We start from the raw sequence: 57671 nt of genomic DNA on the forward strand, positions 1-57671 counted from the left end.
CGAGACTAATGAGGGTTCGTCTAGGCCTTGGCATGCAACCTCCTTGTTATATGCGCAAATCAAGCATAGTCGGAGGTGATCATTTACGCCATTAACTATGGGTGTCTATATGTTTTTTATAACTCATTAAACTCACCTCTCGGTAGGTATCAATGCTTTATAATTTTCATTCTTCATATCCAAGTCCAATTCAATTATTCCCCGCTAAAACTCTACAGAATTCCATTAGGTTAACTTGGAGAGATAGAATTTGAGCGTTTACTTTATCGTTTAGGTTTGGATTTTCAGACGATTTACTTTCAAGTTTTGAAATCACATGATTTATAGCATCCATTTTGCTTTTAAGTAATTTGTATTTAGCTTGGTCTATTTCGCTCCTTATTGCCGTTATATTAAGATGGGAATCATCCCTACCCATTTTTTGACTTTTCGCGCTTGAATCAATTGAATCAAGCGGCGATTGGACATTATTCGTGATCCGCATATGTAACCCCAGAACTTTAAATACATTAAAATAGAATAGTCATGCGCCATTGCACAACGCACAACGCACAACCGTTCCTCGCTAATAATCTCCCATAACACGAAAGATTTCACATGAATACTTCTGAAATATACTGAAAAACACAACCGCCGTGTGGTAAATCTGATTTGTGATGTTAAGAATAAATAATTGCCAGCCATTGTTGATCATTAGTCAGAATGTCAGCCAGCCAAACGCCACTGTTTAAGCGGTAAAGGCTACTAGTTTGCAATTAAGCACGCAGTTAACAACGAAAGAGCAGAGGCTTTTAAGATAATAAAATCACAAGCTTACTTAATTTACTTGTAGTAGTATACAAAAACATAAGCCAGCCATTATTAATCAATAACATAGCAAGATTGCTACGCACTACTCAAGATCAAACTAGATTTGTATCTTCAAATGCAGCACTTAATCCAAATAAACCTTACAAATCAGCCTAAATCGGCAAAATCAGTCGTTAATCGCTGTTTTTAGCGCAAGAGTTGTTAACTCTGCTAAAGTAGCTGAGGAGTTAGGAGAGATGTGACCGTTTGAACTTAGTTTGCAGGCATAAACTGGCAACTACTTGAAAAATGTCGCCTTCGCTTGTTTAGATGTTCACAGTAATGGCTAAACTCTTCCAATGTACCCACAGGGCCATGGAAAAGTTGCCCAAATTCTGTGACGATTTTAAGCCAATTCGCTGAGGATATGTTTAATCTGCTCAGTATGTCACAAGCCTCTGAATCAATAGCACCACGCTTATCATCTCGAATCACTCTTCCTGTTTCATCCACCAATACGAGATAGTCTTGCAGTGAGAAAGCAATGCCTTTGGGTTGGTTGGCACGTTCATTACCAATGAAAGGTAAAAGGCGTTTAGGTTGCTCTCCCGTAAGCGCTGCTTTTACTCTGAGTTTGATACTCGTGAAGTCCGATTGCTCAGGTTTAGTTGCCATTTTAGCCCGTATCGGATTAAGCTCTACATAGGCCATACAGGCCAATACTGCTGCTTCATCAAGCAATGCTTGTGATTTAAACCGCCCTTCCCACAAATGTGTATGGAACACATTTGAACGCCTTTAGGCGGCCTGAAAGGTGAGCGCCATGGATGGCAGTGAATAGAAATGTCCTGTGCAGTTATCTTCTAGGTTTGCTTGTCTCGCAATAGGCTCGTTTAGACACCTCAACTCTTTTGAAAGCGTTAGCAGCTAATATCGCAAAGGCGCGAGCGATACGTCGCTATCAGATGTTTAAGCTGAGCAACTGCGTACTCTTCTATCACTTCACCTTTGGCAAATTTCTGCGTTAAGACAGTTCCTTTAAACAGTTTATGCCATTGCAATACTACGTCCCTATCTGACCAGGCATTAACTTGTTCAATATCAATATGTAGGACGACATGAAGATGGTTGCTCCCTGTCTATAACAAAGAGTGCATAAGCCGCCACATCGACGGCAAATACTTCGGTAAGTTTCAAGATTTGAGCTTCTACCCAACCACGACGGTGGTCATAATTTTTGCCCGTGTATTTATCATCACCACATAAGAAAGCGCGCCGAACAACGCGACTACAGCAATGATAGTACGCAGTGTCTTCGAGACTAATGAGGGTTCGTCTAGGCTTTGGCATGCAACCTCCTTGTTATATGCGCAAATAAAGCATAGTCGGAGGTTGTCATTTACGCCATTAACTATGGGTGTCTATATGTTTCTTTTTTAGACATTTATATTGTGCTTAGTTTTGAGAAATTTACTAAGACCTTCATGATCAGGGAATAATGAAAATTCGTCTATCCCGAGCATAGCTAAGTATTGCTTCGCTGTTGGTATTATATTCTGAGGTATATCAACTCTCCGCACTACCTGGGGACAAGACACCTCTAATGGCTCCTTCGACTTTCCATGAACTGTGAACATTCCTCTTTGCATTGCAAGCCGAGAATTCCCATGCGGAGAATGAATAGCAAAAGGTTTCTCAATTGATGTATCAGAAGATAATATATTATGCACACCGTAATCTTTAGAACTTTCAGGGGGTATGTCGCCAATTACAGCTGTATCCGCTAGAATATTGTGCCCCGTGGAAACCTGGTTTAAGTTGAAAGGGGATAATATCCATACACAAGGCGAAGAAGGATTATTTCTTAGTGCAAAAAATAACGCAGTCCCCAGATTGGTTGTCCAATCAAGAAGTCTTGTAGGGATTCCATAATGCTGCATATCAAACAACAAATCCCAATTTGACTTATTTTGTGTTCTCAAAGATGCGGAATACATCTTGTAGTCATAAAACAGATTGAGCTCAGAATTACACCCTCCATTTCTTAATACAGTTGGTGTAAGCGTGTATTTGGCGCTGCTGTGCCCTCTATACCAATAGGTCCCACCGCCAATTTGATTCTCAATAGCTTGGATTTCATGAAATATCTCAGATAACACCGTGACTCCTTTTGGTGGTTAACGCGGCAATAAGCGGACTATAATTTTTGGTTATAATGTGTAGCGAAGCGTAACCTAACCAGTTGTTTTAGTTACGTTTAATTGCCTTGTTATATTTTTGAAAAATACTCTGAGATTAATTCTTTGTTTTCTAAATAAGCGTCCAACACTTGGTATAGAAAATACTCTTCATCTTTCTTGAATCCAAACGGGATCTTAGCGTTATCAATTTTGAAGGATTTTATTTTCTTATACCCCTTCTTATCAGGATTCGAAAGTCTTTCAGAGTATTCGTCCAATGTATAAAGTATAAACTCATGATCTAAGTGTTTAATAAAGTAGTCATCATCTAAAACGAAGTATTCTAAATGGATAACCTGAGTAACAACGTCCTGATTGACAAGCTCAAAGTCTTCCATTGTCTCTTCAAATGTTATACTTTGTTTTTCAATATCATGGCGCACCCATAAGTTATTGTCATAATTATCGATTGTGTAAAACTTTGAAGCCTCTGGTAAGTCTGATACATTAATTCTTAGAATGGAGCCGTATTCCATCTCTTCCATCATTGGAATGCATTCAGAAATATGATCAATTCTGAACGAGATGTCGGATAACAATTTTTTATCCATCAAAGACTCAATTGAAGAAAGTAGTTTCTTTGGTAAAGGGATCCAAAAATACTTATCAATTCTTTTATCGCGGATAGTTTGACTATCTTTATCATTGTGTATTTCAATGTTGTCGTTGAGACTTAACAATTTGTATTTTGAAAACTGATTATCTGCTTCACCCAAATCAATATCAATATTCTTATACTCATCATAAAGATGGGATGAATATTTCACATTAAGCATTTCAGAACGACTTTTAATACTCTTATAATTATCATATATCAGTTCACAGACCACTAATAAATGATAATTATCTTCTATATATGCAGGATCTTCTTTACCATGGATAAATTTGTATTCGTTATTGTAGATTTCTGAAATTCCAGAAAATTCAGAATATTCTTTTTCAATGGAATCCAATAAATCATTGAAAGTTGTAATTTGCAGCTTTTCTTCAACCCTATCAATCATCGGCTTATAAAACCTAATAGCACCCTCTGATCCACCTAGGTCCTTAATTTTGTTAGAATAGCTCTTTTTTTCTAACTCATATTTTCTTGCATACAGTCTCATAACTTTTGATCTGAATGCATCACTGTCACAAGATTTTTTTATACTCGGTAATAGTTCATCAGTAATGAAAGAGGATCTTTCAAGGAAAGCGCTAGTTAACCTCCCTGACATACAAGGCTCACTTTTAGTTAAATCTAAGCTATCTAGTTTTTCAAACAATGCGTCCATGTGATCGCTTTACCCTCGTTGCTGCATAAAAATATAACGACCTAGCTCACGAGCCGTAGGTCTCGTGTAGCAGCTTGTTCTTTAATTCGGAGAGAGAAGGTTGAAGCAACTCTATCCATGAGTATTTTTCCATGCCCTTAGGGCTTAAATGAGGCCACCCTGCGGCGTGAGGGAAGCATCGCCTCTTTACTTGAAGTCAATTGCAGGTCTCTTTAAAAGCTTCGCTTTACGAGCCTTGGCAAGTGCCTTCAAGCTACCATAGAAAAGGCGTTTCTTCCATCGCGTTTGGCTCTATCTATTCCTTAGGCTAGACTAAATTATCACTTCTATTTTGCCTAAAATCGTCTACCGCAGGTCAAGAACGCCCCAATAAGGGGCTGATAAACGCTTGGCTAAACTGTGTAACGAAGTGGAACTGAGCCAAGCTTTAGCAGTCCTGTCACTTTATTGGCTTGTTATATTTCGTCCTCACATGGTTCTATTACACCATTAATAGCATTACTAACACGCTTTTGTTGCTCTGGTGATAATTCCACATCCGATAAATCACTTTTAATTTGCTTAGACATTCCATCGATTAATAAATCCATGGTTTTCGAGACCTCTTGAATATCACCTTTCTTTAACGACTCTTTCAAAGAAAGATGTAATTCAAGATTCATTGTATTTAAAAGTAATTGAGATTTTTGCATATCTTTAACACGCAAAAGTTCGTCGAATTTATGCGTATCGTAAATATAACCACCAATAGTAATGCATCCAATCACTATTGATATCGATATTAGATAGTTCTTCACCAGTCCCTCGAGAAATATAACAGCGTATTACCGCGAATTCCTCGTAACATCCAAACCAGAAATCACTTGAAACCGTCGTTCACGCTTAGTTTATTTTAATAATATTAGCAACTTAACAGAGATGGTTACCTACCGCAATCACCCTTTCGTGTGGATAAAAACGAGACTTTACCTATTTGTGCATCAACCCTTCTCGTTATGCAACCCCACTATAAACTCAAAGCACTGATAATTATAAATAATCGATAGTTTCACCTATGAAACTGAGTGTTTTTGCAAATGACATAACGAGAAGCAAAGTGGAAAAGTTTGGAGTTAGTTATTATATCTGTATAAATACACAGCTATCTCATCAAAACCAAAAGATAAGCAAAAGTTAAAGCGACTACACAATTGGCACAGTATAGATACGGCAAAGGGGATCGAAAACAGGCCAGCTCTTTAACATCCATTCCACTAAGGCATTTGTGAATCCTTTCACATAAGAAGAAACCGTAAAGCAGGCTTAGATGGCTTTACAGCCATCTCCCCGGGGTGACTAAATGTCCCTAGCTGGTAGGCAATAGAATGCAATGAAGAAAAGCAATTCCTGCGTCGAGCGGCCATGGAGCACATCACAATGCCGAAAAACCATGGTTAAAAACCGCTCCTATTGCTTTTTCGATTGCTCATGACGTGCCCAAGGGTTAACGGCAGCAGGTTTAGATTTGCTCGCTGCTTTTGAATCCTTGTTTTGGCGAACATTGTCTGCACTATCCCCATTGCCCGCATTAGCACTGTCTCTGCGTTTATTCGGATTTGTACTTTTTGTTGAATGAGCTAAGTTTCCAGACCGTGCAGAGCTTGTTGATTTACCAGGTTTAGCCGGATTTTTAGGGTCGCGCTTAGCTTTATTTGGCGCGCCATCAGCATCACGCTTGGCTTTAGGGACATAGTTTAAGATTGAAACAGGCACCACTTTCTTCGGTTCAAACCCTTCAATGACAACGCGATCTAACAGATGATCAATGCGACTTTCAATCATACATAGGTTTTTAAAATCATCTTTAGAGACCAAACTTACCGCTTCACCAATCGCGCCAGCACGTCCGGTTCTGCCGATACGGTGAACATATTCATCGGCAGGAAAAGGTAAGTCATAGTTGATAACTAGCGGTAAATTATCAATGTCTATCCCTCGAGCCGACACGCCAGTTGAAATAAGATAAGCAATCTTGCCTGATTTGAAATCCGCTAAGATCTGTTCACGTATCGCTTGAGTCTTGCCACTGTGCAAACACTCAGCATTAATACCGCGCTTTTCCAATTGGCTCACCAGCTTAGCCGCGCCGTGTTTGGTTTCGATAAAGATTAACGCTTTTTGCCACGCGTTCTCTTTAATAAGGTGGCTGAGCAACGCCGATTTCTTATCTTTATCAACGGTAACCATCCATTGCTTGATATCAGGCTTTGTTTGCTCTTGAGTGACCGATAGCTGAACAGCATCACTAACCGTGTACTTGGCTAAATCTCGCACTTTACGTGACAAGGTGGCTGAAAACAGCAGGTTTTGCCGCTGCTCTGGTAATTTATCGACGATATCGGTGATGTCATCAATAAAGCCCATATCCAACATGCGGTCGGCTTCATCAAGCACAAACATCTCAATCTCATCAAAATGAATAGCACGTTGAGTATACAGATCTCTGAGGCGACCTGGCGTTGCCACTAATATATCCAGCCCATCAATCAAGGCTTGCTTCTGTGGCGCTAGGTCCACACCGCCGTACATGGCTTGCGAGCGTAGCGCGAGATACTTGCCGTAAGCTTGAATGCTTTCATTAACCTGCACCGCTAACTCACGAGTAGGGGTAATGACAAGTCCCCTAACCCGCTTTTTACGTCCAGGCTCTCCTTTAGCTAAACGCTCAAGCATTGGCAGCACAAAACCGGCAGTTTTACCGGTACCGGTTTGCGCAGCTGCTATCACGTTTTTACCACGCAACACCAAAGGGATCGCTTTTTCCTGAATCACGGTTGGCGTTGTATAGCCAAGCTCATCAATCGCTTTTTGTATATCGTGGTGTAATGCAAGTTTGTTAAAGGACATGACCGCTCTCAAGGGCAACTTAATGACACAAAGTTCATGCTATAGCCACTTGGATATGCATCATGAAAATGGTCATTAACGTATAAAGAAGAATGAACTCGCCATTATAACAGCCTTGGCTCGCAGCAATAAATACTCACCAAGCCTAAATTAAAGCTCTAGACATAAAACAGCCGATCTATACGTGAAATAACAGGTCCACACAGACATAAGCACTGCTTAGCACCAAGCACGTTGACCGATTGAATACGTATGTAATGGATTGCGAGCAAATTAGAGTTATCACTATGATAACAGCCACAAAACTAAAAAATAACACAGAGACTGATATGAACAGTACCTTACTCGATAGTGCCGATTCAGTATTGCATCACAAGCCTAGGGCAATACTCAGCGTTTTACTTGGCGCTTTACTTAGCGGCGCACTATGCCTTACGCCAAGTTTAGTGCAAGCCAAACAAGTGACGCTCAACTCGCCCGACAATCAAATCGCGGTCACCATCACAGATGATAATGCCCGTCCGCAATATCAGGTCAGTTTTAACGATAAGCCAGTCATCAATCTGTCTGAGCTTGGTTTATCCTTTATCAGCATCGGCGAGTTAAGCGACCAATTTAAACTGATTAACACTAAAACCAATAGTGTTAACAGCCAGTGGCAGCAACCTTGGGGTGAGCAACAATGGATGCAGGACCACCACAACGGCGTTATCGCTACCTTTTCAGATGGTCAATATCAATTTGATGTTGAGTTTCGCGCGTTTAATGATGGCATAGGTTTTCGCTACCATTTTCCTAAGCAGCATCAATTAACCGATTTAGCCATTAACAGAGAGCTCACCACCTTTGCCATTCCAGAGCCAGAAAAAGCCACGTCGTGGTGGATCCCAGCTCGGGGCTGGAATCGTTACGAATACCTCTACCAGAAAACCCCGGTGCTGGATATCGATCGTGTCCATACCCCTTACACCATCAAGCTCGACAATGGTGTGCACTTAAGTATTCATGAAGCCGCGTTAACAGACTATGCCGCCATGACGTTAGATCAGCGCCGCGGTGGTATCTTACGGGCCGATTTAACCCCATGGTCAGATGGTGTGAAAGTAAAAACACAAGCGCCCTTTTCCAGCCCATGGCGAACCATTCAGATAGCACCCAAAGCAACAGGCCTACTTAACTCGTCATTGATCCTCAATCTTAACGAGCCGAACAAACTAGGTGATGTCTCTTGGGTAGAGCCTGGCAAATATGCGGGCATTTGGTGGGGCATGCATATTGGCGAGAATACCTGGGGCTCTGGTGACAAGCATGGAGCGACTACCAGCGAAACCAAGCGCTACATGGATTTTGCCGCAGCCAGTGGCTTTATTGGTGTGTTGGTTGAAGGTTGGAACCTTGGTTGGGATGGCAGCTGGTTCCATAACGGCGATGTGTTTAGTTTTACCCAATCTTATGATGATTTCGATATTAAAGCGGTTGCCGATTATGGCAAGCAGCTCGGTGTTAGGCTGATCGGTCATCATGAAACTTCAGGCTCAGTCACTAATTACCGCAAGCAAATGGATGATGCCTACGATCTTTACGAAAAAAATGGCGTCACCCAAATTAAAACCGGATATGTGGCCGACGGCGGTGATATTAAGCGGGTTGATGAAAACGGTATCGTTCGACATGAATGGCATGATGGCCAATTTATGGTGAATGAATACCTGCATAGCATCGAGCAAGCTGCCAAACGTAAAATCAGTATTAATACCCATGAGCCCATCAAAGATACTGGGCTTAGACGTACCTACCCCAATTGGATAAGCCGTGAAGGTGCACGAGGCCAAGAGTTTAATGCTTGGGGCACGCCGCCAAATAATCCGAGCCATACGCCAACCCTTGCTTATACGCGCATGTTAGCTGGCCCGATGGATTTTACTCCGGGTATTTTTGATTTAGCACCTGAAGGATTAGATGCAGTTAACCGAGTACAAACTACCTTAATGAAGCAATTGGCGTTATATGTGGTGTTATATAGCCCAATCCAAATGGCCGCTGATCTGCCTAAAAACTATGCTAAGTACCCCGATGCATTTCAGTTTATTAAAGATGTACCTACCGATTGGACAACCAGTATCGCGCTGCAAGGTGAAGTGGGCGAATATGTAGTATTTGCCAGACAAGAGCGTGGCGGCGTGAGTGACGGGCGCGATTGGTACTTAGGCGCCATTACCGACGACTCACAACGTACGCTGACCATTGACTTAGACTTCCTTGATAAAAATACCCGTTATCAAGCCCAAATCTACCGCGATGGACCCGATGCCAATTGGCAGAGCAACCCTTATGACTATATAGTCGAAACCAAGCATGTCACTAATGCAGATAAGCTTGAACTGCCCCTTGCAACCAGCGGTGGCGCGGCCATTCGTTTTAAGGCGTTATAATTGCCGTTCAAGTTAAGTCTGTTAGTTTCAAAGCTATTCTTTTAAAGCACTCGGCGCTAGTCACTGATGACTAGCGCCGTTAATGCGCCGACTCTACTTATGCTGCTTAAACTGCTTTACCTGCTCGGCCCACTAACTTGAGCTACCTTCCAAAGCATCACTTATCTCGTTTCCAGCAATTACAATAACGCCAAAATTCACTTTTGCATCGCAATTCTCTGTGCAACATTTCTTAACGTTTTTGTACTCACATCAATGGTGAAGTTTGATACTGTTAATATTCAAATAGCTATCAGCATAATTATAACAATGAGGCAATATGAAAAAGCTCACTAGCACACTTGCTGTCACTTTCGCGCTATACGGCACAGCCACTTTCGCACAACCCTATCAAGCGCCATCTTCAGAAGACTTACGCTTATACGATATCGCTCAAGCACCAAGCTCAGCGCGGTTAATGGCAGATATACAATCGCTAGTGAACTTTGGCACCCGCCATACATTGTCTGATCAAACCAGTAAAACCGCCGGCATCGGCGCTGCACGTAACTGGATTAAGGCCGAGTTTGAACGTATTTCTAAAGCGTGTGGTCAATGCCTTGAGATCATTGAAGTGGGCGATGTGGTTGAAGGCAAACGCATTCCCTCACCCACCAATGTGGTTAACATTATTGCCATTCAAAGAGGCAGTAACGATCCCAATCGAATGGTGATCATGAGTGGTGATATTGATTCGCGCGTGACAGACGTGATGGACAGCACCAGCGTATCTCCTGGTGCCAACGACAACGCTTCAGGCGTTGCTGGCGCCATTGAAGCCGCTAGAATTTTAAGCAAATACCAGTTCTCAGCCTCCATCGTCTATGCAGCCCTGAGCGGAGAGGAACAAGGCTTATATGGCGGAACCATCTTAGCCGACTATGGCAAACAGCAGGGCTGGGACATTCAAGCGGTATTAAATAACGATATGATCGGTAACATCGCAGGAATAAACGGCGTGGTCAGCAACCATACTGTAAGGGTCTTTTCCGAAGGTGTTAGATATGCTGAAACAGAAAATGAAGCCAAACAACGCTACTTTGAAGGCGGAGAAAATGATTCGGCATCACGTAACCTTGCGCGCCATATCAAATCGTTAGCTGACCAATATATGACAAATTTAGATGTTGAGATGGTTTACCGTCTTGACCGATTTGGCCGTGGAGGCCATCACCTGCCGTTTAATAAAGCTGGCTTGCCAGCGGTTCGTATAATGGAAACTAACGAGCATTATCATCGCCAACATCAAGATATACGCGTTGAAGATGGTATTGCCTATGGTGATGTCATTGAAGGGGTCGATGGTCCATTTACCGCAAAACTCACAGGGTTAAATGCCATTAGTCTCGCGTCAATGGCTTGGGCACCCGCGCCACCCAAAAATGTCACCATCGCTGGTAAAGTTTCACCCGATACTACCTTAAGTTGGCAGTTAAGTACTAACAACGAAGTGGCTGGCTATCGTATCTATTGGCGAAAAACCACATCACCGCAGTGGACCCATAGTCGCTATGTGGGCAAAGTAGATTCATTCACGTTAAAAAATATGGTGATTGACAATTACCTGTTTGGCGTAGCCAGTGTCGGCACCAACAGTAATACCAGCCCAGTTGTGTTTCCTGGCCCAGCGGGCGCATTTTAATACCAATCAGCATAAAGATGTGATCGCTCAGCGAGAGTTTAGCGCTTTTGAGACAAGGTCATTAAATGCTCCTCGGTAACTGCTCCTGCGTTACTCTACCTCCTATATCCCTATAGTCGTGCATTAATGACATTCACCACATCTGACCTCCAGGGATGGAGGAAATGTCTTATGACTGTCTGGAACAGTCAAGACCATGTGGCTTGCAACGAATGAAGGGCATAGTGACTCTACGTTCAAGTTCGTTTACACAGGATCAGAAGTGCTAAAACTCGCCCTTTGGGAGTTTTTGGCTGCCTACTTCTTCGTTGAATAACTTCCCAATAGCACCACTATTACTTAAGTTATTCGTCTCGAACTAGTTTGCCAAAAATAGCTCTGAGTAGATCACTTTCTTATGCCGATTGGTATAAGCCACCACATAGTACAGACAAAACAAACTACACTAGGGCTACCCGGTAACTTGTTATGGGTAGCCTAAAGCTGTTGCGGAAACGATGATGCATTGTACTGAATAGCCCACACCAATCTTTAATTGATCATCAATACTGATATCGGCTAATTGAAGGGTATTAGGTATTTGCTCAAATGCATTGGTTATCGCTTCTTTCGTAGCAACTTGCTCACCACTTGGCAAAACATACAGTATCGACGTTTGACAACTCTCACCCGTGACTTCGCCTAATACTGTCAGTGACTCTTCGTTACTACTATTAATATTAGAGCTCGCAATAAACGATCCATGACTGGCAATATTGCAACCACTTAGGCCACCGAGTAACAGTAAACCCATCATTGTACGCGATAATTTAACCATCAATTTACACCTTCAATAGTTATCAATAAGATGCAATAAGGTTAACGTAATAGCATGAATACGTATGCATCTAGTTGTTAAAAAAAACAACACAAGGTTAACATGAGTTCAGCCGATTTGCGCAATGCGATTCACTCAGGGACTGTATTGAACCGCATGCTCGATGAATGCTAACTAAGCTCGAAATGATTGTCGTAATCACGTTAGTTGCTATGAACTCATATTGATGATTCAGACAAGCACATTACGTTGAGGTCTTGTAAATGTACAACGTCTTGATTCCTTTAAATTAGGCAGTACGTTTTTAAGCGAATACCGTGTGAGGGACGCGCGTATTCGCTATTTTTTTAATTAATACGACACAATCTCTATAAACGCCTTAAGCGGGCCCATAACAATACGAGAACCGTCAATGTCACAACTAAACCAGTCAAGCAAGCCGCTATTGAGTTTTTGGCAAATATTTAATATGTGCTTTGGCTTCCTAGGCATTCAATTTGGTTTTGCGCTGCAAAATGCCAACGTCAGTCGGATATTCCAAACCCTTGGCGCATCAATTGAAGATATTCCGATTTTATGGATCGCCGCCCCTCTGACCGGACTCATTGTCCAGCCGATCATTGGCTACATGAGTGACAATACTTGGACACGTTTGGGTCGCCGTCGGCCGTACTTTCTTGTTGGTGCAGTGTGTACCACACTCGCCTTGTTTATTATGCCGCACTCACCAGTATTGTGGATTGCTGCAGGCATGTTGTGGATTATGGACGCCTCAATCAACATCGCTATGGAGCCTTTTAGAGCGTTCGTTGGTGACAATCTTCCTAAAAAACAGCGACCACTTGGCTATGCTATGCAGAGTTTTTTTATTGGTATCGGCGCTGTTATCGCTTCAGCACTGCCCTATATACTGACCAACTACTTTAACGTCAGTAATACCGCACCTGCCGGAGAGATCTCTGATGCGGTACGCTATGCATTCTATTTTGGCGGCATAGTGCTATTTTGTGCGGTTTTTTGGACCATTATCAGCTCAAAAGAATACTCACCCAAAGAGCTCGCAGCCTTTGAACAGCACCAGCCTGAGCAACAACAAGTATCAAGCCTGCGCAGGGCAGCACAATATCAACAAGGCGGCATAATTTGGACCATTATCGGTGTTGTTGCCACTGGCATCATTTGGGGGGCTGATCTCGACAAGCAGCTTTATATCCTTTCTATTGGGATTTTTGCCTTTGGGCCATTGCAGTGGTTCTGTGCTCGCCACAAAGCCAAGGCCAGCACCAAATCAAATATGGCGTTTGCCATTACCGATGCGTTATTTGCGATGCCAAAAGCAATGAAACAACTGGCATGGGTACAGTTTTTCTCATGGTTTGCCCTGTTTTCAATGTGGATCTACACCACCTCAGCGGTAACCTCGTATCATTACGGTACTAATGATGTGTTATCACAAGCCTACAATGACGGTGCTGACTGGGTCGGTATGCTATTTGCGTCATACAACGGGTTTGCCGCATTAGCCGCCATACTGATTCCATTACTCGCCATGGCAGTTGGCTTGAAATGGTCACACTTAATTAACCTGTTTTGTGGTGGTATTGGCCTAATTAGCTTCTTGTTTATCCAAGATCCTGCTTTGTTGTGGATACCTATGATTGGTGTGGGTATCGCGTGGGCATCAATTCTATCTATCCCTTACGCCTTGTTAGCGAATGCACTACCTGCCAAACAAATGGGCATTTATATGGGCATTTTTAATTTCTTTATCGTTATTCCCCAATTACTCGCTGCTAGCGTGTTGGGGTTAATCGTTAACACCTTATTTGACGGTGAACCAATATACGCTTTGGTGTTAGGTGGCGGATTGATGATGCTGGCCGGTGTCAGTGTGTTATTCGTATCAACCAATAAAACTGAATAAGCCAACGGCTCAACATAATAATAGACAAACATAACTTGCTAAGGGACCTCAAAATGGCTCACAGACCACGATTTTTACTAAATGCAGTTTCCGGCGCATTGAGCTGTGTTTTAACAATGACAGCCTGTGCCCCTAATGAACAACAAGCTACAGAGCAACAAATTGAGCGGATCGCACCTGGTGCACCAGGTGTAGATCCAATCTGGGCGTTTTCAGGCAAAACCGGGATTGGCACGTCTTACACCCCCTATCAAACTGACGCTGCGCAGCAAAGCAGCAAAGTCTGGTTCTCACTGGCCCAAGGTATTGTCACAGAAACCATGTTTGGTCTGATCCACAACGCACAGCTAAAAGAGATGCAATTTATCATTGCAGGGGAAGACTTTACCGACACAGAACAAACTGACACCCACTCAACCATTGATTATCTCCACAAAGACAGCCAGGGTCGGCCGTTATCTTTGGCTTATAAAGTTGTCAACACTGACAAACAAGGTAAGTACCAAATAGAAAAGCATATTTTTACCGATCCAGACAGCCAATCTTTGGTGATGAAAGTATTTTTCACCGCCTTTGAACCGAGCATCACGCCCTACCTTTACGTTAACCCACATATTGATAATAGTGGTGCTAACGACATCGCCTATACCACTAACGATGGCCAAGCACTGATTGCCCGTACTAACGAGCAAACAAGCAGTGTATTGTCGGTGATTAGTGATAAGCCTTTTGTGGAAACTAGCGTTGGATTTGTTGGAAAGTCAGATGGTTTAACCGACCTTAACGACAATGGCCAACTAGATTGGCGTTATGACCGTACTGCTGACGCAACCAATAGCAGTATCGGTAATGTGGCAATGACCGCTAAACTGCCGACACTTGAAGTGAAAAACAATAATAGCCCAGATAACAGCATAAGTTACAGCACAACGTTTGTAGTTGGTTTTGGCGACAATGAACAGCAAAGCTTAGCCCATGCGAATAAAACCCTAGCGTTAGGCTACGATAAAGTACTGGCCAATTATAACGGCATTGATGAAGCTGTAGGTTGGCAAGATTACCTCAATAGCTTATCTGCCCTACCCGCAATGGTTAACAGCAGTGCTGATAATGGTGAACTACTTTATGCCAGTGCATTAGTATTAAAGGCACAAGAAGATAAAACCCATCCGGGTGCGCTAATCGCTTCACTGTCAAACCCTTGGGGAGACACAGTTTCAGCAAAGGTTGGCAGCACAGGTTATAAAGCAGTTTGGCCAAGAGATTTTTATCAATGCGCAATGGCTTTTCTGGCCATGGGCGATACCCAAACCCCTAAAGTGGCATTCGAGTACTTACAAAAAGTGCAAGTCACAGAATCAACGCCTGGGTATCAAGGTACGCCTGGTTGGTTCTTACAAAAGACCCACGTGGATGGTCAAATTGAATGGGTAGGTGTGCAGCTAGACCAAACCGCAATGCCACTTATGTTAGCGTGGCAACTATGGCAAGCAGACGTACTATCAGATGCTGAAATCCAACATTGGTATCAGGTGATGTTAAAAAGTGCCGCTGACTTTCTAGTTACTGGCGGCAAAGTTAAACTTGATTGGAATTATACTGAAATCAGTCCACTTAATACTCAACAAGAGCGCTGGGAAGAACAAGCTGGCTATTCGCCATCAACTGCTGCTGCGGTGATTGCAGGCTTAATCAGTGCAAGTGAAATGGCGGCTTTAAGCGGTGATACTGACAATGCCAAACGCTATCTTGATACGGCCATTGCCATGGAGAGCAAACTCACACCATTAATGGTCACTGACACGGGGTTAATTGCAGATAGCCAAGGGGATAATACACCTTACTATGTGCGGATCTCACCCAATGGCAAACCCAATACCAATGCGAAACTGGTCGATAATAATGGTCGCCCGGGTCTTGACCAACGTTTAGTACTGGATGGCGGTTTTCTTGAACTGGTCCGTTACGGCGTTAAACCGGCCAATGACACCGTTATCACCAATAGCTTAAGCAGAATCGACAACACTGAGCTTGAAGATAATTTACGAGTCAAATATCTGTTTAAAGGTAAAGACGGGCAAACCACGCCGGGTTACCGCCGCTATGGCAACGATGGTTATGGCGAGGATGAGTTAACAGGCAGCAGTTACGCCGAGAACGGCAGCAACACACCGGGACAGCGTGGCAGAGTGTGGCCATTCTTCACCGGTGAGCGAGGCCATTATGAGCTAGCAAAATTGACTCAAGCAAATCAGCTAACCGCGCAAGCCAAACAACAGCTTATTGCCACCTATGTTAAAGGCATGGAGAACTTTGCTAACGAAGGGCTGATGCTCCCTGAGCAGGTATGGGATGGTGTCGGTAACCCAACTCGTTATGAGTACCAAAAAGGTCAAGGCACCAACTCGGCGACGCCTTTAGCATGGACCCATGCTGAATATGTGAAGCTGTTGCGTTCAATGACTGATGAGCAAGTCTGGGACTACTACCCTAATGTCAGTGATAAACTCAACCCGTAAAACATCAAGTCCATAAATCGGTCATTGCTTGAATCGATAAGATAACGCCACGAACAAATTTTGATCGTGGCGTTTTCGTTATAAGCGGTATTGCCACATCAAGCCATAAGTATCAAAGTCATTTCCATAGCGCGTTAGCACCCCTGTGCTCACACTTAGCTTTAGACTGTGTTTTGCCGTTAGTGAATAGGAATAGGTTAAGCCAAAGCGAGAGTTTTGCTGATCATCATCTGACTGAATACCATTTTTGACCGTTTCTCCACCAAAGAAAAAGTTACCATTTAATGATAACCAATGACCTCGATTGAAATTGTAAATCAGATGAGCTTGCAGATTGACTTGTGGATCTTGTGACAATTGGCCATCACCCAGATATTCATCATTGTCGCCATAAAACCGTATCGAGGCGATGATGTCGTAATACCAGCGCCCTATTCGGTGTGACATGCCCACCCCAGGTCGATAGACCCAACGATTAGCGCCACTATTTAATAACTTGTCCGTTTGATAACTACCAAGCGGAGCGGTTACCTGCATACTGGCTCCAATGACCAAGCCTTGATGCCAAGCGCTAAAGTCTTGTATTTCCATTGCCGGGGCACCAAAGAAATTCCAGCTTAGTCTAAAAGTAGGATCGGTATAGCCGCAGCGATCAACGCTAACTTTATCGCCTTGTAAACGTGCACTACCCGTAAAGCAGCTGCGGCTTACGGCAGTATCGAATTTTGCGCTACTACCAAATAGAGAGAAACTGGTGGCATAACCTACTATATAGGCATCAATATCTAGCTTGGCATCTTCAACGGGCGCACTGGGCGAAGGTGACACTTCCCCAGACGAGTTGGCGTAACCTGCGGCAATAAAATGCTGCCCTATAGGCAAGTTAGTATAGCTTCTAGGTTCAAGATCCTGCGCCTGCAACGCAAGCGGAACACAGAAAATACTCGATGCTGCGAATAGGATGTTGAAGGATGTTAATTTGATTGCCATACCCTAGACTCTTGAATAATTTCATTAGTTAACACCTTGTTAATTACCAAGGTAACACTAACGTCATGAAAATCTACTCTTTTATTTGTACGTTCTACTCGTTATCAGTCATTCTTCAACACACCTATAGCGCAGTTAACGAAGATAAAGTTAACTGGCCGAAGCCATTTATCTGCTTACTATTACGCGGTGCGCCTCATTCTTTGGTTGTAAATAAGTAAATGATGCCGTTATCTAGTTCACAATTAGCAAAATGATATAAGTAAACAGTCTTTAATTACTCTGCTCGTTTAGTTGGTTAGAAACACTGATAAACACTAGGGTTTTGAAGAAAAACCATGTTAGTATTCGCCGCGAATTTATGTGGTTTTAAGGTTATTTAAGCAAAATTCACAAAAATCTATAAAAATATCGTGAAAGTATTGATATACTTCCCCCCGAATTTTAGAACGTAACTCAAACAGAGTAGAAAAATGACTGATTTATCAAAGTACAGAAACATTGGTATCTTTGCTCACGTTGACGCGGGTAAGACTACTACAACTGAGCGTATCCTTAAGCTCACCGGTAAGATCCACAAACTAGGTGAAGTGCATGACGGTGAATCTACAACTGACTTCATGGAACAGGAAGCTGAGCGTGGTATTACCATTCAGTCTGCTGCTGTAAGTTGTTTTTGGAACGATCACCGCTTTAACGTAATTGACACCCCTGGTCACGTTGACTTCACTGTTGAAGTTTATCGTTCTCTAAAAGTACTAGACGGTGGTGTTGGTGTATTCTGTGGTTCTGGTGGTGTTGAGCCGCAATCAGAAACTAACTGGCGTTATGCTAACGAATCTGAAGTTGCTCGTATCATCTTCGTAAACAAGTTAGACCGTATGGGTGCTGACTTCTTACGCGTAGTTAAACAAACTAAAGATGTACTAGCTGCTAACCCTCTAGTTATGGTTCTACCTATCGGCATCGAAGACGAGTTCAAAGGTGTTGTTGACCTACTAACTCGTAAAGCATGGGTTTGGGACGAAACTGGACAAGCTGAAAACTACACAATCGAAGAAATTCCAGCTGACATGGTTGACATGGTTGAAGAATACCGTGAGCAACTGATCGAGTCTGCAGTAGAAATGGACGACGATCTAATGGAAGCTTACATGGAAGGCGAAGAGCCATCTATGGAAGACATCAAGCGTTGTATCCGTGAAGGTACACGTACAATGGCATTCTTCCCAACATACTGTGGTTCTGCGTTCAAGAACAAAGGTATGCAGCTTCTACTAGACGCAGTTGTAGATTACCTACCTGCTCCACAAGAAGTTGATCCACAGCCTTTGACTGACGAAGAAGGTAACGAAACTGGCGAACACGCTATCGTTTCTGCTGATGAGCCGCTAAAAGCGCTTGCGTTCAAGATTATGGATGACCGTTTTGGTGCCCTAACCTTCGTACGTATCTACTCAGGTAAGATCAAGAAGGGTGACACCATCCTTAACTCTGCTACAGGTAAAACTGAGCGTGTTGGTCGTATGGTTGAGATGCAAGCTGATGAGCGTAACGAACTAGATTCTGCTCAAGCTGGTGACATCATCGCGATTGTTGGTATGAAGAACGTGCAAACCGGTCACACTTTATGTGATGTTAAGCACCCTTGTACTCTTGAAGCAATGGTATTCCCAGAGCCAGTTATCTCTATCGCTGTAGCACCAAAAGATAAAGGTGGTTCAGAGAAGATGGGTATCGCTATCGGTAAGATGATTGCTGAAGATCCATCATTCCGCGTTGAAACTGACGAAGATTCAGGTGAAACCATCCTTAAAGGTATGGGTGAGCTTCACTTAGACATTAAGGTTGATATCCTTAAGCGTACCTACGGCGTTGACCTAATTGTTGGTGAGCCTCAAGTTGCTTACCGTGAAACTATTACTCAAGTTATTGAAGATAGCTACACGCATAAGAAACAGTCTGGTGGTTCTGGTCAGTTCGGTAAGATCGACTACGTTATCCGTCCAGGTGAGCAAAACTCTGGTTTCACTTTCAGCTCTTCAGTTGTTGGTGGTAACGTACCTAAGGAATTCTGGCCTGCAGTTGAGAAAGGTTTCGCATCTATGATGGAAACTGGTACTGTAGCTGGCTTCCCAGTACTAGACGTTGAACTAGAACTAACTGACGGTGCTTTCCACGCAGTTGACTCGTCAGCTATCGCGTTCGAAATCGCAGCTAAAGGTGCGTTCCGTCAATCTATGCCAAAAGCAGGTGCTCAACTTCTTGAGCCTGTGATGAAAGTTGACGTATTCAGCCCAGAAGACAACGTAGGTGACGTAATTGGTGACCTTAACCGTCGTCGTGGTATGATCAAAGACCAACAAGCTGGCGTAACTGGCGTACGTATTAAGGGTGATGTACCGCTTTCAGAAATGTTCGGTTACATCGGTTCTCTACGTACTATGACATCTGGTCGTGGTCAGTTCTCTATGGAGTTCTCACACTACAGCCCATGTCCAAACAGCGTTGCTGAAAAAGTAATTGCTGAAGTTAAAGAGCGTGAAGCTAAGAAGTAATTAGCCTCTGCTAACAAATTAAAGCCGCGATTTTAATCGCGGCTTTTTTATTGCCACAATTAATCCAAGTGGATTTACCATTTTGACGAAACAACAACTTGCCGATACGGTCATTGTGTTTGATTTTGAAACGACAGGCTTATCTCCGGCACAAGGCGATCGCGCTATTGAGATTGGTGCGGTTTTAATTGAAAACGGGCAAATTCAAGACCGCTTTCAAGCTTTGATGAACCCCGGCTTTGCCGTAAGCCCTTTTATTGCAGACTACACTGGCATCAATAATCAAATGTTATCGACAGCAGAGCCCTGCGGTGATGTTATGGCAAGGTTTGCTGACTTTATCGCTGGTCATAATCTTGTTGCTCATAACGCCAGTTTTGATTGGCGCTTTCTAGAATATGAGTTGGCAGCTATAGGGCGTGTCCCTAGTAATGCAATCTCATGCTCGATGCTGATTTCACGGCGATTATTACAACATGCGCCCAGTCATAGTTTAGGATCATTAGTGAGCTATTTGAACTTACCCAATGATGGCGTATTTCACCGAGCACTGTACGATGCAGAAATGACAGCAAGCCTTTGGTTAGCATTGCTCGATGAGCTAGCACAGCAATTTCAAGTCACTGAAGTTGATTTCGCTTTGATGCAAAAGATAGCTAAAACACCTAAAGCGAAGCTGACTAAGCTGTTACTTAATACTTAGCCAAGCTGAATTTGTGGCCGCCTTAGGTCATTACTAAAATTGATAGCCCTAAGTTGATAGCCTATGTTGACTGCCTGGTCACTAGACTAGTCTTAATTAATTGACTTTCCACCTCTTCGCCGCGAATTTGTTTGAGGAGACTCTCAACCAAAATTTCCCCGGCAACCTTAGTGTCTTGCTTTACGGTGGTTAATGCAGGATTGGCAAAACTGGCAACAGGTAAATCATCATAGCCGACTACTTTTACCTGTTGCGGCACTTGGATCCCCTGCTCTGTTAATGCTCTTATTGCGCCAATTGCAATCAAATCGCTGGCAGCAAAAATACCATCAAATTGCTGTTTGGTTGCCAATAGTTTCATTGCCGCATCATAGCCTGATGCTTCAGTACTAATGGCACTGTACTGCAGTTGCTTGTCAACCTTTAACCCTTGTTCATCTAAGCTTTGGCTATAACCTAAATAACGCGACTTAAACTCTGGACTATGATCGCTGGCATCGCCAAGAAAAGCGATATTCTTGCATCCCTTTTCTAGCAAATGGGCTGTAGCAATATAGCCACCTTGCTGATTATCACAGCCAACACTTAATCGCCCTTCACTGTGCTCAGAAGGCCCCCAAATAACAAAATGGGTGTTCTGTTCAATCAGCTTAGTCAGTTTCTCTTGGTAATCTTTAAAATCACCGTAGCCAAGTAATATGATACCGTCAGCTTTGTTGCTGTCCTCGTAATCAGCATGCCAATCAGAGCTAAGCTGCTGAAAAGAAACAAGCAAGTCATAACCTTGCCTAGCGGTGGCACGAGTGATTGACCCTAACATTGTCAAAAAGAAAGGATTGATATGCGAATCATCATTGGTAGGATCTTCACACAATAACAAAGCCAAGGTAAGACTGCTCTGGGTTCGCAAATTACTGGCGTTCTTGTCGACTTTGTAATTCAACTCTTTGGCGATCGCATGCACTTTTAGTCTGGTTTCTTCATTCACCAATGGGCTATTACGCAGCGCCCGCGAAACGGTGGACTGCGACACCCCAGCGCGATATGCGATATCTATCGATGTGGCTTTAACACTCATGACTTAATTGGCCTATTATTGTAATTGTTGGCAATCTGCTATCAATCTACCACGTAAAGCCAGTAGATTAAATGCCGAGCTCGTCGAACAAGTCATCAGCAATATCATTACTTTTGTTTTCATCAGCCGCTTTTGACCAAGGCGATTTGTCAGCTGTTTTGCTGCCATGACCTTGGCCATGCTCAGCTAGCAATGCATCGGGATCATGTTCCTCATCAGCAAATTCATCCAATTTGATAAATTCCGTCTTATCCATGGCAAACTCAAGGTAAAAAATATGGTTGTTAGCGGTTTTAAATGAGACTCTTCTGGCTACTGCATCATCAAGGTTGGTATCAATGGAAATAGTCAACTCTTTGTTAATCGTTAACATTTTGGGTTGTGACTGACTGATAGAGGTTTGCAGCTCTTTATTTACCTTATTGATAAAATCACCCAAAATCTGATTCATCAGCTCGCCCATCACATCGCCCACTTCATCAGATGTGTGTGAAAACGCTAACTCACTTTCTGGCATGCCCATTTGTTGCATGTAGGCGCGATAAATCTCTATGGCTGCCGGCGCAGAAAAGTTAATGACCACCAAACCGCTAAAGCCACCATCAAAAATTGAGAAGCAACCTAAATCGGGCTTTAAACAGGTACGAGTAATACTTTGCACCATAGCAGCATGAGAAACCTGGCTATTGGTTGTACTCGACAATACATGGGACACCGAATGGCAAAGTTTTAGCAGAATATCGTCAGAGCTGATCACTTGAGGAGAACTTGTCATGAATCATAGCCTTATTTTGGTAATAACTAGGGTCTTTGGCTGTTAATTTTGCGCCGAATACAATTAAAAATCAAAAGCATTACAAAACTGTAACCCTGATTGCGCTATTTTTGTTCAAATAAAATCGATTTAAGCCACTAACTATGCAGTTAAAACTGAGTCAATGGAGCATGGATAAGATGTTAACTGTTAGGTAAAAATGACCCAAAAACAACAAATCAGCCACTTAAAAGGTGAGCAAGATCAACAATTTTAAAAACAAATTCTAAACATGATTAAGTTAATATTATTCATTCCGATGCATAGGTATATTCATTACCATAACAAGAATATTGAACTTAATTTTTTAAATTAAAGGGGACATCATGGGACTTTTGCGCCAGTTGACCATCTTACAGCGGCTTATTTTAATGCTAGTGCTTGCCGCTATTGGTACCTTTGTGTTTGCCAGCTTTTCAATTAACGAGCAACGTAATAACCTCATCGCACAAAAATGGGTACAAAATGATGCCCAACTCAATACCGTATTAAGCGTCATTGAAGCCCACCGTCAGCAGGTACAACAAAATGCGATCACCATAGAAGAAGCGAAGGTGGAAGTCGCTGCTTTAGTGAATCAAATTCACTCTAGCCAAGATGGTTATTTTGTTCTGATTGATGAGTCGCAAACCATCATAGCCCATGGCGGTGACAGAAGATTAATCGGCCAACAAGCCAGTGCGATTCGTTCACAAGACGGTCGCAGTCCGATGACTAAATTGGTAGCCGATGCCCAAAGCCAAACCATGGGTAAAGCGGAATTTGCCATTGCTAACCCATCAAGCGGTATCGTGGAAACTAAATTGGTTGAAGCACGTGCATTCACCCCTTGGAAATGGACCCTGGTTACAGGCTCCTACATGAGCGATATTAATGACGCCACTTGGGGCGTGGTGATGAATTATCTGATCATCATGGTACTAATATCTGCACCCATTTTTGCCTTCTTCTTAGTGTTAAATCACTCCATCACCACCCCGTTAAAAGAAGCGATTGCGGCTATGCGTGACATTGCCGAGGGTGAAGGCGATTTAACCAAAAGATTGCCGACTACCGGCAAAGATGAGGTGGTTGACTTAGCCATTGCATTTAATCTATTTGTCAACAAAATCAATATGCTGGTAGCAGAATTAAAGCCTGCCGGTGAAGAGCTAAATAACGACGCCCAGCGCTTACTTAACGCCGTTGGCGAATCGAATGCCAGCGTTGATCATTTACATCAGGAAACCAGCAGTGTCGCAACGGCCATCAATGAAATGTTGTCGACAACCCATGAAATGGCTAGCAATACCCAACAAGCCGCCGATGCCGCTAATAGTGTGAAAGATCAAGCACAGAACAGTAAAACCCAAATGGATAATACTGTGCAGCATACTGAAAAATTGGTTGAGGAGCTCAGAAGCTCAGAAGCCATCACCCACAATTTGGGCCAATCCTCTGACCAAATTGGCAGTATTTTGGATGTAATTCGCGGTATCGCAGATCAGACCAATCTACTGGCACTCAATGCGGCTATTGAAGCTGCCCGCGCCGGTACCCATGGGCGCGGTTTTGCAGTAGTCGCTGATGAAGTCCGTGCGCTAGCCAATCGTACCCAAGATTCAACCAATGAAATTCAAAAGATCATTGCCGATATCCAAGGTGGCGTAGCATCAGTAATGACCAGTAACAGCGAAACTCAAGCACAAAGTGAACAGTTGCAAGTACAAGCCAAGGAAGTGGGCGAAGCACTGGGCGAGATATTAGGACTTATTGGTCATATCAGCGATATGAACACCCAATTGGCCAGCGCCACCGAAGAGCAGTCTTTGGTCACAGAAGAGATTAACCGTAATATTTGCAGTATTACTGAGTTATCTGAAGTCTCAGTGCAAGCCAATGCCAGTAATCAAAAAGCAGCGGAATCTCTACAGCAAATCAGTAAAGACAGCGCACGGCTATTGGGACAGTTCAAAGTCACCTAACCTACCGTTGATGCAGAGGCACCACTTGGTGCCTCTTTCACCGACAAAAATATGTGTTAAGCTAGCGATAAATCTTATGGACCTTCATTGACTTAAATAAGGAACATTAATGGCTAGAATGACACTTGCAGTGCACCAGCAACTCTACAGTATCCATAGTTTTGCCCCCGACACCCCAATTGATCCCGTCGTTTTTAGCCAACAGATGTATTTCATCGGTAAAACCAAAGATGAACTCTCTATTGTTGTTCCCAGTGATATAAGCCTGGATAGCTTAGAGCAAGAAGATGACTGGCGCTGTTTTGAAGTCATGGGCCCGCTCGGGTTTTCCATGACTGGCATATTATCACGCGTCTCAGGTGCCCTATCTGATGCAGGCATCAGCATCTTTGCCATATCCACTTTTGATACTGACTACATACTGGTAAAAAAAGAAAAGCTTCAAGACGCCATTAACGCACTTTCGCGTAAGAGCTACAAAATTGTAGAATACGACTCTTAGAAGTAATCGCGTCAATTGAGGTTTATTGATGACACAAACACAACACTGCCAAAAAACCGTTACCATCATTGCAGAACATGGTATTCATACCCGCCCTGCCGCTTTAGTTGTCAAAGCAGCAAAAAGCTACAATTGCGATATTATTGTGGAATGTAACGGCAAGCAGGCCAGTGCCAAAAGCCTATTTAAATTGCAAACATTAGGGTTATATAAAGGCGTTAGCGTCAATGTTATTGCACAAGGTGAACAGGCCAACATCGCAGTTGAACATGTTTCAGAACTTTTAGTCACTCTCAGTTAAAAAGGCATCACATGGCATTAAAGGGGATTTCTGTATCTAAGGGCATTGCAATTGGACAAGCAATAACTTTTAAGCCAGACAATCAAGCGCTTAACTACCGCTTAATCAGCAAGTCTGCAGTGGGCAAAGAGCAGCAAAAGCTCGCTAAAGGGTTTGAGGCATTAATTGCCCTTTCAAAGCGTGCTTTAAAACAGTGCCCGCAAGACAGCGAATCTTATGCCTTAGTGGAATCGGATCTGATGTTGCTTGAAGATGAGGAACTCATCGATGAAATAAGCAACACCATTAGCAGCCAGCAGTTTTCAGCCGCCGTCGCAGTAGAGCGCACCTTTGCCAAACAAGTATTAGAGCTCGAAGGGCTTGATGATCCCTACTTAGCTGCTCGTGCAAATGATATCCGCTGTTTAAGTCAGCGGCTGATCAATACGCTGATTTGTGGACAATGCCAGAATATTGAAAACCTGCCAGAACAATCTATCATCATCGCTCATGACTTAACTCCCGCTGAATTTGCCCTGTTACCGTTAGACAAAATCAGTGGATTAGTGCTAGCGATCGGCGGTTTATCAAGTCATACCGCAATCTTAGCTCGAAGCTCTGGTTTACCCACACTGGTCAATTGTAGCGTCGATTTTGATCTATTATCTGACTGTCCCACCGTCGCTATCGATTGCCGCACCGGTGAACTGCACATCAATCCAAGTGATGAGCAAATTAAAGCCCTGCATACTGAACAGGCAAACATTAAGCAGCAGCAACAACGGCTCAATAAATATCAGCCATTGCCGTTGCAAACAAAAGACAGTTATTTAGTTGGTTTGCAGGCAAATGTAGGCTCTATAAATGAAATTAACCAACTATCAAACGTTTACTATCAGGGCGTTGGGTTATTTCGTACCGAATTTCTGTTTATGCACGCACAGACTGCGCCAACAGAGCAACAGCAATTCCAAATCTATTGCGATGCGCTCACGTTACTAAACGGACGGCCTTTAACGATTCGTACCATTGATGTCGGCGCCGATAAAGATGTGCCTTGTTTGAATATTACTAATGAGGATAACCCCGCATTAGGGTTAAGGGGAATACGCTACTCGTTAGCGCACCCCAAGCTATTTTGTGAACAGATCCGCGCTATTTTGCGCGCTGCCAATCACGGAGCTATTCGGCTAATGTTCCCAATGGTTAACCAAGTCGAAGAGCTTGAGCAGGTGCTAAGTTTAATAGAAACTTGCCGTCAACAACTTAATGATCAGGAAAAAGGTTTTGGACAGCTACATATCGGCATCGTGGTAGAAACTCCCGCCTGTGTCCTTAACCTTGATTCATTACTGCCACTGGTTGATTTTGTCAGTATCGGCAGCAATGACTTAACCCAATACACGATGGCCGCGGATCGAGGTACGCCGGATTTTGTGTCGCAATATCCGACCTTGTCGCCGGCCATTTTAACCTTGATCCAGCAAACCATTAATCAAGCAAAAGCCGCTAACGTTTTAACCTCAGTCTGTGGTGAAATTGCCAGTTATCCGCCCGCGTTAGCCTGCTTAGTTGGCATGGGAATCGACGAAGTGAGCGTCAATCCAAGTGCCATGCTTGAAATGAAACAAGCCCTAAGTGATCTCACATTAAACCAATGCCAGCAACTGGCTAAAAATGCGTTAAACACAAAAAGATTAAATGAACTCAATCAGCTGCTTACAAACTGTTACTAAAAGCATTTATTACTGTATGCTAGTAACTAAAATAGAAAGTTAGCTGTAATTTGGATAAAGAGGCCGTCGAAATGGGATTTTTAAGCCGTATTCGTAGATTGGTGTCCGGACAAACCAAAATTGCCGGTGGAATAGATGTATTTGCGCCTGTATCCGGAGAGATCGTAGCTATTGAGAAAGTCCCCGATGTGGTATTTGCAGAAAAAATTGTCGGGGATGGTATCGCTATCGCGCCGAAAGGACATCAGATCCTTGCCCCAATTGATGGCACCATTGGAAAGATTTTTGAAACAAATCACGCGTTCAGTATTGAATCCCCCCATGGACTCGAACTGTTTGTCCATTTTGGCGTCGGTACAGTGGAGCTGCGTGGCAATGGATTTACCCGCTTAGCTGAAGAGGGACAAACCGTAAAAGTGGGTGAGCCAATTTTAGAGTTTGATATTGAGTACCTCAAAGATCAGGTAGAAAGTCTACTGACTCCCGTTGTATTAGCTAATATGGAAGATATTAAAGAGCTAGACAAAAATCAGGGCACCATTGAAGCTGGCAAAGACGTTATCTTTTCAGTACAGCTTTAAGTAGTACATAGCTTTAACGAACCTATCAACCCATTAGCCTTGCTGCTTAATAGCGCACCAAGCTGCAAGGCGATGATACATATAATCAATTTTTTTCATCACGTTCGGTCTTGAGTCGCATTCGCGCCAATGACACAATAACCGACCTTCACTATTTAAAGCTCAAGGAGTAATACGTTGACTCTCTACGGAATCAAAAACTGCGATACAGTACGTAAGGCCAAGAAATGGCTTGAAAATAATAGTTTTGATGTCACTTTTCATGACTTTAGAGCCGACGGCATTGATGCAAATATTATTGAGCAATGGCTAACACAAGTTGATTGGGAAACATTATTCAATAAACGTAGTACCAGTTTCCGTGGTTTATCTGACGCAGATAAAGCAGGTATTGATCAACAAAAAGCTATCGCTTTGATGGTCGAGCACCCAACATTAATTAAACGCCCAGTACTGGTTTTAGATGACCAAATTTTAGTCGGATTTAAAGCTGCACAGTATGAAGAGGCCTTAAGCTAATGCAAGATGATGTGCTAAAGCTCGCTCAAGACCTTATTTCTCGCCCTTCTGTCACTCCGCTAGATGAAGGCTGCCAAGAGTTGATGGCAGACAGGTTAAAGCAGATTGGATTTGATATCGAATCTATGGTGTTTGAAGATACCACCAATATGTGGGCACGCCGCGGTAATGATGGTCCACTCTTTTGTTTTGCAGGCCATACCGATGTAGTGCCAACCGGCGATTTAAATCGCTGGCATACGCCCCCTTTCGATCCCGTGGTCATTGATGGTTATTTGCATGGTCGTGGTGCTGCTGACATGAAAGGTTCACTCGCAGCGATGGTCGTCGCGACCGAGCGATTTATTGCCAATCACCCAGATCATAATGGCTCAATAGCTTTTCTGATCACCAGTGATGAAGAAGGGCCTTTTATCAACGGCACAACCCGTGTTATCGATACCCTTGAGGCACGAAACGAAAAGATCACTTGGTCTTTAGTCGGGGAGCCATCGTCGACCCATAAGCTTGGTGATATCGTTAAAAACGGCCGAAGAGGCAGTCTAACCGGTAATCTAACGGTTAAGGGTGTTCAAGGCCATGTGGCATACCCACATTTAGCCGAGAACCCCATCCATAAAGCCGCTCCGGCGTTGGACGAATTAGCTAGAATGAAGTGGGATAATGGCAATGAGTTTTTCCCGCCAACCAGTTTTCAAATCGCCAATATCAATGGCGGTACAGGCGCATCGAATGTGATTCCAGGTAGTTTAGAGGTGATGTTCAATTTCCGCTATTCAACCGAAGTTACCGCTGAAATATTGATCCAACGGGTACTTAATATTCTCGATGCCCATGGGTTAGATTACGATATTAGCTGGATCTATAATGGCTTACCCTTTCTAACAGGCGAAGGACCATTGCTTGAAGCCACAAAAGAAGCGATTGCTGAAATCACAGGTACTGAAACAGACCCGCAAACATCAGGCGGCACCTCTGATGGACGATTTATCGCCCCAACAGGCGCGCAGGTTATTGAGCTCGGTCCAGTGAATGCCACGATTCATAAGGTTAATGAGTGTGTCAAAGTTGCCGATCTCGCCCTATTAGCCCGTTGCTATGAGCGCATTTTGGAAAAGCTGTTGTGCAAGTAACACCTATCGACAACGGTTTTTTATATGGCCTTGATGCTCAGCACTTGATTGAGTTTCAAGGTCATTTATTAGAAGCCAGTACCGCCAAAGCTTTGATGCAGATGCAGCAAGCCGCACAGAAAGATGGCATAAATATCGCTATTTGTAGTGCTTATCGCGACTTTGACAAACAGATGCAAATTTGGAACCTCAAAGCTTGCGGTAAACGACGCTTGTTAGATAAAAATAACCAGCTCGTTGATGCGAACAATCTAAATGCAAATGATTTGATCGACACTATTTTAATCTGGTCAGCACTACCCGGCACATCCCGCCATCACTGGGGTACAGACATCGATATTTTTGATAGCAACTGCATATCTCAATCAGATTTACGTTTAGTCAGTGATGAATATATGCCAGGTGGCCCTTGCCATGCCTTATTTAATTGGATGCAGTCTCATGCCCATAAGTTTGGCTTTTACCGACCTTACCAGGCTGGATTAAGTGGTGTGAGCCCTGAGCCTTGGCACTACAGTTACTACCCTTCAAGTCACTCTTTGCTTAAGCTGTTCAGAACAGCAGATTTGGCCTTGATAATAAACAACCATGACCTTGCGGTTAAGCAAGCATTAGCGCCACGCTTACCTGAGCTAGTAAATCAATACGTAATGAAAATAGCACCGGCGCCAGACTTACACAAACAGGAACAATTTTTATGAAGCTCGCTGATATGACACTTAACCTTGATGATCATCGACATACATTTGAGCTGCCTCAAGGCTCAATCAGTTATGTAGATATTGGTGAAGGCCCAGTGCTGTTACTCGGTCATAGTTTCTTGTGGGACAGTGATATGTGGTGGCCTCAGATCGCTTCATTGAGTCAACACTATCGCTGCATCGTGCCAGATCTTTGGGGACATGGCCTATCAACAACACTTCCCAAAGAGACGCAAAATTTAACTGACATTGCACGTGAATACTTGTTGCTGATGGATAACCTTAATGTGGAACATTTCTCGGTTATCGGTTTGTCTGTGGGTGGCATGTGGGGGGCAGAGCTTGCTCTACTTGCACCAAAGCGAGTTAAAACCTTGGCTATGCTAGGCTGCTTCATCGGCTTCGAACCGGAAGTGAGCCGCAATAAATATAACCAAATGCTTGATACCATGAGCATGTTGCAACATATACCCAATGAAATGGTTGAGCAGATAGCGCCGCTGTTTTTTGCCGACAACTGTCAAACACAAAACCCACAACTATTTGACTCATTTAAAAGCCATCTATTGAACTACCCTACTGAGTCTATCGAGTCCGTTGAGCGACTAGGTAAAATGATTTTTGGCCGACGCGACTTAATGGAAGACAGTGACAAGTTAACCCTACCTTGTCTGATTATGAATGGCACCGAAGACAAACCTAGACCTATCATTGAAGGTTACTTAATGCACGATGCCATTGATGGTAGCGAATTTGTCCACATTGCCGATGCAGGACACATCTCTACCCTTGAACAAAGCCAGTTTGTCAGTCAACAGCTACACAATTTTTTGAGTAAATACCTTGCTTAATGTCTCATTTTTAGCATGTGACAGAGTAGACCTGATAGCTTTTTGATAAGTGATATGATCAAATGGAAAACTTCATTATAGGTACCCTAATAACCCCATGAAATTACTCAAACCTCTATTTGATAATAATCGCCGTTGGGCAGAGCGAATTAACCAAGAAGATCCGACGTTTTTTCAGCAGCTAGCGCAACAACAAAACCCTGAGTATTTATGGATTGGCTGCTCTGATAGTCGTGTACCTTCTAACCAAATCATTGATTTAATGCCCGGTGAAGTGTTCGTGCACCGCAATATAGCCAACATGGTTATTCATACTGACCTTAACTGTTTATCTGTACTACAGTACGCAGTTGAAGTACTTAAGGTAAAACATATCATGGTAGTTGGACACTATGGCTGTGGCGGGATTAAGGCATCATTGGGCACAGAAAGACTCGGCCTTATCGATAACTGGTTAGGGCACATACGAGACGTTTCCAGACTGCATGAAGATGAGTTATCTAAACTCGATGAGCAATCTCGATTTGATCGCTTGTGTGAACTCAATGTCGTCGAACAAGTGGGCAATGTCGCCAGCACCAATATTGTTCAAGATGCTTGGCAAAATGGCCAACAAGTCGCAATCCACGGCTGGATCTACAGTGTTGAAAATGGCCTACTCTCAGATCTCGACGTCACGATAGATAACGGTACATTAGCAAAAGGCTAAATCGACAACTGGGCTGGCGGCCTTAGCCTGTCAGCCCAGTCAAATTGGCTAGGGTTTAAGCTATTAAGCCATTTATTCACAAATTTGTTTAAATAATCCTTAATAAACATCGCAGTTGTCCCCTCTTCCCAGTTATAATCCTTTAGTTATGTTTTATTTCTAGCGCGTATTGCGCAGCGAATTCTAAGGAAATCACCATGCCTGGTTTTGAATTATTTGGTCCTGAAGAGAAACAGGAAGTTGCAGATGTAATGGAAAATGGCTTTACCTTCCGTTACAACTTTGATCACATGCGTAATGACCGTTGGAAGACGCGTGAGATGGAACAACTACTTTGCGAAAAAATGAACGCAAAGCATGCCCACCTAGTATCAAGTGGTACCGCTGCACTGCAGACCGCAATGGCAGCTGCAGGTATTGGCGCTGGTGATGAAGTCATTGTGCCGCCATTTACCTTCGTCGCTTCAGTAGAAGCAGTATTTATGGCTGGCGCAATTCCAGTATTTGCTGAAATTGACGAAACCTTATGCTTATCACCAGAAGGTATTGAAGCGGCTATCACCCCACGCACTAAGGCAATTAACCTAGTACACATGTGTGGTTCTATGGCTAAAATGGATGAAATTAAAGCCATTTGTGAAAAGCACAACATTCTGATCCTCGAAGATGCTTGCCAAGCCATCGGTGGCAGCTATAAAGGTCAAGCTCTTGGTACCATAGGCGATGTTGGCTGTTACTCATTCGATTCCGTGAAAACCATCACCTGTGGTGAAGGTGGCGCGATCATAACTAACAATGAAACCATCTACAACCATGCACATATGTTCTCTGATCACGGCCACGACCACGTAGGTAATGATCGCGGTGCTGAAGGCCACCCAATTATGGGTCTAAACTTCCGCATTTCAGAAATGAACTCAGCAATGGGTCTTGCCCAGCTACGTAAGCTAGACAAGATTATTGATATTCAGCGTACCAACAAAAAGCTGATTAAAGACGCGATGGCGGAAATTCCAGAAGTAACTTTCCGTGAAATCCCTGATCCAGAAGGCGATTCAGCGGGCTTCTTAACCTTCTTCATGCCAACTGAAGAACGTACCATCGAGATCAATAAAAAACTCGCTGAAAACGGCGTTGATGGCTGCTTCTACTGGTATGTTAACAACTGGCACTACTTGTCTAATTGGAAACATATTCAACAACTTCAAGCACCAGCTGCACTACCGATCACATTAATTGATGATAAGCCTGACTATACTCAAGTGTCTGTACCTAAGTCTGATGCCATTATGAGCCGAACTATTTCAATGCTCATTAAACTATCTTGGACGGAAGAAGAGATTCAGCAGCGCATTGAAAATATCAAGCGCGCTTTCGCCTAATAGAAATTACTCAGCGCTACTGGATAACCAGTAGCAGTACTTTTTACAATAAATGTCTCAATGGAGAAGCTTGTAATGAGTTTTAAAAATTTTAAATGCGTACCAAAAATGATCTTTGGACGCGGTTCATTTGCACAACTCGATCAAGTGCTAAGCGAAGAGCGCAAAACGGAAGACGATTTCGTCGTATTCCTCGTTGACGATGTACATCAAGACAAGCCACTAGGCGGTCGAGTACCAGCTAAAGACCATGACTTGGTTATCTATGTCAATGTTGACGATGAGCCAACAACCAAGCAAGTTGACGACCTGACTATTCAAGTTCAAGAGTTTAACCAAAACCTACCTGTTAGCGTTATTGGTCTTGGTGGTGGTTCAACGTTGGATTTAGCCAAAGCGGTTTCTTTGATGTTAACCAACCCAGGTGGTAGTGCAATGTACCAAGGCTGGGATCTCATTAACAACCCTGCTGTGCACCATATTGGCATTCCAACGGTTTCCGGTACTGGCGCAGAAGCGTCACGTACAGCAGTGCTTTGTGGCCCTGTACGTAAACTTGGTTTGAACTCTGATTACACTGTATTTGACCAAATTATCATGGACTCTGAGCTGATTGCCGGTGTACCAACAGATCAATGGTTCTATACAGGTATGGATTGCTACATTCACTGTGTGGAGTCACTAGAAGGCACTTACCTGAATGAATTTGCAAAAGCTTTTGCAGAGAAGTCGATGGATCTGTGCCGTGAAGTATATCTAGATGACCACCCAGAGAAAGATGACAAATTAATGATGGCATCTTATATGGGCGGTATGAGCATCGCGTATAGCCAAGTGGGTGCATGTCATGCTGTTTCATACGGCCTTGGTTATGTATTAGGTTATCATCACGGTATAGGTAACTGCTTGGCATTTGATGTGCTAGAAGAATTCTACCCAGAAGGCGTAGCTGAATTCCGTCAAATGATGAAAAAGCACAACATCACATTACCGAAAAACATCTGTAAAGACCTGCCAGATGAGACCATTGCTAAGATGGTAGCCGTCACTAAGAGCATGGGCCCACTTTGGGACAATGTTTACGGTGAAGGTTGGGAAGAGAAAGTGACTGACGAAATGCTCACTAAGCTGTTCCGTCGTATCTAAATCTGAACACGGACAGGACCAATGTCCTGTCCAAATTTTGCTTTAACATAGGTAATTGTAATGAATGTCACTCTGTTAATCCCGGCCCGCTATGGTTCTAGCCGCTTTCCAGGGAAACCACTTGCGCCGATTAACGGTAAGCCCATGATCCAACATGTTGTTGAGCGTGCATCTTTAGCACGAGGCTTAACCAATATATATGTTGCCACTGATGATGAGCGTATTAAAGAATCTGTCGAAAGCTTTGGTGGTAAAGTGGTCATGACCAACCCAGAAGCAGCTTCGGGTACAGATCGTATTGAAGACGCCATTACACAACTAGGTCTAGCTGACGATGATCTAGTGATTAACCTACAAGGCGATCAACCGCTTATTGACCCTATCTCCATCGAACAGATTATCAGCCTCTTTGAACGTCACCCTGGTGAATTTGAAATGGCAACCTTAGGCTTTGAAATCACTGAAGAGCACGAGCTCAATGATCCAAAGCACGTAAAAATGGTATTTGATAATAACTTCTACGCTTTGTACTTTTCACGTGCTCGCATCCCCTTTGGCCGCGACACTGACGACTATCCGGTATATAAACACCTAGGCGTTTATGCCTATACCAAAAAGTTCGTCTCCACCTTTGCTAAACTTCCTTTAGGACGTTTAGAAGATTTAGAAAAGCTAGAGCAATTACGAGCAATAGAGCACAGCCATAAAATTAAAGTTGCCATCAGTGCCTTTGATTCGCCAGAAGTCGATACCCCTGAAGATATTCGAATTTGTGAAGCAAGGCTTGCAGTTGATTAACCTTTGATAGGAGCACCGTCATGTCTGATTTAGAAGTTGCGTTACTGATATTACTCGTGGTTGGAGTAATCGCGAGTAACTTAGCGGTGCTGAAATACAGCGCTAAGTTTAAGATGACGCAATTTGGCAAACATCATGACAAGACAAAAGCTGGCAAAGACAAGGTTGAAGCACCCGAAAAAACAGACGCAGACTAGCGAGATCAGCAAGGTTTACCCGACAAAGTAAAAAATTGCCAATAAAAAAAGCCAACGTTAAACGTTGGCTTTTTTGCTAATGAATCTTCGTAAACCTCTTCAATGAAACAGGCCTCATCGATTGATGATAAAACATTAGTCTTGTTTAAGCTCTATTTCGAGCTTACGCGCAATAGCCTCAGGCGAACCGGTATTGCGGGCTAATAGTCCATAAACAACCGGGATCACTAACAAGGTAAAGAAGGTCGCCAATATAATACCGGATAGCACCACGACCCCTATCACGAATCGTGTCTCGGCGCCTGCACCTTGAGCCAACACTAACGGAATCGCACCCGCTGCGGTGGTTATCCCTGTCATCAGAATCGGTCTCAGACGCTGGCTAGCCGCTTGGATAATAGCACTATCAAACTCAAGGCCTTTATCACGCAGTTGGTTGGCAAACTCGACAATCAAGATACCGTTTTTAGCCGCTAACCCCACCAACATGATGATACCAATTTGCGAGTAGATATTGAGACTTTGACCGGTAAAATACAGCCCAACCAGAGCGCCTAGCGTAGCCAATGGTACAGTTAGCATAATGACCAACGGGTGAACGTAGCTCTCAAATTGCGCGGCGAGAACAAGAAACACAATACCAAGTGCAAGAATGAACACAAATAGCATTGAATTGCCCGAGTCTTGATAATCAAGCGACTGCCCTTTGTAACTAATTACCGCTTCTGCAGGCAGATAGGTATAAGCAATCTCATTGAGGTAATCCAGTGCTTCACCTAAGCTGTAACCATCTGCAAGGTTAGCTTCAATCGTTATTGAGCGCATACGATTATAACGATTCAACTGACTCGCATCAGCGAACTCTTCAACACTCACTAAGTTTGCTAACGGAATAAGCTCGCCACTTCTGTCTGAGCGCACATAAATATTACTTAAATCATTGGCCGTATTTTGATTATCTCGATTACCTTCAATAATCACATCGTACTCTTCACCGTCTCGCATAAATGTGGTCACTAAGCGTGAACCTAACATCGATTCCAGTGTACGTCCGATATGGGAAATCGAAACGCCCAAATCTGCCGCGCGATCTTTATCAATGACAACCCGTAATTGAGGTTTGGTCTCTTTATAGTCATGATCGACACCCACCAAATTCGGGTTTTCTTCGGCTTTTTCTAAAATGATATCGCGCCACTGTGCTAGCGCTTCATAACTTGGACCACCAAGTACAAACTGTACAGGCTTACCAACGCCGCGGCCAAATGCTTGTCGCATCACCGGGAACGCCCTTACACCGGCTAAATCAGCTAAACGACCGCGAATATCACCGATGATTTCATTGGCCGGGCGGCGAACAGACCAATCTTCTAAAACAATAATTGCCATACCATTAGAGAAGTCTGCACCACGACCAAACCCGCGAGGCGCGCGGATAAGCAAGCGTTTTATTTCCCCTGCTTCAACCAGAGGCATTAAGCGGTTTTCAATCTCATCCATATAAGGTTGAACATAATCAAAGCTGGCACCTTGTGGACCATTGACGATCAAGAACATGGAGCCTCGATCTTCACGTGGCGCAAACTCCTGAGGGACTTCTTTTAGCAAATAACCACTCGTTGCCAACGCCGCTAATATTACCGAACTGACAATAAATGAGTGTTTCATCGCTTTAGCTAATACCCGTTTATAAAAATCAGCCAGGCTCGTCATGCCCTTATCTATTTGACGTACTAACCAAGGATCTTGCTCTGATGGTTGTAACAGCTTTGAGCACATCATCGGACTAAGGGTAAGTGCAACAATACTTGAGAATATCACCGCAGCACTCATGGCGACGGCGAACTCTTTGAACAGCTTACCTAAGTCACCTTCCAGGAAAGTGATCGGCATGAATACTGAGACCAACACTAAGGTCGTTGCGACAACAGCAAAAGCCACTTCTCGCGAGCCTAAGAACGCAGCCTTAAGCGGACTATCGCCCTCTTCGATGCGGCGGTGAATATTCTCAAGGACCACAATGGCGTCATCAACAACCATCCCGATGGCCAAAATCATCGCCAGCAAGGTCAAAAGGTTGATGGTATAACCAAGTGCATAGAGCACAATGAACGTGGCCATTAATGATACTGGTACCGTTAGTGCCGGGATAAGCATGGCTCTGACGCTACCCAAAAACAGATATATCACCACAATAACCAACGCCATGGCGATAAACAGTGTTTGGTAAACCTCTTTAACCGATGCTTCAATAAATACTGAGCTATCATAGGAGCGTTTAATCTCCATACCCGCAGGTAAGGTCGGGTTTATCACATCGACCAGTTTGTTGGCAGCTCTGGCTACGTCTAAGGTGTTTGCGGTTGATTGCTTAGAAACCCCAAGACCAATCATTGCTTCGCGGTTGCCTCTAAAGGTAATACGTTCTTCTTCAGAACCAATTTCTACCCGTGCAACATCACCTAACCTGACTAAATAACCATCTTCACCTTCAGTCAGTACTAGACTGGCAAAATCATCTTTGTTCTTAAAGCTACGCTCAAGTCTCACGGTGAAGTGACGTTCAGCAGATTCTACTGACCCTGCAGGTAACTCTACGTTTTCTGAGCGTAATACCCGCTCAATGTCAGCAACAGTTAGGTTTCGTGCCGCTAAGGCTTGGCGGTCGATCCAAATTCGCATTGCGTAGACTTTGCCGCCACCAATACGAATGTTTGCCACGCCATCTAACACAGAAAAACGGTCAACTAAATAGCGTCTAGCGTAGTCAGTCAGCTGTAAGGTGGTCATCTGATCTGACACTAGGTTAAGCCACATAATGACTTCATCACCGCCATTGGATTTTTGCACCTCTGGTGGATCAGCCTCTTCAGGTAAGTTATTCAGCAAGCCTGAAACCCGATCACGAACATCATTGGCGGCGGCTTCGATATCACGATCAATATCAAATTCTAACGTAACCGATGAGCGACCATCTCGACTGGAAGAGTTGATATGACGAATGCCCTCGACACCACTGATACGGTCTTCAACAAGTTGGGTGATGCGGCTTTCAACAACCGCAGCACTCGCCCCACGGTAGTTGGTTTGAATTGAAACCACAGGCGGATCAATATTGGGGTATTCGCGCAAAGGCAGTTTTTCAAATGCCACTAACCCAAATGCGATAAGTAAGATGCTAATAACCGAAGCAAAGACGGGGCGTTTAACCGATAAGTCCGTTAAGATCATACTATCGGTTCCACCTTAGCTCGCTCTAAAAAGCTAAAACGTTCACTGAATTGTACTTTGACTGTATCGCCAGGCTTCACTTTCAAGATACCGCGTATCATCACCTGTTCATTAAGATCGACACCATCGACAATTTCTACCCAGCCACGTTTACGTAAACCGAGCTGCACCTGACGGCGTTCAACAACATTTTCATCATTAACCAAATAGACAAAGTGGTTACTTTGAATAGGAATAATTGCTGACTCTGGAATGATTAAGGCTTCGCGATTTTGCTTAATCAAATTGACCTTCATCAACATACCAGGCAGCAGTCTTAAATCAGGATTTACGATTTCAGCTCGTACCACCACTGAACGGGTTGTAGGGTTAATACGGCTATCAACTGACACCACCTTGCCTTTAAAAATTGCATCGGGATAAGCAACGGCTTTTGCTTCAACATCTTTGCCGACCTGTAGCGATTGTAAGAATCGTTCAGGCACCGAAAAGTCCAGTTTGATGATAGAGATATCATCAAGGGTTGTGATCACGGTACCAGGTGTGACTAAACTCCCTACACTGACTTGGCGCAAACCTAAACGACCACTAAATGGGGCGCGAATGCGGCGATCTTTCAAAGCTGACTCAGCTTGTTCAAGTTCGGCACGGGCGGTATCAATCAGGGTTTGTAATCTGTCTCGTTCAAGTTCAGCAACCGTTTGGCTGGTCACTAGGGTCCGAATTCTATCTAACTCGCGGCGATGATCGTTAACACGAACCTTTGCCACGGTAACCCTTGCAGCCTGCTCTCGGTCTTGTAACTGCACCATCAAATCACCCTTATTCACCAGCTGACCATCTTTGAAGTTAATGTTGGTGATCACATCGCTGACTTTGGGAGTAACAGTAATAGACTCATAGGCTTTGCTGGTACCTAGCGCCTCGACTTCATCTCTAACCGGGGACAGCATTGCCTTAGCAACGACAACATTAGGCGTTGGGCGCTGTCGTTTTTGTTGGGAGGTATCTGTTGGGTTTAGTTGCAAATAGGCAACATATGCTGCCGCAGCTAACGCCAGAATTATTATTATTTTTTTCATTAAATATCCGAGATCTGACTATCTTAGTGCAAACAGTTTACCTTTCAAAACAGCTGCTTCAAGGGGTTTTACTTTTGCTTACAAGTTTCACATGTTGATAACATGAAAGCGCTTTCCCGATCTCGAATATAAAGTATTGTAACCTACTGAAATAACGCTAAATGCGTGGATTTTATTGGCTATTTTTAAGCTAAACTATATTTCAAAGTGTAATGCCCCATAATCAGGCTCTAATGCGACAAGCTGTAACAAATCCTGTTGATTTAACGGCTTAGACATATAAAAACCTTGTGCATATTGACAGTCCATTTGGCGAAGAGACTGATATTGATGTTGAGTTTCGATCCCTTCTGCAATCGTCGCAATATCCAATGTTTTAGCTAGACTTAAAATCGCGTCCAATATTGCTTGATTGCCCTCACCCGCTTCCATATGACTGATAAACGAGCGATCTATTTTCAACGAATCAAACGTATATTGTTGCAGATAACTAAGTGATGAGTATCCTGTGCCGAAATCATCCAACGAGATGCTGATCCCCATGTCTCTAAGGCGACTGATGGTTTCTTGGGTTTCTTTAACCGAGCTAACAATGGTTTGCTCGGTGATCTCAACAGTAAGACGCTTTAGTAATTCAGGCGAGTCGGCAAAGAACTGATTAAACCGTGCAATCAGCTTACTCGAGTTAAACCCTTCACCTGAAATGTTGATACTTAACTTAAAATTCTCTGGTAACTTAGCTTGTTGATTGGACAAGAACTGCCATGCTTGTTTAATGACGTAATTATCCAGTTTCCCCATCAGCCCTGCCCGCTCAAACTCGGGTAAAAATCGCGCGGGTGAAATGGCGCCAAGCTGAGGATGTTGCCATCTTATCAAGGCTTCTGCACCAATAATCCGACCACTACTTAACGCCACCAACGGTTGATAAACTAAATATAGCTGCTGTTCTGAAACGGCTTGATTAAACTCAGTTTCCAATTTATATGATGAAGTTTGGCTACGCTTATTGATATCAAAACAGTAAACCTGACTGCGCCCTTTAAGCTTTGCTTGGTACATGGCCTCATCGGCATTTACCAATAGTTGCTCTGCGCTGTCGCCACCATAAAAGTGTTCAGCTATGCCAATGCTAACCGAGACCATCACCTCTAGTCCGTCAATCTTAATGGGTTTGTTCAGCACTTCTATAATTTTCTGAGCAGTGCGTTTAACTTCATCAACACTAAATATATCTTCAATAAGTATGGCAAATTCATCACCGCCTAATCGACACAAGGTATCTTGCTTGCGTAAACAGGCATTAATTCTATTACTCAACTCTATCAACAACTTATCGCCAATGTGATGACCATGACTGTCATTAATTTGTTTAAACCTATCTAAGTCGAGATAACAGATGGCTAAGCCCAATATGCTGTCTGCTTCGATATTATCGATGGCATGACTAACACGGTCAGCAAACAACAAGCGGTTAGGTAATTTGGTCAATGGGTCATGTAACGCCAGAAATTCCATTTTTGACTTGGCATTTTTCCGCTCAATAGCATTGCGAATATGCTTGGCGACAAACATCAGAAGCTGTTTATCATTTTCAGTAAATAGGTAGCTGTCACTGTAACTTTGCACCACAACAATACCGCGGAAATTTTCATCTCCAAATGGCACACCTAACCATGCCTTAGGTATTGTTCCTTTTACCGTTAACAATCCCTTTTGAATCATATGCTGAATTTCACTTTCGCAAACAAGCAATGGCGAGTTTCTCTGTAGCACATAACTGGTGATACTAACGACTTCGTCATGCAATGGTAATGTGCGACCCTGAACATCATTATCAAACTCATCGGCATAATAAGGCAGTTGAACACTTGCCGAATCATTGTCGAGTAGCCCCACATAAAAATTCTTAGCAAAAGTCAGTTTACCGATACAACTATGCAGCTTTTGGTAAAAACCGCTCATGCTATCGGTTTCAAAAATGATTTCAGCAATTTCAAACAAAGAATCTTGGATTTTGCTGCTGTATTCCAGCTCTTTTACGGTGCGTTGTAGTTGCTGTAAAGTCTGTAGTTTTTGAATTTTTACCGCGGCAATCGATGCTAATGCGAACACTGTTCTTTCATGCTGTTTGTTGTAGAAATCTTTATCTGGGTGCTCTGAGTCAATCACGCCAACAACTTTACCATCGGCAAGCATCGGAACCGCCAACTCAGATAACCTGACTTCGTCATCGACAATGTATTCCGGGTGAAGGCGAGTATCGCTTATACGAATGGGGACTCTTTCACGGGCGGCTTTTCCGACAATGCCATCATTAATAGGAATGGCAATTGGTGACAAAATAAGTTTGCCCGCGGGGTTTTTATTACCAAAGCTGGCCTTCTGCACCAAGTGCTGACGTTCGCTATCCATCAAATAGATAACGATATCATCTAGACCTAATTGTGAAACAACATTGTGTGCCACATGCCAGAGGATGTCATCAACGGTTTTCGCGCTAAGCAAATCCACTGCAAATTCACTGACAATCTTAAGATTTGTCGCTTCTATTTCTTGTAACTGAAGCAATCGCTTCATAGAGTCGCTCCCTACTACTATCAGGCAACCTTTCTTATTATAGTCGTCCAGCTAATTGAGACGTTAAAGCTAGAGTCATTGCTCACTATAGGTTACCCGCCTCACTGGCGCAACAACTTGTTAACATGGATAGTGAAATAAGCGCAGGTTTTTACCACCTATCAGCCATAAAAAAAGAGGCCAACAGGCCTCTTTTTATGCTTGAGATGATGAGAATATTTAGCGGACTTTTCGGTCCTCACTCATCAATTCAGCTAATCCGTCATACACTGCTTCAACCACTTCATTACTTAATGGTTGATCTTCAGCATTGTGAAGGTCGATACGGGTTTTACCCGCTTCTTCAGCATCTTTGAGTAGTAAGCGATAAGAGCCTTCATCTATCGGCAGCTTTTTCTCGCTCCATAATGAGCTCCAGAAACCTGAATCGTCGGTGACATTGATATAGTACAAGCCCTTGTTGCTATCCATATCAACAATTTCAAACCCTAGTTCAGGTAGTACTATTCGCAGTCTATCCCAAGTACGTTTGAAAGGAGCATCGGCGATCCAATAGCTTGAGCTAGCTTGCTCTTCTTCATCCACTTGGCCTTTAACCAAAGCTACATCAATACCTAGGCTCTCTTTCAAGCGCTTCGCTTTAAGGGCTTGTGCTCGCTTAATACTGATATAGGCAACAGCATTGTTCAGCATATCGATGGTATAGCGACGTTTATCTTCACCACTTAAGAACACATCTTTCTGATTACCATCAAAGCTTTCTTCATGCTCAATCAAATCGATCAACAAACTACCGCTTCTACCATGGGGGCGCACATCAACATCAAATTGATAGCGTTGACGCAACACATAAACCTCATCACTGCCCCAGAAACTAGAGTCAATGACCTGTTTATCCTCAATCCAACCCGTTTCTATGATACCGGCTTCATAATCTTCTTTAACGATATCAATAGATTTGCTGGCGAAGTATTCTTTCAATACGTTATACAGCTCTTCTTTAAGATCGATATCATTGTCGATAGATTCAACAACAATCTTAATATTTTCACTGCCCTCTTCTACATGGGTACCTTCAGCCATTGGCAGTACTTGCAAAGGAGGACGAATATCTAACGTTTTACCAACTAATGTGCTATCAGCCTGGTTACCTAATTCTGGGATCTGATATTCATTGCTATAGGTAGGCTCATTTAAGCCCTCTGGGATTACCAGTAGCGGCGTGGTTTCAACGTTGACATAATCTTCAGAGCCATTGGCTTGACGTCGATCAACGGGAGTACTACACGCAGTGGTAACGGCGAGCAATAGTAATACAGGGGTGACTTGCTTTAGCATTTTATAGGTTAACCTCTATTCGGGCATTTTTCATCGCTTCTAGCAACAGACCATGATTTGGGGTAGAAAGTTCCGTTAACGGCAAACGAATATGACCATTGCTGATCAAATTCATCTGTCTAGCCGCCCACTTTACAGGAATAGGGTTAGCTTCACAAAATAAGGCACTAAACAGCGGACTAATCTGCTTCTCTATAGTCTTTGCTAGTTCAGAATCACCCGATAAAGCAGCATCACACATCTGCTTAAACGCGTTAGGCACAATATTATTGGCCACAGAGATAACACCATTGCCGCCCAGTGTTAGAAATTCACGTGCGGTGGCATCGTCACCGCTATAAAGCATGAACTCATTGCCGCATAACTCACGTAAACGTGCGACTCGACTCACATCACCTGTAGCCTCTTTAACACCGATGATGTTTTTTACATCAACCAGTTGAGCGATGGTCTCTGGCTGCATGTCAACGGCAGTACGGCCAGGCACATTGTATAAGATTTGTGGAATATCTGTCGCTGCTGCTACCGCTTTATAATGGGCAACAAGTCCAGCAGGAGAAGGCTTATTATAATAAGGAGTCACGCCTAACATCGCAGCGACACCTACTTGTGATTGGCCTTTGGTTAACTCAATGGCTTCAGCGGTAGCGTTGGCACCGTTGCCACCGATGACAGGAATGCGGCCTGCAGCGAATTTGACGGTTTGTGAAACGACTTCAATGTGTTCTTTTATGGGTAGAGTCGCTGACTCGCCTGTGGTACCAACTGCTACTATGGCGTCAGTACCTTGGGTGATATGGTACTCAACTAACTTTTCAAGACTTGCATAATCGACTGAGCCATCACTATTCATTGGTGTGATTAAGGCTACAATGCTTCCGTTTATCATGATACTTCCCCAAGGATTCAGGACTGGCTATGGTACTTAGGCTCAAAGGTAAAAACAAGCACTACAACGTAATGTTGAAACTTATCGTATTTGAGAACAATATACTCTTGATTTCTTGAACAGATTACGTCGACGGGGCTCTCAAAACCAGCAAGTTATGCTAACATTGCGCCCTCGAAATTTTCACCCGGCCAATTTGGCGGGATAATGTACAAATAACAGCACTACTATGAGGGAAGCTTCATGTCTAACCATCTAGTCATTACTGCACTGGGTAGCGACCGTCCAGGAATTGTCAGTAGGTTTGCTCGACTAGCCAGTGAGTGTGATTGCGATATTGTTGATAGTCGGATGGCCTTATTTGGCAATGAATTTACGTTGATTATGATGATGTCAGGATCATGGGCCTCAATCACCAAAATGGAAACCAGCTTACCTGCATTAAGTGTTGAACTAGAGTTAATGACTGTCACCAAGCGCACTTCAAAGCATACCCCACGTAATTACGTTAGCCGCTTAGAAGTCACATTTAATGGTAAAGATCAGCGCGGTACCATGAAGAAAATCACCCAATTCTTAGCTGACCGCTCACTTGATCTTGCTGCCGTTCGCTCTCATGCTGAAGAAGACAGTCAAGGCTCTCCAATCCAAAACGTATTTTTAACCATCAATGTGCCAGAAAAGGTAGACATTGATAAACTCGAAATATCGATCAACGACCTTGCAGCAGAAATGTCTTTAAGCTGTCAAATAGAACGCATGCAAGGCATAGAAAACAACTAAAAAGGCGAGAATACAGATATGAATACTTTGAAGGTTGGTGATGTCGCACCGAGTTTTAGTTTGCAAAACCAGTTTGATCAATCATGTGAGCTACAACAAGCATTAGAACAGGGTCCAGTACTCGTCTATTTTTATCCAAAAGCACTGACTCCTGGTTGCACAGTTCAAGCCTGCGGTTTACGTGATAGCGCCAGTGAGTTAAATAACCTTAAGGTTACCGTTTTTGGCATTAGCCCTGATCCTGTTAAAAAGCTTGCTAAATTCTCAGAAAAACATGAACTGAATTTCTCACTACTGAGCGATGAAGACCATGCTATCGCTGATGCGTTCGGTGTTTGGGGAGAAAAGAAATTCATGGGTAAAGTATATGACGGTATCCACCGCCTAAGCTTTCTCATTGGGCAAGACGGTAAAGTCGCCCACGTGTTCAACAAGTTTAAAACTAAAGAACACCATGAAGTCGTGCTATCACACCTTAAAGGTGAATAAGATAAAAAAGCCCTCATCGCGATGAGGGCTTTTTATTATGGTTAATTAAAATAGGGAAAGATCAAACCAAAACCAATAGCCCACATGGTTAACCATATAAACCTATCTAAGTAGCACCAAGATTTAGGGTTTTGAAACAATGGGCTCAAAAAGCGAGCGCCAAAGCTCAAGCTGAAAAACCAGATAAAAGACGCAAGTACAGCGCCTGCACCAAACATTGAACGCTCATTACCAGCAAACTGAGTACTGATACTGCCAAGTAACACTACCGTATCAAGGTAAAGGTGCGGATTAAGTAAACTGATGCCTAAAGTGGTTAACACCGCAGCTTTAAGAGTTTGCCCCTTATGTTGCGTCGCTTGCTCCATCGTATGTTCGGTAAATGATGACTTTAATGCCATTGCACCATAGATAAACAAAAATAACGCCCCACCGATGCTGGCAATATCTTTGACTAACGGAAAAGCTTGGATCAAATGACCAAAACCTGCCACCCCTGCCATTATCATTACCGCATCTATAAATGAGCATAATGCCGCAATTGGCATAGGATGCTGGCGCTTTAACCCCTGCTTTAATACAAACGCATTTTGAGCGCCGACTGCCATAATTAAGCTTGCGCCTATCCCTACCCCTTGAACGAAAGCGTGCACTGATTTTACTCCAACAACTAAATGAATAGCCGCAGTTTAGTGATAAAACAAAAATAAATATAACTAATAATTTTAATGCCTCATAAGTTATACTTATAACAAGATTAAGGAGATTATGATGTTCGATTACAGCCAATTGCATGCATTATCGGTAGTCATTGCGCAAGGTAGTTTTGAGCGCGCGGCAAACATATTGTGTATCACCCAATCTGCGGTTTCTCAAAGGATAAAACAACTTGAAGAACGTGTAGGGCAAACACTCGTCATTCGTTCAAATCCGGTCACAGCGACTGATTTTGGTAAACGGCTATTACGCCATTTTGCCCAAGTACAGCTGTTAGAAGATGAACTCAATCATGAAATTGGCTATCAAGATATCAATGTGCCAGTAAAAGTCAGTATTGCGGTTAACGCTGATACTTTAGCCACATGGTTTCTACCTGCACTATCAAGCGTATTTAAACGTCACGGTTGGCTACTTGAGCTCATTATTGATGATGAATCCCACACTCACCACTTACTCAAAACCGGCGACGCAGTCGGTTGCGTAACGACAACCTCTAAAGCTCTGGCTGGCTGCAGCAGCGACCATTTAGGCGATATGCGTTACCTTTGTGTCGCAACGCCCGCGTTTTACCAGCAATATTTCGCAGACGGCGTCAACCGCAAAACCTTGGCAAAGGCTCCTGCTGTAGTATTCAATACCAAAGATCTATTGCATCAAAAATTCCTAGCACAGCATTTCTCCATGAAACCGGGACAATGGGTAGAACATCAAATCCCATCATCAGAGAGTTTTTTAGAAGCCATTAAATTGGGCATGGGCTACGGGCTAGTTAGTCATTTACAAGCGAGGGAATGGATAGATAGTGGTGATTTAATTGATATGAGTCCAAGTTCACATATGGATGTGTCTTTATATTGGCAGCATTGGAACATTAAAGCTAAACACACCAGCATTATTTATCGCGCACTAGCATCCGTTGCCAGCAAACAATTGATCTAGCCCCTCAATCCAGTTTGCACGGAATTGAGGAGCTAGGGGTAATTTGGATTAATCCTGCTGAATGTCTTTGGCCTCTTCCTCTTCAGGAAGCTTTGGCCAAGCATTGATCACAGCTTTTACCAGCGAGGCTAAAGGAATCGCAAAGAACACGCCCCATACTCCCCACAATCCGCCAAATACTAATACTGCCGCAATAATAAATACCGGGTGCAAATCGACTGCATCGGAAAACAAAATCGGCACCAGCAAATTACCGTCTAAGGCCTGAATAATGCCATAACCTAACATTAGATAACCAAATTCCGGGCTAATACCCCATTGGAAAAATGCCACCAAGGCAATTGGCAGTGTCACCAATGTGGCACCCACGTAGGGAATTAACACTGACAGTCCGGTTAATACCCCAAGTAACGCCGCATAGCGTAAATCCATAATGGCAAAAAACAGATAACTGACGACACCAATGATGATGATTTCAATAACTTTACCGCGAATGTAATTGAAGATTTGTTGGTGCATTTCATACCAAACTTTACGTGCCAAATCACGATTGGTTGGGATAAAACGTTTACTTCCTTGAATTAACGTGTCTTTGTCCTTTAGAAAGAAAAACACCAATAAAGGTACTAAAATGGCATAGACCATCAGCACTAGCAGTGAAGCCGAATAACCTAACAGTTGCTTACCAAAATCTAATAAATGTTGTGTATCCAACATTTTTTTCAGTTGGTTGACCATGCTATCAAGCTGATCTGCGGCAATAAATTGCGGATATTGATTTATATAACCTTGTGCAGTGATTAACCCTTTATCAATCATACTGGGCAGATCCGATATCAACGCGACACCCTGACGCCAGACACTCGGCATTAATACCAAGGCCACAAGCAGCATTAATCCAACAAACAACACTAATACAAGTGACGCGGCCGTCGAGCGGTTCATCCCCAGTCGTAGCATTTGCGCAACGGGCCATTCCAATAGAAAGGCCAGCACTAAAGCCACAAGCAATGGCGCTAACAAACCGCCTGCAAAATATAAAATGAGCGCTAAACCAATGATGATCATCACCAGGGTGACCGCTTGTGGATCGCTAAAGCGCGCTTTGTACCATTTACTTAATAGGCTTAACATTCACATTCCTAAACTTAGGTGGCAAGCCACCCTATTGCCAAAATTTTCACTGCTCCGCTGCATGCAGTACACTATTATTATTTTCTATTTCTATCACATAGTGATGCGCTGTATCACTGACTATACGATAGGGATATTGTGCTTTTTGTAAAAAGCGGGGAACATCTTGCCGACTTCCAGAGTCAGATAAGGTAACAGACAAGACCTTTTGATGTGGTAACTCTTTTAACGCAAGCTTCAATTTTACCAAGGCTAACGGACATTTATACGGAGTTAAATCAAGAAAAATCATAATCAACTTGCTAAAGACAAACTAAGGCCATTATCCTTAGTCTCCGATGAAAGCTCAAGCTATGATTGCCAGACATCGAGTACGACAAACAATAATAACGATTTACACGCTATTTGGGCTAATTTCAAAAGTATGTTTTTGTATCAACAGTAAAAATATACTGCTAATAACGTAAGAAACTGTAAGGATTCGCTTGATTAATAAAATCAAAACCAAAAAGCAATTGCTAGCAGGCATCGCCTCATTGATGTTTAGTGTCACCACGCCAATGGCCTTTGCAAATAATGATCTGCCTGATTTAGGTACCGCGGCAGTCAATACCTTTAGTTTGGAAAAAGAGATTGAGTACGGTGATGCCTATATGCGGGTGATACGTTCATCGGCACCTGTTGTTAACGACCCTGTACTTAATCAGTATCTTACAGAACTTGGAAACAAATTAGTGGCACATGCCACCGGAGTAAAAACGCCGTTTTATTTCTTCTTATTGCGTAACGATGAAATTAACGCATTTGCTTTTTTTGGTGGTCATGTTGGCGTCCATACCGGTTTGTTTCTTAATGCCGATAATGAAAGTCAGTTAGCCTCAGTACTTGGCCACGAAATTACTCACGTTACTCAACGCCACTTAGCACGATCTATTGAAGCGCAACAAAAAAGCTCCACTGCGACAATGGCTGGAATGTTAGGCGCTATTTTGTTAACCATTGCTGCACCTCAGGCGGGTATGGCAGCGCTTGCAACAACCCAAGCGTTAGCTACTCAGGCGCAAATAAACTACACGCGCTTACACGAAAAAGAAGCTGATCGCATTGGCATGCAAATTCTGGTTGATGCGGGTTTTGACCCTAATGGCGCAGCAGATTTTTTCTCAAAGTTGGCATCACGGTATCGGTTTACATCTAAGCCACCACAAATGTTACTTACTCACCCCCTGCCCGAGTCTCGAATTACCGAAGCTCGTAACAGAGCAGCACAATACCCACATCGTTATATTCCAGATAATCTAGACTATCAACTCGCTAAATCGCGTATTCAGGTGCGCTTTAGTAGCTATAGCGATGATGCTGCCCTGATGCTGTTTGAACGCCAGTTACAAAGACATAGTTACGAGTTCCGTGAAGCTGCGTTATACGGAAAAGCATTGGCGCTCTTTAGAATTAAGCAGTTTGACAATGCCGAGTCCATTATTGACGACCTGTTAGCAAAAGATAAAAACAACCTGTTCTATATCGACACCAAAACAGATTTACTCATCGAAAAAGAAGACTTTGATGGCGCAATCGCGTTGCTTGAACGTCACCGCCGTTTAAAACCAACATCATCGGTTATTAATACCAATTTAGCCCATGCCTATATAGAGGCTGGCAAGGCCAGTAAAGCAATACCTCTGCTTGAAGAAATGATCTTCTTGGATCGACAAAACCAGCTGCCGTTATTCTTATTAAGTGATGCTTACAAAAAAACCGGCGATAAGGCGATGGAACATTTCGTCAAAGCTGAAACGATGGCGCTAGGTGCTGATTACTCAGGTGCAATTGACCAACTCAATTTTGCCTACCGGCTGTCTGAAAAAGATCCACTACAACTTGCAAGAATTGAGGCACGAATTAGACAATTTAAACAGTCTAAGAAAGCCATTGAAGCACTTCAATAGCTGAAAAAATGAGCGGGTGTTTTGTGACTCCGCTCAACTTTTCAAGTATCATAGCGCAAACAATAAATTTAAGGTTTTCGCTATGACTGACGTTAGCATTATTCACAACCCTCGCTGTTCAAAAAGCCGTCAAACCCTTGCATTACTTGAAGAAAACGACTGTAACATCACCGTAATTGAGTATTTAAAAAATCCACTCACGGTAGCTGAAATCCAAGATATACTCGTAAAACTTGACATTAATGCTCGTCAAATGATGCGCACCAAAGAAACTGAATATAAAGAACAAGACTTAGCCAAGGTTGAAGATGAGCAAGCGCTTATTACAGCAATGGCTAACACGCCAAAATTGATCGAGCGCCCAATAGTGCTAGCGAATAACAAAGCGGCTATCGGTCGCCCACCTGAAAATGTACTTACTATTTTATAAGAGCAAATTATGAACACCACCTCTTTATTCCATTGGTGTCGAGCAGGCTACCTGTTGTTGGTCGCCATGCTTACAGGCTGGTTTGTTAATAAGGGGGTCACTGGTGAATACTCAATGGCATTTAGCCTACTTTGGGTTTTACCCTTATTAACGCCAATCAAAGGCATTTGGCAAGGCAAACCCTACACCTATGCTTGGGCAAGCTTTATTTTATGTTTGTATATGCTGCATGGTTTAACCCTACTTTGGGTTACAGAGCAATACCTCATATTTGCCATTGCAGAAGTGTTACTTCTGGCGCTGTTAATGCTAGGTTTCCCTTTCTATGCCCGGTTAAGGGGACGAGAACTCGGATTAGGTTTAAAAAAACGTAAAAATAAAGGCGCTTAATGGGCGCCTTTTTTACGGCTATTGGACAACAAAGCTCAGCAAATGAGAGGGTTAACATCAAATAAAGTGACAGCTTTGCAACAAGCATGTAATGTAATTGCAACCAAGCATAGTAGCGGTTTTGCGTTGCTATATAAGTATTGCGATCGACCCCTGAACGATAAACGTATAAAAAATTAACGGTTGTTCGCCCAGCATCCAAATTGAGTCGATGCGTAAGGAGCTTTCATGAATCATATAAAACTGCTTTCTCTGGCGGTATTACTGGGTCTTACTGGTTGCGGAGGTGGCAGCGATGATGGCGGTAACACTGATCCTATCACCCCGCCACTGCCAGAGTTAGGCCGATGTGCAACCCAAAGTGAGCTACTCACAGTCGAAACGACGTCGGCAGTCAGCTTTTTGGTCGAGCCAGATTACTTTCAAAATCAACCAGCCAGTGTTATCGCGCAAATCCCTAATGTGCCAAGCCGTGAACTCAACTTTGAGTGGCAACAACTTGCCGGCGAGCCGCTTGAGCTTAACAGTGTAAGATCACCCGTACTGAATTTTGAGGCAATGCAAAGTGGCAGCTATCAGTTTCAGGTCAATATAACTAGTAGCAACATTAACCATACCGAGAACATCACTGTCGATATTAATCAGCCTGGTTCGAATGTCAAAGTAAGAGCTGACCACCAAGTGGTTTCAGGCAACGGCGTCAGCGTTAGAGCCGCAAAGGTAAATAACCAACTGGTTGAAAACCTCAGCTGGTGTGTCGCAGCCGGCCCAAATGTTGGCTTAGATTTAACAACACCAGAGCGGCCTTTATTTACCGCCCCCAATGTCGACCAAGATACGCTGATTATTTTACGCGCTACCGGTGACGTGCAAAACGTCACACAAAGTGATGATGTAAGTATTCTAGTCACAGCCCAACAGTCAATTAGCTCACCGTATTTTGACGAGCCAGTTGCACGCACTTTTGCCTACAAAGCCGATTCACCTTATGCGTCAGCACTTGAGCAATGTGTTTACTCAAATCAGCTTAATCAACCTTGTGCGCTCAATTCACTCCCTTTAATCGGTCAACAATCACAGCCTGCTGATAAACAAGGCATATTAGATAGAGTATTGGTTTCTCACCAGTGGATGGGAGAAAATTTTGAACGCTTCTTGATGGAGCTCGATCCTCATGATGATTTTGCTACTTTATTGCAATCCGTCACAGCCATTGTCATCAGCTACGATATCCGCCCATCATTTTACTGGGTGCTAACTGGTGCGATTTATCTTGATCCAAACGATTTATGGCTTACCCCTTATCAGCGAGACACCATCAATGAAGCTCCCGATTATCGAGCTGGCTTTAGCAATGAGCTAGGATTTTTAATGCCATGGCGCTATGTCAAAGATAATCAATATGTGTCTTATATTGATGATATATCGATGCGAAACAGCCGCGATTTGCAGCAATTGAATGCCGATCTTGCATCATTGCTATACCACGAATTGGCCCATGCGAATGACTTCTTCCCCCGTAGTGTCCATAGCTCATTATCCGGCCCAACATTGTACGACGACTATGTTAGACGCAATGACAACCAGTTGTTAGTTTCTGATCAACTAACAGCACAATACCCACTTAATAGCCAAGAGTTATTTGATTTAGCAGATGTACGCTTTAGAGGCGAGTCGGCTACAGAAGTACAAAAAGCCTACACACCAAGCGATATAAGTGGCTTTTTTAGTGCTGATCGCGCCTCAGACTCCTATGCTTACTCAACTTCGCGCGAAGATGCCGCGATGTTGTTAGAAGAGGCTATGATGAGTCACCGATATGGCATATTACGTGATGTTGGTGTAACAGATAGCCCAGATAACGCGACAAGTAGCAATATTACCGTTGATTGGGGACAAAGGGGTCGAATAGGACAACTGATCTTAGAAAGTCGTGCGGCATTAGTTATCAACCAAATGTTACCCGAGCTTAATGGCCAAAGTGTTGTTCAAGCGTTACCCGCACCAATCCCTATGATTCAAGGGCAAAGCTGGGCTGACAATCTCACCCTAGAAACTACAAATAACGCTGTATCCGCTCAACCCAGCGCGATCAGTAGATTTAACGGTGTTGCCCCTGTTGAAACGAGCGTAGATAGACCGCTTCAATTAAGTGGTAGTAGGCACCGCTAACGGGTTAAAGCAGATAAGAGATGCTGAGATTACAATCTAAGCATCTCTTTAACAAAGGGAATTGTTAACTTACGTTGATGGACCAAAGAGTCCTTATCAAGACGATCCAGTACATCAAATAACGTACGTAAATCTCTCGCTAGTCGATTCAACAGGAAACGTCCCACATCTTCAGGTAACTGCAAACCACGCATTGCAGCGCGGCGTTGTAATGCGGCCAGTTTTTCATCGTCAGCCATAGGCTGCAACTGATAGGTCAGGCCCCATTGCATTCTTGAAACCAGATCGGGCAAGGTAAAGCCTGCTTCTGTTGCGGCACTGCTTGCACTGACAACGATATTACAGTGCTTATTTTCAGCAACTCGGTTATACAGGTCAAAAATAGCTTCTTCCCAAACCGGATGTCCGGCGATCGCATCAATATCATCGATACAGACCAAATCGAGTTGCTCAAGCCCTTCTAGTAATGCCGTCGAAATACTCGCATGAATGCCTAACGGTAAATAAAAGCTACTTTTATCAGCTTCATTTGCACGCGCGCAAGTTGCATGCATCAAATGCGTGCGGCCGGATTTAATCGGCCCCCATAAATACACTGAGCTGTCCGACACACCGCGGGCGCATGATTGTAAACTTTGAATAAGTTCGTCGTTGCCTGCAGCAGGATAATAACTACTGAAGGTTTCATCATCTGGTAGATGAACCGGTAAAGATAGTTGCCTTGGCGAGTTAACTTTCACTCAACTAAATCTCAATAAATAGGCTGTCAACAATGGGCAAAGGCTTAACCTTGCCAAATATATTCGGGGACAGATTCCCCCTGCTCTACGTTGAATTCCGTTTGTGGAATTTCATCAATACGTGATTCAAGTTTCATCAATCGATGTAGATCATCCTCTGTACCAAATAAGTCTAGCTGATACTGAGCAGTATAACCTTGCAGCGATACTAAACTGACATGACTTACGGCACTGAGTTGTAATAAATACTTTTCTATTTCAACCAGTTGACTACGGTTAGTGATATCAACGAAACTCACCATTGCAGTATTTGCTTCACCACTATCGGCAATGGCATACCGTCCGGCATAGTATTCACTAACAGCAGATAAAATTTGCGCAGCTGCTACGTCTGCTGAGCCAACTTCAGCGCGTTTTGATACTAGGGGCGTTAACATGGGTTGGTTATTTTGCATGGCATATAAGCTAAACGCGTACCGTGTTTGCTCATTGACGGTATCAATGGCTGCCATGACAAAATAATCGGTTTGATAACGTTCACTGGCTAATTGCACTGGCTCAACAAACATGCCTCGCACGTCATTGACGGATAAGCGCATCGAATCATCCAGATCCATTAACGGAAATACCGATGGAATGGCTCTTTTTTGAGTAAACTCACTAAACACTTGCCTCAGTTCCATGGTAGAAGAGTCACTGATAATGGCTCTTTCATTGGCGTCAGACTGCGCTAACCAAAATAACGTGGTAGGCCGTTGTTTGCCCCACACAGGTAGCTGAGCTTGGCGTAGCAGTTCAACGATTTTGCTATGGTCGAAACTGACATTGAGCAGTAACTCACCATCGACTTCTTGATAGCCAAATTGGGTCGTTAAACTACTTGGGTTTTTAAGGCTATCGATGACCAACGGATGCTGGACCGCCGCTTCACTCCCTGAATTCTTTAACACAACATTCTTTAATGCTGTTTTAAGCGCCTGTGTACGTTGATTTCGTGAACGATCATCAACGGCAACGCTCGCCTCATCAAGTGAACTGATGGCGGCAGCTTTTAGGGTTGTGGGGACCAAAGCAGTGCTAATGATAAGCAGTGATACACTAACTAAACGTTTAAACATCCGTATCAAAATCTGTCTCGATGAATAATGCAAGAAGTGTAACACAATAATCGTGCTTTACTGCACATTCCTCCCTGATATATCCCCTCACTGCTGGTTCTTTATTCATTAAAAAGAGGGATATGTGAGCAAAGATAATGAAAAAGGTTCCAATGCTGGTTACTATTGTTAAGTTTATCCAAAAATGAGAATAACAATGAAAAATTTAGCTTTGCCACTTCAAGGTGCGCAGATGTTATTTGTTGCATTTGGCGCCTTAGTGCTGATGCCACTTTTAACGGGTCTTGACACCAATGTTGCCTTGTTTACCGCAGGTATTGGTACACTACTATTCCAGCTTATTACCAAACGCCAAATTCCCATCTTTCTTGCCTCTTCTTTCGCGTTTATTGCGCCAATTATGTACGGCGTACAAACCTGGGGCATCCCCTCTACCATGGGCGGACTGATGGCTGCTGGTTTAGTTTATATCTGCCTCGCCTCATTGGTTAAAATCCGCGGCGATGGTTTTATTAAACGCCTGCTTCCCCCGGTCGTCGTTGGTCCGGTTATCATTGTTATCGGTTTAGGCCTGGCACCGATGGCTGTTAACATGGCGTTAGGTAAAACTGGCGATGGCTCAACCGTACTGGTTGAATATGAAGCGGCTATTGTCATTTCACTCGCGTCACTTTTAACCACAATAGCCGTAGCCATTTTTGCCAAGGGCCTACTAAAACTGATGCCAATACTTGCAGGTATTATCGTCGGTTACAGTTTAAGCCTGTTTTATGGCGTAGTAGATTTTACCGCGGTGAACCAAGCAGCTTGGTTAGCGATGCCTAATTTTGTCGCGCCAGAATTTAACTGGCATGCCATTGCATTTATGATTCCGGTTGCAATCGCACCGGCTGTTGAACACATCGGTGATATTCTGGCAATTTCAAACGTCACTGGTAAAGATTACATGAAAAAGCCTGGCTTACACCGCACCCTAGCCGGTGACGGTGTGGCAACTATCGCAGCATCAGCATTTGGTGGACCGCCAAATACCACCTACTCTGAAGTCACTGGCGCAGTAACGCTAACCAAGAACTTTAACCCTGTGATGATGACATGGACTGCCATTACAGCGATTGTATTAGCATTTATTGGCAAGCTAGGTGCTTTAATGCAAACCATACCTGTACCTGTTATGGGCGGAATTATGTGTTTACTGTTTGGCTCTATTGCCGCAGTTGGTTTGAACGCGTTAATCAAGAATAAAGTCGATTTAAATGAACCAAGAAATCTATGTATTGTCGGAGTGACACTCGTATTTGGTATTGGCGGCATGGCCTTCGGTATTGGCTCATTTAGCCTAACTGGCATTAGTCTGTGTGGTATCGTGGCGATAACCATGAACTTGCTACTGCCCATGCCTGATAAAAAACAGGCGTAAATAAAAAGCCCGCTATATGATAGCGGGCTTTTTTTAATTAGGTTTCGATAAAATTAACTTTCTGCAGCTGGGTACTTTGCCGCAGTTTCTGAAATCAAAGTTTGTAACTCACCTTTTTGGTACATTTCAACCAAAATATCACAACCACCAATCAACTCGCCTTCAACCCATAATTGCGGGAATGTCGGCCAGTTAGCGTATTTAGGTAGCTCAGAACGAATATCAGGATGTTGCAAAATATCTACATAGGCAAATTGCGCACCACAGTTAATCATGATTTGACCAACTTGAGACGAGAAACCACAGCTTGGTAATTTAGGTGAGCCCTTCATATAAAGAATAATAGGGTTTTCTGCGATTTGCTGTTTAATCTTTTCTACTGTTTCATTGGTTTCCATATAAATTCCTAATACTCACATCATAAGGTAATCATTGTTTCGCCCTATTGTACGTCAGGATGCCCCATAACAAAAACCTACTTTTTTTAGGGGCTTTAGCAGCGTGATAAAAACCGATTAAAATAATCTATAAAATGACAAAAACAATGATTCACATCACGTTATTATCAGGTAGAATGTGGCGCAGTGAGCAAAACTAATAAAGACAATTGAATGTCAATGGAGAAAAAACATGGCTTTTGAATTACCCGCATTACCTTATGCCAAGAACGCACTTGAGCCCCATATTTCTCAAGAAACAATTGAGTTTCATTACGGTAAGCATCACAACACTTACGTAGTTAAGCTTAATGGTTTAGTTGAAGGTACTGAACTTGCAGAAAAGAGCCTAGAAGAGATCATCAAAACCTCTACTGGTGGTATCTTTAACAATGCAGCGCAAATTTGGAACCACACATTCTACTGGAACTGCCTATCACCAAACGGTGGTGGTGCGGCAACAGGTGAAGTTGCAGCGGCTATCGATGCTGCATTCGGCTCTTTTGAAGAGTTTAAAGCAAAATTTACCGATGCTGCAGTAAACAACTTTGGTAGCGCATGGACTTGGTTAGTTAAAAATGCCGATGGTAGTGTTGCGATTGTTAATACAAGCAATGCTGCTACAC

General features: G+C 43.3%; 48 protein-coding genes and 1 pseudogene (1 of these 49 running past the window's edge). 29 read left to right on the forward strand and 20 right to left on the reverse strand.

Annotated elements, in window-relative coordinates; translation table 11 throughout:
- Nucleotides 1–1062: 1062 nt before the first annotated feature.
- From ACHUFW_RS19215 to ACHUFW_RS19235, 5 genes and pseudogenes are all read right to left on the reverse strand, one after another.
- A pseudogene (locus ACHUFW_RS19215) lies at nucleotides 1063–2139 on the reverse strand (transposase).
- Between the two features lie 86 nt (nucleotides 2140–2225).
- A complete protein-coding gene (locus tag ACHUFW_RS19220) occupies nucleotides 2226–2948 on the reverse strand; it encodes an FRG domain-containing protein (protein WP_394205384.1) in 723 nt (240 codons plus the stop codon).
- Nucleotides 2949–3058: 110 nt separating this feature from the next.
- The gene (locus tag ACHUFW_RS19225; RefSeq protein ID WP_394205385.1) at nucleotides 3059–4303 is read right to left on the reverse strand and encodes a hypothetical protein; all 1245 of its coding nucleotides are present in this window, start codon (nucleotides 4301–4303) and stop codon (nucleotides 3059–3061) included.
- Between the two features lie 455 nt (nucleotides 4304–4758).
- Nucleotides 4759–5100: a hypothetical protein gene (locus ACHUFW_RS19230; RefSeq protein ID WP_394205387.1), complete on the reverse strand. Its 342-nt coding sequence runs from the start codon at nucleotides 5098–5100 to the stop codon at nucleotides 4759–4761.
- A gap of 649 nt (nucleotides 5101–5749) precedes the next feature.
- Nucleotides 5750–7189, reverse strand: coding sequence for a DEAD/DEAH box helicase (locus tag ACHUFW_RS19235; RefSeq protein WP_394205388.1), 1440 nt, complete (start codon nucleotides 7187–7189; stop codon nucleotides 5750–5752).
- 329 nt (nucleotides 7190–7518) lie between these two features.
- Here ACHUFW_RS19235 and ACHUFW_RS19240 point away from each other — a divergent pair, with 329 nt between their 5' ends.
- Both ACHUFW_RS19240 and ACHUFW_RS19245 read left to right on the forward strand, forming a co-directional pair.
- Entirely contained in the window at nucleotides 7519–9621 is a 2103-nt protein-coding gene (locus tag ACHUFW_RS19240) for a glycoside hydrolase family 97 protein (RefSeq protein ID WP_394205389.1), read from the forward strand.
- Between the two features lie 319 nt (nucleotides 9622–9940).
- Nucleotides 9941–11302: a M28 family peptidase gene (locus ACHUFW_RS19245; protein ID WP_394205391.1), complete on the forward strand. Its 1362-nt coding sequence runs from the start codon at nucleotides 9941–9943 to the stop codon at nucleotides 11300–11302.
- A 466-nt stretch (nucleotides 11303–11768) separates the two neighbouring features.
- Here the strand turns inward: ACHUFW_RS19245 and ACHUFW_RS19250 are convergent, their stop codons facing one another.
- A complete protein-coding gene (locus tag ACHUFW_RS19250) occupies nucleotides 11769–12119 on the reverse strand; it encodes a hypothetical protein (protein WP_394205393.1) in 351 nt (116 codons plus the stop codon).
- Between the two features lie 412 nt (nucleotides 12120–12531).
- Between ACHUFW_RS19250 and ACHUFW_RS19255 the strand changes: the two genes are divergently transcribed.
- The gene (locus tag ACHUFW_RS19255) at nucleotides 12532–14043 is read left to right on the forward strand and encodes an MFS transporter (protein WP_394205395.1); all 1512 of its coding nucleotides are present in this window, start codon (nucleotides 12532–12534) and stop codon (nucleotides 14041–14043) included.
- Between the two features lie 53 nt (nucleotides 14044–14096).
- Nucleotides 14097–16562, forward strand: coding sequence for a glycoside hydrolase family 15 protein (locus tag ACHUFW_RS19260; RefSeq protein ID WP_394205397.1), 2466 nt, complete (start codon nucleotides 14097–14099; stop codon nucleotides 16560–16562).
- A gap of 78 nt (nucleotides 16563–16640) precedes the next feature.
- Here ACHUFW_RS19260 and ACHUFW_RS19265 read toward each other — a convergent pair whose 3' ends face one another.
- Nucleotides 16641–17552, reverse strand: coding sequence for a transporter (locus ACHUFW_RS19265; protein ID WP_394205398.1), 912 nt, complete (start codon nucleotides 17550–17552; stop codon nucleotides 16641–16643).
- Nucleotides 17553–18025: 473 nt separating this feature from the next.
- On the opposite strand from ACHUFW_RS19265, the gene fusA reads away from it, so the two are divergent.
- Both fusA and ACHUFW_RS19275 read left to right on the forward strand, forming a co-directional pair.
- The gene (gene fusA / locus ACHUFW_RS19270) at nucleotides 18026–20110 is read left to right on the forward strand and encodes an elongation factor G (protein WP_394205400.1); all 2085 of its coding nucleotides are present in this window, start codon (nucleotides 18026–18028) and stop codon (nucleotides 20108–20110) included.
- An 82-nt stretch (nucleotides 20111–20192) separates the two neighbouring features.
- Nucleotides 20193–20813 carry a 3'-5' exonuclease gene (locus ACHUFW_RS19275; protein ID WP_394205402.1) on the forward strand — a complete coding sequence of 207 codons (621 nt, stop codon included), beginning with the start codon at nucleotides 20193–20195 and terminating at the stop codon, nucleotides 20811–20813.
- A gap of 61 nt (nucleotides 20814–20874) precedes the next feature.
- On the opposite strand, the gene ACHUFW_RS19280 is transcribed toward ACHUFW_RS19275, so the two are convergent.
- Nucleotides 20875–21891, reverse strand: a complete 1017-nt coding sequence (locus ACHUFW_RS19280; protein WP_394205404.1) for a LacI family DNA-binding transcriptional regulator — start codon at nucleotides 21889–21891, stop codon at nucleotides 20875–20877.
- Nucleotides 21892–21958: 67 nt separating this feature from the next.
- A complete protein-coding gene (locus tag ACHUFW_RS19285) occupies nucleotides 21959–22666 on the reverse strand; it encodes a DUF3334 family protein (protein ID WP_394205406.1) in 708 nt (235 codons plus the stop codon).
- A gap of 362 nt (nucleotides 22667–23028) precedes the next feature.
- Here ACHUFW_RS19285 and ACHUFW_RS19290 point away from each other — a divergent pair, with 362 nt between their 5' ends.
- The 14 genes from ACHUFW_RS19290 to ACHUFW_RS19355 all read left to right on the forward strand — a co-directional run bounded on the left by ACHUFW_RS19290 (nucleotide 23029) and on the right by ACHUFW_RS19355 (nucleotide 35204).
- The gene (locus ACHUFW_RS19290; protein ID WP_394205496.1) at nucleotides 23029–24669 is read left to right on the forward strand and encodes a methyl-accepting chemotaxis protein; all 1641 of its coding nucleotides are present in this window, start codon (nucleotides 23029–23031) and stop codon (nucleotides 24667–24669) included.
- Between the two features lie 109 nt (nucleotides 24670–24778).
- A complete protein-coding gene (locus ACHUFW_RS19295; protein WP_394205408.1) occupies nucleotides 24779–25171 on the forward strand; it encodes an ACT domain-containing protein in 393 nt (130 codons plus the stop codon).
- A 28-nt stretch (nucleotides 25172–25199) separates the two neighbouring features.
- On the forward strand, nucleotides 25200–25472 hold the full coding sequence (locus tag ACHUFW_RS19300) for an HPr family phosphocarrier protein (RefSeq protein WP_394205409.1): 273 nt from the start codon (nucleotides 25200–25202) through the stop codon (nucleotides 25470–25472).
- Nucleotides 25473–25483: 11 nt separating this feature from the next.
- Entirely contained in the window at nucleotides 25484–27187 is a 1704-nt protein-coding gene (ptsP, locus tag ACHUFW_RS19305) for a phosphoenolpyruvate--protein phosphotransferase (RefSeq protein WP_394205411.1), read from the forward strand.
- A gap of 71 nt (nucleotides 27188–27258) precedes the next feature.
- Nucleotides 27259–27768, forward strand: a complete 510-nt coding sequence (crr, locus tag ACHUFW_RS19310) for a PTS glucose transporter subunit IIA (RefSeq protein WP_394205413.1) — start codon at nucleotides 27259–27261, stop codon at nucleotides 27766–27768.
- Nucleotides 27769–27945: 177 nt separating this feature from the next.
- Nucleotides 27946–28287 carry an ArsC family reductase gene (locus ACHUFW_RS19315; RefSeq protein WP_394205415.1) on the forward strand — a complete coding sequence of 114 codons (342 nt, stop codon included), beginning with the start codon at nucleotides 27946–27948 and terminating at the stop codon, nucleotides 28285–28287.
- Nucleotides 28287–29420: a succinyl-diaminopimelate desuccinylase gene (gene dapE / locus ACHUFW_RS19320; RefSeq protein ID WP_394205417.1), complete on the forward strand. Its 1134-nt coding sequence runs from the start codon at nucleotides 28287–28289 to the stop codon at nucleotides 29418–29420. Before ACHUFW_RS19315 ends, dapE begins: the two co-directional genes overlap by 1 nt.
- Nucleotides 29411–30121, forward strand: a complete 711-nt coding sequence (locus ACHUFW_RS19325; protein WP_394205418.1) for a M15 family metallopeptidase — start codon at nucleotides 29411–29413, stop codon at nucleotides 30119–30121. The genes dapE and ACHUFW_RS19325 overlap by 10 nt, the downstream gene beginning before the upstream one ends.
- The gene (locus ACHUFW_RS19330; protein WP_394205420.1) at nucleotides 30118–30972 is read left to right on the forward strand and encodes an alpha/beta fold hydrolase; all 855 of its coding nucleotides are present in this window, start codon (nucleotides 30118–30120) and stop codon (nucleotides 30970–30972) included. The genes ACHUFW_RS19325 and ACHUFW_RS19330 overlap by 4 nt, the downstream gene beginning before the upstream one ends.
- Before the next feature lie 97 nt (nucleotides 30973–31069).
- A complete protein-coding gene (gene can / locus ACHUFW_RS19335; RefSeq protein WP_394205421.1) occupies nucleotides 31070–31681 on the forward strand; it encodes a carbonate dehydratase in 612 nt (203 codons plus the stop codon).
- Nucleotides 31682–31878: 197 nt separating this feature from the next.
- Nucleotides 31879–33063 (forward strand): 8-amino-3,8-dideoxy-alpha-D-manno-octulosonate transaminase KdnA, encoded by a 1185-nt coding sequence (gene kdnA, locus ACHUFW_RS19340; RefSeq protein ID WP_394205423.1) that lies wholly within the window; start codon nucleotides 31879–31881, stop codon nucleotides 33061–33063.
- A 75-nt stretch (nucleotides 33064–33138) separates the two neighbouring features.
- Nucleotides 33139–34209 (forward strand): 3-deoxy-alpha-D-manno-octulosonate 8-oxidase KdnB, encoded by a 1071-nt coding sequence (gene kdnB, locus ACHUFW_RS19345; RefSeq protein WP_394205425.1) that lies wholly within the window; start codon nucleotides 33139–33141, stop codon nucleotides 34207–34209.
- Between the two features lie 60 nt (nucleotides 34210–34269).
- Complete coding sequence (gene kdsB, locus ACHUFW_RS19350) at nucleotides 34270–35007, forward strand: 8-amino-3,8-dideoxy-manno-octulosonate cytidylyltransferase KdsB (RefSeq protein WP_394205426.1); 738 nt, start codon at nucleotides 34270–34272, stop codon at nucleotides 35005–35007.
- 20 nt (nucleotides 35008–35027) lie between these two features.
- Nucleotides 35028–35204: a DUF2897 family protein gene (locus ACHUFW_RS19355; protein WP_394205428.1), complete on the forward strand. Its 177-nt coding sequence runs from the start codon at nucleotides 35028–35030 to the stop codon at nucleotides 35202–35204.
- Between the two features lie 135 nt (nucleotides 35205–35339).
- On the opposite strand, the gene ACHUFW_RS19360 is transcribed toward ACHUFW_RS19355, so the two are convergent.
- The 5 genes from ACHUFW_RS19360 to dapA all read right to left on the reverse strand — a co-directional run bounded on the left by ACHUFW_RS19360 (nucleotide 35340) and on the right by dapA (nucleotide 44324).
- Entirely contained in the window at nucleotides 35340–38435 is a 3096-nt protein-coding gene (locus ACHUFW_RS19360) for an efflux RND transporter permease subunit (protein WP_394205429.1), read from the reverse strand.
- Nucleotides 38432–39517: an efflux RND transporter periplasmic adaptor subunit gene (locus ACHUFW_RS19365; protein ID WP_394205431.1), complete on the reverse strand. Its 1086-nt coding sequence runs from the start codon at nucleotides 39515–39517 to the stop codon at nucleotides 38432–38434. Before ACHUFW_RS19365 ends, ACHUFW_RS19360 begins: the two co-directional genes overlap by 4 nt.
- A gap of 195 nt (nucleotides 39518–39712) precedes the next feature.
- A complete protein-coding gene (locus ACHUFW_RS19370; RefSeq protein WP_394205433.1) occupies nucleotides 39713–42097 on the reverse strand; it encodes a bifunctional diguanylate cyclase/phosphodiesterase in 2385 nt (794 codons plus the stop codon).
- A 219-nt stretch (nucleotides 42098–42316) separates the two neighbouring features.
- A complete protein-coding gene (gene bamC, locus ACHUFW_RS19375) occupies nucleotides 42317–43435 on the reverse strand; it encodes an outer membrane protein assembly factor BamC (protein WP_394205434.1) in 1119 nt (372 codons plus the stop codon).
- A 1-nt stretch (nucleotide 43436) separates the two neighbouring features.
- The gene (gene dapA, locus ACHUFW_RS19380) at nucleotides 43437–44324 is read right to left on the reverse strand and encodes a 4-hydroxy-tetrahydrodipicolinate synthase (RefSeq protein WP_394205436.1); all 888 of its coding nucleotides are present in this window, start codon (nucleotides 44322–44324) and stop codon (nucleotides 43437–43439) included.
- Nucleotides 44325–44567: 243 nt separating this feature from the next.
- Here dapA and ACHUFW_RS19385 point away from each other — a divergent pair, with 243 nt between their 5' ends.
- Nucleotides 44568–45107 (forward strand): glycine cleavage system transcriptional repressor, encoded by a 540-nt coding sequence (locus tag ACHUFW_RS19385; protein ID WP_394205438.1) that lies wholly within the window; start codon nucleotides 44568–44570, stop codon nucleotides 45105–45107.
- An 18-nt stretch (nucleotides 45108–45125) separates the two neighbouring features.
- On the forward strand, nucleotides 45126–45596 hold the full coding sequence (gene bcp, locus ACHUFW_RS19390; protein ID WP_394205439.1) for a thioredoxin-dependent thiol peroxidase: 471 nt from the start codon (nucleotides 45126–45128) through the stop codon (nucleotides 45594–45596).
- Nucleotides 45597–45637: 41 nt separating this feature from the next.
- Here the strand turns inward: bcp and ACHUFW_RS19395 are convergent, their stop codons facing one another.
- Nucleotides 45638–46249, reverse strand: coding sequence for a LysE/ArgO family amino acid transporter (locus tag ACHUFW_RS19395; RefSeq protein WP_394205441.1), 612 nt, complete (start codon nucleotides 46247–46249; stop codon nucleotides 45638–45640).
- Between the two features lie 118 nt (nucleotides 46250–46367).
- On the opposite strand from ACHUFW_RS19395, the gene ACHUFW_RS19400 reads away from it, so the two are divergent.
- Entirely contained in the window at nucleotides 46368–47255 is an 888-nt protein-coding gene (locus tag ACHUFW_RS19400; protein ID WP_394205498.1) for a LysR family transcriptional regulator ArgP, read from the forward strand.
- Nucleotides 47256–47303: 48 nt separating this feature from the next.
- On the opposite strand, the gene ACHUFW_RS19405 is transcribed toward ACHUFW_RS19400, so the two are convergent.
- Together ACHUFW_RS19405 and ACHUFW_RS19410 are read right to left on the reverse strand one after the other, a co-directional pair.
- Complete coding sequence (locus tag ACHUFW_RS19405) at nucleotides 47304–48389, reverse strand: AI-2E family transporter (RefSeq protein WP_394205443.1); 1086 nt, start codon at nucleotides 48387–48389, stop codon at nucleotides 47304–47306.
- Between the two features lie 46 nt (nucleotides 48390–48435).
- The gene (locus ACHUFW_RS19410; RefSeq protein ID WP_394205445.1) at nucleotides 48436–48681 is read right to left on the reverse strand and encodes a sulfurtransferase TusA family protein; all 246 of its coding nucleotides are present in this window, start codon (nucleotides 48679–48681) and stop codon (nucleotides 48436–48438) included.
- 187 nt (nucleotides 48682–48868) lie between these two features.
- Here ACHUFW_RS19410 and bepA point away from each other — a divergent pair, with 187 nt between their 5' ends.
- The 4 genes from bepA (at nucleotide 48869) to ACHUFW_RS19430 (ending at nucleotide 53330) form a co-directional block, all read left to right on the forward strand.
- Complete coding sequence (gene bepA / locus ACHUFW_RS19415; protein WP_394205499.1) at nucleotides 48869–50338, forward strand: beta-barrel assembly-enhancing protease; 1470 nt, start codon at nucleotides 48869–48871, stop codon at nucleotides 50336–50338.
- An 82-nt stretch (nucleotides 50339–50420) separates the two neighbouring features.
- A complete protein-coding gene (gene arsC / locus ACHUFW_RS19420; RefSeq protein WP_394205447.1) occupies nucleotides 50421–50768 on the forward strand; it encodes an arsenate reductase (glutaredoxin) in 348 nt (115 codons plus the stop codon).
- 9 nt (nucleotides 50769–50777) lie between these two features.
- Entirely contained in the window at nucleotides 50778–51158 is a 381-nt protein-coding gene (locus ACHUFW_RS19425; protein WP_394205449.1) for a DUF2069 domain-containing protein, read from the forward strand.
- Nucleotides 51159–51386: 228 nt separating this feature from the next.
- A complete protein-coding gene (locus ACHUFW_RS19430; RefSeq protein WP_394205451.1) occupies nucleotides 51387–53330 on the forward strand; it encodes a hypothetical protein in 1944 nt (647 codons plus the stop codon).
- Nucleotides 53331–53359: 29 nt separating this feature from the next.
- On the opposite strand, the gene hda is transcribed toward ACHUFW_RS19430, so the two are convergent.
- Both hda and ACHUFW_RS19440 read right to left on the reverse strand, forming a co-directional pair.
- Nucleotides 53360–54070: a DnaA inactivator Hda gene (gene hda, locus ACHUFW_RS19435; protein ID WP_394205453.1), complete on the reverse strand. Its 711-nt coding sequence runs from the start codon at nucleotides 54068–54070 to the stop codon at nucleotides 53360–53362.
- Between the two features lie 44 nt (nucleotides 54071–54114).
- Complete coding sequence (locus tag ACHUFW_RS19440; protein ID WP_394205454.1) at nucleotides 54115–55188, reverse strand: DUF2066 domain-containing protein; 1074 nt, start codon at nucleotides 55186–55188, stop codon at nucleotides 54115–54117.
- A gap of 196 nt (nucleotides 55189–55384) precedes the next feature.
- On the opposite strand from ACHUFW_RS19440, the gene ACHUFW_RS19445 reads away from it, so the two are divergent.
- A complete protein-coding gene (locus tag ACHUFW_RS19445) occupies nucleotides 55385–56608 on the forward strand; it encodes a uracil-xanthine permease family protein (protein ID WP_394205455.1) in 1224 nt (407 codons plus the stop codon).
- Nucleotides 56609–56661: 53 nt separating this feature from the next.
- Here ACHUFW_RS19445 and ACHUFW_RS19450 read toward each other — a convergent pair whose 3' ends face one another.
- The gene (locus ACHUFW_RS19450) at nucleotides 56662–57006 is read right to left on the reverse strand and encodes a Grx4 family monothiol glutaredoxin (RefSeq protein WP_394205457.1); all 345 of its coding nucleotides are present in this window, start codon (nucleotides 57004–57006) and stop codon (nucleotides 56662–56664) included.
- Nucleotides 57007–57238: 232 nt separating this feature from the next.
- Between ACHUFW_RS19450 and sodB the strand changes: the two genes are divergently transcribed.
- Nucleotides 57239–57671, forward strand: the 5' portion of a protein-coding gene (gene sodB / locus ACHUFW_RS19455) for a superoxide dismutase [Fe] (RefSeq protein ID WP_394205458.1). Its footprint extends 152 nt past the window's final position; only the first 433 of its 585 coding nucleotides appear in the window; the start codon lies at nucleotides 57239–57241; the stop codon falls past the right edge of the window.

The organism is Shewanella waksmanii (genome assembly GCF_043643685.1).
Lineage (GTDB): Bacteria > Pseudomonadota > Gammaproteobacteria > Enterobacterales > Shewanellaceae > Shewanella > Shewanella waksmanii_A.

Bases quoted from the DNA above. Each gene is read 5' to 3' on its own strand.
- ACHUFW_RS19225 (WP_394205385.1), bottom strand. From the start codon at position 4,303: ATGGACGCATTGTTTGAAAAACTAGATAGCTTAGATTTAACTAAAAGT.
- ACHUFW_RS19235 (WP_394205388.1), bottom strand. From the start codon at position 7,189: ATGTCCTTTAACAAACTTGCATTACACCACGATATACAAAAAGCGATT.
- ACHUFW_RS19240 (WP_394205389.1), top strand. From the start codon at position 7,519: ATGAACAGTACCTTACTCGATAGTGCCGATTCAGTATTGCATCACAAG.
- ACHUFW_RS19245 (WP_394205391.1), top strand. From the start codon at position 9,941: ATGAAAAAGCTCACTAGCACACTTGCTGTCACTTTCGCGCTATACGGC.
- ACHUFW_RS19250 (WP_394205393.1), bottom strand. From the start codon at position 12,119: ATGGTTAAATTATCGCGTACAATGATGGGTTTACTGTTACTCGGTGGC.
- ACHUFW_RS19255 (WP_394205395.1), top strand. From the start codon at position 12,532: ATGTCACAACTAAACCAGTCAAGCAAGCCGCTATTGAGTTTTTGGCAA.
- ACHUFW_RS19260 (WP_394205397.1), top strand. From the start codon at position 14,097: ATGGCTCACAGACCACGATTTTTACTAAATGCAGTTTCCGGCGCATTG.
- ACHUFW_RS19265 (WP_394205398.1), bottom strand. From the start codon at position 17,552: ATGGCAATCAAATTAACATCCTTCAACATCCTATTCGCAGCATCGAGT.
- fusA (WP_394205400.1), top strand. From the start codon at position 18,026: ATGACTGATTTATCAAAGTACAGAAACATTGGTATCTTTGCTCACGTT.
- ACHUFW_RS19280 (WP_394205404.1), bottom strand. From the start codon at position 21,891: ATGAGTGTTAAAGCCACATCGATAGATATCGCATATCGCGCTGGGGTG.
- ACHUFW_RS19285 (WP_394205406.1), bottom strand. From the start codon at position 22,666: ATGACAAGTTCTCCTCAAGTGATCAGCTCTGACGATATTCTGCTAAAA.
- ACHUFW_RS19295 (WP_394205408.1), top strand. From the start codon at position 24,779: ATGGCTAGAATGACACTTGCAGTGCACCAGCAACTCTACAGTATCCAT.
- ACHUFW_RS19300 (WP_394205409.1), top strand. From the start codon at position 25,200: ATGACACAAACACAACACTGCCAAAAAACCGTTACCATCATTGCAGAA.
- ptsP (WP_394205411.1), top strand. From the start codon at position 25,484: ATGGCATTAAAGGGGATTTCTGTATCTAAGGGCATTGCAATTGGACAA.
- crr (WP_394205413.1), top strand. From the start codon at position 27,259: ATGGGATTTTTAAGCCGTATTCGTAGATTGGTGTCCGGACAAACCAAA.
- dapE (WP_394205417.1), top strand. From the start codon at position 28,287: ATGCAAGATGATGTGCTAAAGCTCGCTCAAGACCTTATTTCTCGCCCT.
- ACHUFW_RS19330 (WP_394205420.1), top strand. From the start codon at position 30,118: ATGAAGCTCGCTGATATGACACTTAACCTTGATGATCATCGACATACA.
- can (WP_394205421.1), top strand. From the start codon at position 31,070: ATGAAATTACTCAAACCTCTATTTGATAATAATCGCCGTTGGGCAGAG.
- kdnA (WP_394205423.1), top strand. From the start codon at position 31,879: ATGCCTGGTTTTGAATTATTTGGTCCTGAAGAGAAACAGGAAGTTGCA.
- kdnB (WP_394205425.1), top strand. From the start codon at position 33,139: ATGAGTTTTAAAAATTTTAAATGCGTACCAAAAATGATCTTTGGACGC.
- kdsB (WP_394205426.1), top strand. From the start codon at position 34,270: ATGAATGTCACTCTGTTAATCCCGGCCCGCTATGGTTCTAGCCGCTTT.
- ACHUFW_RS19355 (WP_394205428.1), top strand. From the start codon at position 35,028: ATGTCTGATTTAGAAGTTGCGTTACTGATATTACTCGTGGTTGGAGTA.
- ACHUFW_RS19360 (WP_394205429.1), bottom strand. From the start codon at position 38,435: ATGATCTTAACGGACTTATCGGTTAAACGCCCCGTCTTTGCTTCGGTT.
- ACHUFW_RS19365 (WP_394205431.1), bottom strand. From the start codon at position 39,517: ATGAAAAAAATAATAATAATTCTGGCGTTAGCTGCGGCAGCATATGTT.
- ACHUFW_RS19370 (WP_394205433.1), bottom strand. From the start codon at position 42,097: ATGAAGCGATTGCTTCAGTTACAAGAAATAGAAGCGACAAATCTTAAG.
- bamC (WP_394205434.1), bottom strand. From the start codon at position 43,435: ATGCTAAAGCAAGTCACCCCTGTATTACTATTGCTCGCCGTTACCACT.
- dapA (WP_394205436.1), bottom strand. From the start codon at position 44,324: ATGATAAACGGAAGCATTGTAGCCTTAATCACACCAATGAATAGTGAT.
- ACHUFW_RS19385 (WP_394205438.1), top strand. From the start codon at position 44,568: ATGTCTAACCATCTAGTCATTACTGCACTGGGTAGCGACCGTCCAGGA.
- bcp (WP_394205439.1), top strand. From the start codon at position 45,126: ATGAATACTTTGAAGGTTGGTGATGTCGCACCGAGTTTTAGTTTGCAA.
- ACHUFW_RS19400 (WP_394205498.1), top strand. From the start codon at position 46,368: ATGTTCGATTACAGCCAATTGCATGCATTATCGGTAGTCATTGCGCAA.
- ACHUFW_RS19405 (WP_394205443.1), bottom strand. From the start codon at position 48,389: ATGTTAAGCCTATTAAGTAAATGGTACAAAGCGCGCTTTAGCGATCCA.
- ACHUFW_RS19410 (WP_394205445.1), bottom strand. From the start codon at position 48,681: ATGATTTTTCTTGATTTAACTCCGTATAAATGTCCGTTAGCCTTGGTA.
- arsC (WP_394205447.1), top strand. From the start codon at position 50,421: ATGACTGACGTTAGCATTATTCACAACCCTCGCTGTTCAAAAAGCCGT.
- ACHUFW_RS19425 (WP_394205449.1), top strand. From the start codon at position 50,778: ATGAACACCACCTCTTTATTCCATTGGTGTCGAGCAGGCTACCTGTTG.
- ACHUFW_RS19430 (WP_394205451.1), top strand. From the start codon at position 51,387: ATGAATCATATAAAACTGCTTTCTCTGGCGGTATTACTGGGTCTTACT.
- ACHUFW_RS19440 (WP_394205454.1), bottom strand. From the start codon at position 55,188: ATGTTTAAACGTTTAGTTAGTGTATCACTGCTTATCATTAGCACTGCT.
- ACHUFW_RS19445 (WP_394205455.1), top strand. From the start codon at position 55,385: ATGAAAAATTTAGCTTTGCCACTTCAAGGTGCGCAGATGTTATTTGTT.
- ACHUFW_RS19450 (WP_394205457.1), bottom strand. From the start codon at position 57,006: ATGGAAACCAATGAAACAGTAGAAAAGATTAAACAGCAAATCGCAGAA.